A 57,671-nucleotide genomic window follows, 5' to 3' on the forward strand; every position below is an offset into this window, starting at 1 on the left:
GAGGGACGACCATTGTTTTCACAGTAATAGGGGCGTAACTTCTCCTCAATAAAATCAAAATTAATAGTAGCTTCAATTGCACGAAGAAAATGATCTTGTGGAACTAACTCTTCTACAGAAACTGATACGCGTTCATCACGATGATTTTTTAATGCACCCATCATAAGAAATCTCTCCTTTTCCTCTTTTTTATCAGTGTTGACAGATAAAAAGAGGTTCAGACACAAAAACAGGCTGCGGAGAATACTTTCTCCACAGCCTGAAAGGCGGCACATGCCGCCTTTATTCTTTATCCCGCTATTCGTGGGCAGGATAAGAGCAGGGAAGAAAACTGCCCGTAAAAGCCCGATTGGTTAGTTTCACTTTATAAAAACGTTCTTTGTACTTTTTCCCAGAACGAGTTATTTTTTAGTTTTACTGTTTTGATTTGTTTATCGCTTAAACGAACAACTGCTTTTTCGACTTGCTTAATGCTAAGTGCTTCGTTATCCATACCCATGACAGGATAATCTTTGTCATTATGAGTTAATTTTAATGTTAACGTACGATTGTTGCTTAAAATAAATGGAGAACCAAGGGTACGGTACGTATTGTTATTTAACGAAGCAAGCTCACTTACTTGGAAACATGGAATTAATGGATCCACGACAGCTCCGCTTAGTGATTTATTATATGCAGTGCTTCCTGTTGGGGTAGAAACGACTAAGCCATCCCCTCTGAATGTTTCAAAATATAAATCATCGATGTACACATCTAATACAAATGTTTTAATTACGCTAGAGCGCAGTGTAAATTCATTTAGGCAATAAAAGGACGTGTCATGATCGACAGTTACTTGAATTGTTGGATATTTTCTTACTTCAATTTTATTTTTTGTGATTTCTTGAAGGGCGCTATCGACATGGTCGATGTGGAAGTCACAGTAAAAGGAAATATCATCTGTTGTCGAAATCCCTGCGTATAAACAATCCTCACGAAATCCTGTTTTTCTAACAGCTTGCAAAAATGTCCCGTCGTCGCCAACACTAACGATGGCATTTGCGTTCTTTGGATGGTCTAGTATTGTAAATCCGTTTTCCTTTAAAATGTCGTATACTGGTTTCATTTTTTCGATAAGCGTTGCTTTATTATCACCGTAAAAGAAAAATAAATTGCGACGATCTTCCATTTTGTATCCCTCCATGCAGTAAATAATATGTTCAAATAGTATATTTCAATAAAAATATGAGAAATCCTTCTTTTTTTAGAAAAATCTATATTTTCAATTTCGTTTATATTTTTCATATCGTGTCGATAATGGATACGGAATGAAAGGGTGGTACGATGAAGTGGCTTGTGATTGGAATTGGAATGCTTATTTTGCTTCTCTTACTTATTTTATTATCGAAATTATCGCTGAAAATTAGTTTGTTATATACAGAAACAGAAAAGCAATGTTTGTTTGAAGTGAAAATCTGGATGATTCATTATACGTTTGATGTACTAGAACGGATTGAAAAGCAGCAAAGAAAAACAGGTCAAAAAATTGAAAAAGCAGGAGAAGAAGGCGGGACTGAGGATAAATTTGTGGCATGGCTTGACAGTGTAGGGGAGATTATAAAAAGGCTGCAAGAAATCCATACTATGATTAAAGATTTTCTTCAAAAAGTGAAAATCAACAATTGGAAATGGTATTCGCAAATTGGAACAGGTGATGCAGCGAGTACAGGAGTTATTACAGGCTATGTATGGTCGGTAAAAGGGATCATTGTTGGCGTTGCCGGACAATATGCAGAAATTATAGGTACGCCGCAGCTTGAAATTACTCCGATTTTTCAAGGGAAAACTGTAGCAACACATTGTGAATTAACGGCCTCATTTCGCATATATCGTGCAGTTAGGGCGGTAATTCGGTTATTTATATTTCTGAAGAAGCAAGGCGTTATTACGACAGATCATACGGTGCAGCAATAAAGTGAAACTTTAATCAGTAGGGGGTTTCTTCATCCTCCACTGATTACCAGCTCTCAACAATCGGGCGCATGCTAGCAGTTTATCTCCCGCATAACTTCTTCAGAAAAGCGGAAGCGGCACGCTCAGAATTGTAGGACGTTGGAGCTTCTGACGTAGAGGTGTTTTTTACCTCACAGAAAGAAGCGAAGCCACCGAACATTCTAGTCACTGGAACTGGACATTGCTTTCGCCGGATTTTGAGGTGGGAGTATTACTGCCCGTTAAAGCGGGATAAATATAGGGGGGATTATATGGAACATCCAATTCAAGGGTTAATGACAACAGCGATGCAACAGTTAAATCATATGATTGATGTGAATACAATCATTGGTGACCCAATTCAGTCACCTGATGGAAGTATTATCTTAACGGTTTCTAAAGTAAGTTTTGGCTTTGCGGCAGGTGGTAGTGAATTTGGGAAATTAGAAAATAATAATCATCATCCATTTGGCGGTGGTAGCGGTGGCGGTGTTTCCATTAACCCGGTTGCTTTTCTTATAGTAAGTAGTGAAGGTGTGAAAGTACTTCATTTAGATAAACAGACACATATACTTGATAAAATAATGGAATTAGCACCGCAAGCAGTTGATAAGGTAAAAGAAATGATGAATAAGCAAAAAGATGAACAGCCGGAGTATGAAATATAAGAAAAAAGAAGCTAATCGAGCGATTAGCTTCTTTTTTCTAAAAACAGAGCGATTCAGTTGCATTCTGTTTACTGAACATCTATCATTTACACTGTACATATTTTGTTTTTTAGAAAAGGGAGGATTTTCAAATGGCAAACGTAACGTTTAAAGGAAACCCAATCACTTTAGTTGGCACAGAAGTGAAAGTAGGCGATCAAGCTCCAAACTTCCAAGTGTTAGCAAATGATTTATCTCCGGTAACTTTAGAGACATATAAAGGCGCAGTGAAATTGATTAGTGTTGTACCATCTATTGATACAGGTGTATGTGATGCACAAACTCGTCGTTTCAACGAAGATGCAGCTGGTATTGAAAATGCAAAAGTATTAACAATTAGCGTTGATTTACCATTCGCTCAAAAGCGCTGGTGTGCAGCTAACGGTTTAGAAAACGTTGTAACGGTTTCTGATCACCGCGACCTTTCTTTTGGCGAAGCATACGGTGTTGTGATGAAAGAACTTCGTTTACTTGCACGTGCAGTATTCGTAGTAGATAGCAACGATAAAGTGGTTTACGTAGAATACGTAAGCGAAGGTACAAGCCATCCAAATTACGAAGCAGCATTAGAGGCAGCAAAGGCTGCAAAGTAATATAGGCAACAAAGAGCGATCTCTTCTCAAGGGGTCGCTTTTTCTTTTGGGAAAAATTTAAAATATGGTATGATATAAGTTATGTGTATTTTAGTTTAAAGGAGGAATTTTCGTGAGTTCAACAGTAGAAACATTATTTTCTATTTTTGATTCTTCTGCCGTAATTTTACGTAAAGAATTAGATATAACGTATTTAGAAGCACTTGTAGAAACGGGTGACAATTTATTTGAAGGAACAATTTTACAAGAAGGCTTAGAACAACCAACAATTGAACGATTAGAGCGTGAGTATAGCAAGTTTAATGAAGAAAACTATAAAGGCGAAGAAATTCGCAAAGCGTTCCAACTTGCCATCTTAAAAGGGATGAAAGATGGCGTACAAGCAAATCATGAAATGACGCCTGATGCAGTTGGGATGTTTATGAGTTATTTATTCCATAAATTTATGAAGGATCAAAAGGAAATAACTGTACTAGATCCTGCAGTTGGAACGGGAAATTTATTAACGACAATTTTCAATGGTTGCTTAGAAGGGACAACGATGAGTGGCTTTGGAGTAGATGTGGATGACTTGCTTGTTAAACTTGCATTAGTCAATGCAAATTTACAAAAACAAGCGGTCGAGTTCTTTAATCAAGATGGACTAGCTTCTCTTTATATTGATCCAGTTGATGCGGTTGTATGTGATTTACCAATCGGCTATTATCCAAATGAAATCGGTGCAAGTGAATATACGTTAAAAGCAGATGAAGGTATGTCTTATGCACATCATCTTTTTATTGAACAAAGTGTCAAACATACAAAAGAAGGCGGCTATTTATTTTTCTTAGTGCCAAACTTCATTTTTGAAAGTGACCAAGCACCAAAGCTTCATGCATTTATTAAAGAAACATGTTTTGTGCAAGGATTACTACAGTTACCTGTTTCCATGTTTAAGAATGAAAAAAATGCAAAAAGTATATTTGTTCTCCAAAAGAAAGGGCAAAACGTAAACATGCCAAAACAAGCGTTATTAGTAGAATTACCGAAATTCTCTAATATGCAAGCGATGGAGAACATCATGCAGCAAATTAACGGCTGGTTTGTTGAGAAAAACTAAAAGGGTTCATATATAACAGATATACACTTATATATAGTACAGTTTTATATTGTTTACAAAATTCAGTAATATTTATAGGTGACAAAATTGAAAACTTTAAATCTGTAATATAAAAAAAAACGTTGTGTTACAATTTTTTCTCTTGAAATATGTGTCGTACGATGTTTAAATTAAAATCGTGAGTATTAAATTTTTATCAGTGGAACGGTTCTGTTATCTGAGAAAAATTGAAGACATAAAATTGAGCGGTTTGTGGAGAGATTCCACACAGCTAGAGAAAAAGGGGCGAAAGACTAGATGTCAAAAATCATCGCGATTAATGCAGGAAGCTCTTCCTTAAAGTTCCAATTATTTGAAATGCCAAGTGAAACAGTATTAACAAAAGGTTTAGTAGAACGTATCGGTTTAGACGATGCTATCTTCACAATTACTGTGAACGGTGAAAAACAAACTGAAGTAACAAATATCGCAGACCATGGCGTTGCGGTTAATATGCTTTTAAACAAATTAACTGAAACAGGTATTATTAAATCTCTTGATGAGATTAGCGGTATTGGTCACCGTGTTGTACACGGCGGTGAAAAATTCCCAGATTCTGCTCTAATTACTGATGAAGTATTAGCAGAAATCGATGCTTTAAGTGAGTTAGCACCACTTCATAACCCAGCACACGTTGTTGGTATTAAAGCATTCCAAGCAGTTCTTCCGAACGTACCTTCAGTAGCAGTGTTTGATACAGCGTTCCATCAAACAATGCCAGAAGAATCTTTCTTATATAGCTTACCTTATGAATACTATGAAAAATACGGCATCCGTAAATACGGCTTCCACGGTACTTCTCATAAGTATGTAACAGAGCGTGCAGCTGAATTATTAGGCCGTCCACTTGAAAGTTTACGTTTACTTTCTTGTCACTTAGGTAACGGTGCAAGTATCGCAGCTGTTGAAGGCGGAAAATCAATTGATACGTCTATGGGCTTCACACCACTTGCTGGTGTAACAATGGGTACACGTTCTGGTAACCTTGATCCTGCGTTAATTCCATATATTATGAAGAAAACAGGACAATCTGTAGATGAAGTTCTTAACGTATTAAACAAGAAAAGTGGTATGTTAGGTCTTTCTGGATTCTCAAGTGACTTACGTGATATTGAGCAAGCTGAAGAAGAAGGAAATCACCGTGCAGAAGTAGCACTAGAGATCTTTGTTGACCGCATCCATAAATACATCGGTTCTTATGCAGCTCGCATGAAAGGTGTAGACGCAATCATCTTTACAGCTGGTATTGGTGAGAACAGTGCACTAATTCGTGAGCGCGTATTAGAAGGACTTGAGTTTATGGGCGTATACTTCGATCCAAAACGCAACAACTTCCGTGGTGAAGAAGCATTCATCAGCTTCCCTCACTCTCCAGTAAAAGTAATCGTAATTCCAACAGACGAAGAAGTTATGATTGCTCGTGACGTAGTACGTCTTGGTAATATTGGTTAATATATGATGAAAAGACGGGATGATTCCCGTCTTTTTCTGTTATCTTTTTGAAAGTAGTTCGGTTAATCTGTTTGGGTATAATGTTTTTTCCTTTTGCAAAAACATTTCAATTGGGATCCATACAGCATAAGAGATGTTATCTCCATCTGCAATTGTGATCTTATTCCTTTTATAAAGTTCTTTGTTTGAAAAGCAGATAGAATACAATTGGACTATTTCATGGCCAATTGTATTGCCTATTTGAAAGATGTTTTCTAAACAGCCTAAGTATGTACCGATTTCTACAGTGACGCCAAGTTCTTCTTTAAATTCTCGCATAACGGTTTGCGCCGCGTATTCCCCAAGTTCAATCGTTCCTCCAAGTGGTCGGTAATAACGTCCCTCACCACTTTCATGTTTTTCGTTATATTATTCAACGAGGATGCAATCATTGTGTTCAATAATACCTAACGCTTTCGCACGTGGATACATAACATCCCTCTCCTTTTTTATTAGGACTTATTTGAAAATAACATATTTTTCAGAAAAAAACAGGGCGTACGGCCTCTCACGGCAAATATATTACAAGGTAGAAAAATAATCCAAGGGGATGTTTGTATGCTGTCAAAGGGCGAGGAACGAATTTTACATGATCTAAAAGGCTGGGAGCAACAACTAGTGCAATACGAATCAACGGATTTTCAGCAAATGTTTGATAAATGGTTAAATCGTACATTTTCGAAATTGCCAGAGAAGAAACGAAATGAAATTTTTTCGAAGGCAGATGGATGGCTCTTTCATTTACATGCGTTCATACAAAGCGCGCAGTCGCAGCTCGATGCGCGAGGGCGGATTTTGGGGGCGGCGCGTGTGTTTGATGATTCTATTGAACATATTGAAGAAATGAGAGAACTATCTATTCATCAACTAACATACATAGCAGAACAACAAACAGCTCGTTATCGTTTATATTCTTTCGTGCAAGGAGGAGTAACAGGAATTGGCGGTTTTTTATTATTAAGTGCAGACTTCCCTGTATTGATTGGTTTAAATGTGAAAGCTGTGCAGCTTATTGCCACATCATTTGGTCATGATGTGAATAAACCGTATGAAATGATGTTAGCGTTAAAGGTGTTTCATGCGGCTATATTGCCAGCCCATTTGCAGCAGTATGCTTGGTATAACTTACTGCAAGAGTTAGAACAAGAAGAGCCAGCGCCATTCTTTTATGAGGGAGAAGAGGAAGTAGTAAATCCGGCATCAGTACAAGTACTGTTAAAACAAATTTTGAAAACGTTCATTATTTATTCGCTACGCCGCAAGTTGTTTCAAGGTGTACCGGTACTTGGGATTGCGGTTGGATCTACGGCGAACTATCGGTTAACGCGGAGTGTGACAGAGTTTGCGAATCGATTTTATCAAATGCGTTATTTACGCCAAAAGTAAAAAGCGAAAGGCAGCTGCCTTTCGCTTCTAATTTGTTGCATGTTGTTTTGATAATGGAATTGCCACTGTTTTCTTTTCCTCTGCTGGATAATAGATTAAATCTAGCGCCTTCGCCTGTACAGCAAGGGAAAGAATTGTAAAGGCAATCTGAGTCCATGTTAAATAGTATAGTGAAAGTGCAATGACAATTACGTCAAAAACGAAGAAAATTTGCCCAACTGTAAAGTGAGTCTTTTTACTTAATACAATCGTTAAAATATCATCTCCGCCTGTTGCACCGCCGAATCGTAAAATAAAACCAAGTCCAACTCCAGCTAAAGCCCCGCCTATTACTGCAGCTACAAATAAATGATTAGATAAATCAACCGTGAATGGAGAATAATTTTCCATTAAAGAATAAAACGCTCCGAATGAAAGCGAACCGATAAATGAATAACCAACCATTTTTTTACCTAAAAATGTAGCACATAGTAAAATGACTGGAATATCCATTAAAACAGTTGAAATGGATGGTGAAATATCAAAAAAGTTTTGTAAAAACAGTGCGATTCCGACAAAGCCACCTTCAGTTAAGTGGTTTTGAAAATGAATGTGATATAGTGCGGTAGCTAAAATAAATGAACCAAGTAAAACCATAAAAATTTCTTTAATAATTCGTCGACTTTGGATGTTCTCCATCGTTATTCCTTCTCTCCGTAGTTAGTAGTTTTCTAGTTTGTATAAACTAACTACGCCTATATAGCAGCAGTTAGTTTACAGATGTCTAACTACGCTATATATCACTGAAGAAATAACGAATAATCCTCTCGTCCATCAATTCTCCCTACTTTCGTTTTAGTTTAGGCCTAAAATAGACTAAACAAAACTCAGAGTAGGATTTTTGTTTAGCAATCCTATTCTCTTCTAGGTTTTGTTTAGTGAGTGTCATACAACCTAAACAAAACGCTACGTGTAAGAAGAATCTTTTTGTTGCCAAATTATCCTTCGGGTAATCATAATTTCCCCACTTTCGTATTTTTTTCGCTAGACAAAATATCTAAGCAAAAAAATACGCTACGTGTAAGATTCGTCTTTTCGATGCCACATGCTCCTTCGAGCGATCATGATATCTAAATCCTTTCTGTAAAAGATTTTATACTATTATATCATACTTTTTGAAAATGTATGATGCTGGAAACTGAAAGTGGGCAAAGAAAAACCTACATACTTCGTAAATATGAGAGGGTAAGGTGAAGTTCAGTTAAAGTTTGAGGGGAGATGGTGTAATAAACTAATATTTGCTGTCGAAAGTTTTTTATTATGAAAGTAAAATTTTGTGCGGTGTAAATGATCTAAATCCATTTTAATTTTTCGACATCTTTGTCTAGCTCCAGCGGCTAGAATAGTTGGTGGCTTCGCATCTTCCGTTGAGGCCAAAAGCACCTCTATATCACAAGCTTTATCCCCTCTTGTTTTGAGCGAGTCGCTTTCGCTTTTCTGAAGAAGTTAGGGCCTGTAAAGGGGTGATAATCAGTGGGGATGAAGAAAACACCCATTGATTAAAGATTCGCTTTATGGCTGCTTTTCAACCTGTATTCATACAGAAATTTACTTTAATTAATTACATAATATTCATTTTAAAGTGAATATTCCCTATAATTCGAGTCATATAGGGGATGACTGGAGAGGTTCATATGAAAATAATAGATATGCAAACAAGCGTAGAGGAAAAAAGGGGAGAACTAACTGAACTTGTAAAAATGTATGGATTAAATCATGAGAAGGTAGTTGTATGCAGCAAAGAGTTAGATGAATTAGTCTATCGTTTGATGGGAAGTGTTACTTACCAAGAAAGTATGCATTCTATTTCTGTAAGGAAAAATATGAATGACAATATAAATTCTCCTTAGTTAAAAACGTTTGTGAATATTCATAATGAAAAATTCCCATCAGTAGAGCTCTACTGATGGGAATTTTTTTTATTTGGTGGTTTTGTAAATACGTCTAAAGAGGCGACGTGACAAGAGTATATGAATCTGCCAGTGTAAGTGAATGAAACAGTTTGGATACATTCGTCTCCTTTTACTAGCAGACCTCGCATTCCAAAGTATATTAAATCTCCTATGAAAGAAATCGTAGGTGACGAATGAAGTGTGTAAACTCCAAATAAGAATTACTGATGCGCTTTTCCTTCAGAAACATTTTGAGTAAGGCGGTACCAAAGCCAAAGGTCGTTAATGATGGAGGCAAGATCAGCAATTTCTGTATTCAATTTACAGGAAAGCTCGAAGTTTTCTTCGTTATTTAATTTATGCTGTTTCGTATTAATGATATGTTCAAGCTCCTGAATTCGATCGGGTATTTTCCCGCGAATTTGTTCCCACTTTAATAAAATGGCATGCTGCACAGCGGTAGGAATCTCTTCCCATTTTTCTTGTAAATCAGGTATTTCAATTCCTAGATGTTCATTATATATGAAATATTGTTTCATGCCTCTCCCCTCCATTTTCTGTTTTTATTGTATCGAAAAAGAGAACGAACTTCGATGGAATTGTTTAAAAAAATATTTGCAAATATCCCTTGCGCCATTTTTGAAAAGATGATAAATTATGAATTAATATTAATGATTATGAATAAATATTCTTTTTAGGGGGATATAAAATGGAAAACAAGAAAGTTGTATTAGCTTATTCCGGAGGCCTTGATACTTCCGTTGCAATTAAATGGTTACAAGAAAAAGGATACGATATTATTGCACTTTGTTTAGATTTAGGAGAAGGAAAAGATTTAGAATTTGTGAAAGAAAAGGCACTATCCGTTGGAGCTATTAAATCGTATATGATTGACGTGCAAGAAGAATTTGCGAATGAATATGCATTAAAAGCACTGCAAGCTCACACGTTATACGAAGGGAAATATCCACTTGTATCTGCATTATCTCGTCCGTTAATTGCGAAGAAATTGGTAGAAATCGCAGAGGCGGAAGGGGCAAGTGCAGTTGCACATGGATGTACTGGAAAAGGAAACGACCAAGTACGTTTTGAAGTTTCTATTCAAGCGTTAAATCCGTATTTAAAAGTGATTGCACCGGTGCGTGAATGGAAATGGTCACGTGAAGAGGAAATTGCGTATGCAAAAGAAAACGATGTGCCAATTCCGATTAACTTAGACAGCCCGTTTTCAATTGATCAAAATTTATGGGGACGAAGCAATGAGTGTGGAATTTTAGAAGACCCATGGGCAGCGCCGCCAGAAGAAGCATATGAAATGACGTTAGCACTGGAGAATACACCAAACAAACCAGAATTTGTAGAAATTGGGTTTGAAGCAGGGGTGCCAACAACATTAAATGGTGTATCTTATTCCTTGTCAGAGTTAATTAAATCGTTAAATGCTCTTGCTGGTAAGCATGGGGTTGGTCGCATTGATCACGTAGAAAACCGTCTTGTCGGTATTAAGTCACGTGAAGTATATGAATGTCCAGCAGCGATGACGTTAATTACTGCACATAAGGAATTGGAAGATTTAACGCTTGTAAAAGAAGTAGCACATTTTAAACCAGTGATTGAACAAAAATTAACAGAGTTAATTTATAACGGCTTATGGTTCTCGCCTTTAAAAGATGCCCTTGCTGCCTTTTTACAAGAAACGCAAAAACATGTAACAGGTACAGTGCGTGTGAAATTGTTTAAAGGACATGCAATTGTAGAAGGACGTAAATCGAATTATTCTCTATATGATGAAAAATTAGCAACATATACAGTAGAAGATGAATTTAATCACGATGCCGCAATTGGATTTATTTCATTATTTGGTTTACCAACAAAAGTATATAGCCAAGTGAATCAAAAGAAGGTGGAGGCATGAGTAAACTTTGGGGCGGTCGCTTTACAGAGCAGGCTGAGCAGTGGGTTGAGGAGTTTGGAGCTTCCATATCCTTTGACCAGCAATTAGCAGTAGAAGATATAGAAGGAAGTATTGCGCATGTTACGATGCTCGCGAAATGCGGCATCGTAACAGCGGAAGAAGGAGAAAAAATTAAAAACGGACTTCAGTATTTACTGGAAAAAGCAAAGAAGCAGGAACTTACGTTCTCTGTTGAAGCAGAAGATATTCATTTGAACATTGAAAAAATGTTAATTCAGCATATTGGAGAAGTTGGTGGTAAGCTGCATACAGGAAGAAGTCGTAATGATCAAGTAGCAACCGACATGCATTTGTATTTGCGAAATGAAGTACAGTATATTATCGAGGCAGTGAAGCAAGTGCAGACTGTACTTACAGTGCAGGCAGAAGAACATATTGAAACAATTATGCCAGGATATACACATTTACAGCGCGCACAGCCAATTTCTTTTGCGCATCATCTTCTTGCATATTTTTGGATGTTAGAACGTGATGTGAATCGTTTTAAAGATTCGTTAAAACGTATTAACATTTCTCCGCTCGGAGCCGGGGCACTTGCTGGGACGACATTCCCAATTGATCGTGAATATAGTGCACAGCTGCTCGGATTTGATGGGATATATGAGAATAGTTTAGACGCAGTAAGCGACCGTGATTTCATTCTTGAATTTTTAAGTAATGCTTCTATATTAATGATGCATTTATCGCGCTTTTGTGAAGAACTGATTTTATGGAGCAGTCAGGAATTTCAGTTTATTGAAATCAGTGATAGTTATGCAACGGGCAGCAGCATTATGCCACAAAAGAAAAATCCGGATATGGCAGAGCTCATTCGCGGGAAAACAGGGAGAGTATACGGCAACTTGTTTAGTTTATTAACCGTTATGAAAGGATTGCCGCTTGCTTATAATAAAGATTTACAAGAGGATAAAGAAGGTATGTTTGATACGGTTAATACAGTAAAAGGGTGTTTACATGTAATGGCCGGTATGCTTGAGACGATGACGGTGAAAAAAGATCATATGGCGAAAGCTGTTACGCAAGACTTTTCAAATGCAACCGAGATCGCAGATTATTTAGCGAGTAAAGGATTACCGTTTCGTCAGGCACATGAAATTGTAGGAAAGCTTGTCCTTCTTTGCATTAACAAAGGTGTATATTTACTTGATCTACCGTTAGCAATTTATCAAGAGATGAGTCCATTATTTGAGGAAGATTTATACGAAGTCCTTTCGCCGTACGCTGCAGTAAAAAGAAGAAACAGTGCAGGTGGTACAGGATTCGAACAAATTGGGCAAGCGCTTCAAAAAGCAAAAGAACGAGTAGAAACCCTCGTGAATATGTAACATTTCACGGGGGTTTTCATAATTGTTACCTATATTTAATTAATGTACTTTCTAATGCTTTCGTTCTTTGCAGAGATGTTGTTTGCCATTTACGAGTTGTGGCAGTTCCAAACATAATATTTTTAGAATCTAGACTATGTGTTCGATATGAGTTTGTATCTGGATTTTTTCCTTGTAGTTTTCGATGAGAGTAGAATAAAATGTGTCCGAGTTCATGCGCAAGTGTATTTTCTAATGAAGATTTTGTAAGAATAATATGATTAAAACGGCTTTTTGTCATAAGAGAAGAGAACGATCGTCCCGTTGTATTGTTTGAGAGGTGTCTTGCATTTGTATAAAAGATTGAAATACTATTTGGATTTGGAAAGAGATATTTTCTTTCGCTAAATAATTGTTTTATATTTTTACTTTGCTTTTTCCGAAATGAAGTATCATTCGTTCGAACAGAAAAATCTTTCAGCGTTGTGATGCTAGTAATAACAAATTCTATCTTCCATATTTTTGTTGCTAATTCAACTTGCTTCTTAATTTCTTTTTCTGATACATTACAGCCGGAAAGAGTAAAGATGCATAAGTTTATAAACGGAGTAGTGCGCTTGCTTTTGACTGTGGTTTCGCTGTTGGTTTTCTTTTCATTATTCAAGAAAAATCACACCTTTATGCTTGGACATATTTATAGTGTATGCATAAAGGAAAAGGTTGCTTGTATCATATAAGCAACCTAGCGTTTATATTTTTTATTCGTATTTGTGCTTTCCTTCTGTAAGACGAATATATTCGATGTCCATTAAGTCGCGAAATAGTGCGCCATGACTTAATTCTACACCGTGTTTTTCTTTAAAGTGGGCACAAATTGTTTCTACCATGTCGATTTCTTGCCCATTTAAATCAAGTATAATACGTTCAGAACTTTCCATGTTAGCTCCTCCATTCTTTTTTTCTTATCATAACCGCAGAAAATAATTTTATTTAGAAGGAATGAAAAAAACACCAAGCCATTATATAGAGGCTTGGTGTGAGTTTATTAAAGTTATTAAATATCACCTTGTTCTTCTTCGCCGCGAACAACAAGGACATCGCATTTCGCATAGCGAATAATATGTTCAGAGACGCTGCCGATTAAGAAACGTTCTACTGCATTTAAACCAGTTGCACCGCAAATAATTAAATCAACTTGGTTTTTTGGTGCAATATCTTTTGAGATTTTTGATTTTGGATTACCGAATTCTAATACAGTTTCTACTTTTGTAACTCCTGCTTCAAGGGCAACCTTTTTGTAGTCTTCTAACAAATCTTCAGCAAATATATTTGCGCGCTCTGCGATTGCACGGCTATATGCTTCTACTGCAGAGTAAGCTTTAACGTCAACGATATGAACGATTGTTAATGTAGCATCGTTACGTTTTGCAACTTGAATTGCTTTTTTAAATGCTTTTTCAGCTTCCTTAGAACCATCAACTGCGATTAAAATATTTGTATATGTAGTATTCATGAACAATTCCTCCCCGATTTATAAGCGTTATAACTCTTACATTTTTATTATAAAGTAAATTATGGAAAATTGTTTGACAGAAACGTTACAGAATTTTGAAAACTCTGTTTCGAACATTTTAGTTGTAATTGTATAAAGAAGTTGTTACATATGAAGTATAGCAAGAAAAAAGGAGGCTTATGTTTGTGAGACATGCGCTCATTACAGCCGGTACAAAAGGTTTAGGGAAGAAAGTCACAGAGAATTTATTACATAAAGGATACTCGGTAACAGTAACATATCGCAGTGATGTACAAGCGATGGAAACGTTAAAGCAGCAATATAAAAATCTTGCACATCGTATGCAATTTGTACAAGCGGATGTAACGAAACAAGAAGATTTACATACAGTAGTAACAAAAGCGATGGATCGTTTTGGCCGTATTGACTTTCTTATTAATAATGCAGGTCCTTACGTATTCGAGCGTAAAAAGTTAGTTGAATATAAAGATAATGAATGGAATGAAATGATTCATGGTAATTTAACGGCTGTATTTCACTTACTAAAGCTTGTTGTTCCGATTATGCGTCAGCAAAAATTTGGTCGAATTGTGAATTATGGATTTCAAGGGGCAGATAGTGCGCCAGGGTGGTTATATCGCTCTGCTTTTGCGGCTGCAAAAGTCGGACTAGTTTCGCTTACGAAAACAATTGCTTATGAAGAAGCTGAATATGGGATTACATCAAATATGATATGTCCCGGTGATATTATTGGTGATATGAAAGAAGCAACAATTGCGACGGCGCGTACATTATCTGATCAGCGTACACCGATTGGGCGTTCTGGTACAGGAGAAGATATCGCTCGTACAATTTCTTTTTTATGTGAGGAAGATTCAGATATGATTACGGGAACCGTTATAGAAGTAACAGGAGCAGTTGATGTCATTCATCGATATCGTCAAAATTAGACAAATTCTATCGGACAACTTGTATTGTTTTTGTCAAAAAATGAAAACTTATGATAAAATATAAGAGAATAGAAAGCGCTTTACAAAACTATTATAATCATTTAGGGGTAATTTTTATAATTTCAAGGGGGAATTTCCAATGCGTATCGGTGTACCAACAGAAATTAAAAACAATGAAAATCGTGTAGCGATGACACCAGCGGGTGTTGTTCATTTAGTTCACAACGGTCATGAAGTTTTTGTTCAAAAAGGTGCTGGTTTAGGGTCTGGATTTACAGATGAAGCGTATGTTGAAGCAGGCGCAACAATTGTAGAAACAGCACAAGAAGCGTGGAATCAAGAGATGGTTATGAAAGTGAAAGAGCCAATCCCAAGTGAATACGGCTATTTTCGTGAAGGCTTAATTTTATTCACATACTTACACTTAGCTCCAGAACCAGAATTAACAAAAGCATTAATTGACAACAAAGTAGTTGGTATCGCTTATGAAACAGTTCAATTAGATAACCGCTCTTTACCATTACTTGCACCTATGAGTGAAGTAGCAGGTCGTATGGCTGCGCAAATTGGTGCACAGTTCCTTGAAAAAAATAAAGGCGGTAAAGGTATTTTACTTGCTGGTGTTCCAGGAGTAAAACGCGGCAAAGTAACAATTATCGGCGGTGGTCAAGCTGGTACGAACGCAGCGAAAATTGCCGTTGGTCTAGGTGCGGATGTAACAATTATCGACTTAAGTCCAGATCGTCTTCGTCAATTAGATGATATCTTCGGCAACCAAGTAGCAACATTAATGTCTAACCCATATAACATTGCAGAAGCTGTAAAAGAATCTGACCTTGTTATCGGTGCAGTATTAATTCCAGGTGCAAAAGCACCAAAACTTGTAACAGAAGAAATGATCCAATCGATGGAACCAGGTTCTGTTGTAGTTGACATCGCAATTGACCAAGGTGGTATTTTTGAAACAACTGATCGTATTACAACACATGACAATCCAACTTATGAAAAACATGGCGTTGTTCATTACGCAGTTGCAAACATGCCTGGTGCAGTTCCACGTACATCAACACTTGCGTTAACAAACGTAACAGTACCATACGCAGTACAAATCGCAAACAAAGGCTACAAAAAAGCTTGCTTAGATAACAATGCCTTATTAAAAGGTATTAATACATTAGATGGTTACGTAACATTTGAAGCGGTTGCAGAAGCACATGGCTTACAATATGCCGATGCAAAAGAGCTTCTTGAAAAAGCACCTGCTTTATCATAAGAAAGACTGTAAAGCGACTATCCGTTGGATAGTCGCTTTTATTATGATTTCATACGTGCTTGTGCCGTTTCGCGTTGCCGATTTACAGGGATAGATTCACCAGCTTTTGCTAATCCAAAACGCGGCATGTTTACATATACACTTTCATATTGGCCTTTCTCAATCACATATGTTTCATGAAAAATACCAACTGATTCGTTTTTGGAAGATTTTAGGTTGGTATTTTTCCGTGTTTCTACATGGAAGGAAGCGTGGCATGCATAGTGTTCAAGAGCTTCAAAGGATTTCCAATATTGAATTTGTAAAGTGGTGCGGCCGTTGAAAAAAGATTCTGTACCGAGGAAACCTAGTTCTTTATTTTCATATAACTCTTTTAGCATTCCGCCCATTGCCCGGGCTACTGGTAACCATTTTGAAACAGCAGATGGTCTATTAATACGCATACCACTTACAAATACTACAAAGGAATCATCCATCTGTGCAGTATAACGTTCAGGTATTACAGCTTTCATTATTTATCGCTCTTTCATTATGGATTTAATATACGTAAATGAATGTCGTACATGTCCATTACATGTTGGGTTTGAAAGACATGAGATATTAAATAAGCACCGTAAAAAATAGAGTGTAATAGTTTTACAATTTGTGAAGTGTCCATCTGAAGTGTGATTTCTCCTGCGGCTTTGTCTTCTTCTACGCAGTTTGCAAATACTTCATTCATATGTATACTCCTTTTTGGTCAATCGATTGATTTAATTTTGGGAATTTTCACTCACTAAACTAGAAAATTTGATATGATGAGATTAGAAAAAATTGTAATATACCACTTGGATAATGGGGCGATAAATATGAAGAATGAACTAACAAAAGAAACAAAGTTAGAAAAAACTAACTTATTAGAGATCACGAAACATATTACAGAAAATCATAAAAATTTCGTTGTTTCAAATGTAAATAACCATTGTTTACGCATTGCTGTTTTTACAGGAGAATATGAATGGCATTTTCATTCGAATTCAGATGAGTTATTTATGGTAGTAGAAGGAGAGCTATTGGTTGATTTTCAAAATCAAGAAACGATTGCTTTGAAGCCAAATGATACGTTGCTAATTCCAGCGGGAACGATTCACCGTACTAGAGCATTAAAACGTACTGTCAATCTTTGTTTTGAAGATTTAGAGGCTGATACAGTTATCGTGGAATAGGTCTCAATTTCCGGATAATTGCTATGCAATGAATTGATAGAAAAATATAAATACTAATTCAGAGGAAATTTCAAGGGAATTGTTAATTGAGGAAGAAATTTACGTGGTATAATGTGGGTTTAGTGCTACTAATTTCAATAAACTACGTTTGATTAAGGATGACATATACAATGAGAGAAAAGAGAATGGGCGGGGCGTTTTTAAAATTTGCATTTACTATTGCGTGTACAGCTATGTTAAGTGCGTGTGGAAATGATGGGATAGATGGGACTTGGGAACTGTCTCAAGAGAAACAAAGTCAATGTCCGGTATACTATAAATTTGAAACGGTCACAAAAAAGGAAGAGAAAAAAGACGTTATTTATCATTTGGTAGAAATGCATACAAATGATCAGAAAGAAGGCAAATATAAAGGAACGTACAAACAAGAGAATAAAGGAGATTCATATATCCTTGATTATGGAAATTCTTTTATCTCGAAACAGCAATTGAAAAGAGACGGAGACCATTTAGAAGTGATTTTTAGCGATGTAAATAAACGATGCACATATAAGAAAAGTGCATGAGAATAAAAGAAAAGGTAGTTTGGCGTTAGTGAAATTGAGAGCACATCAAATATTGATGTGCTTATTATTTTTGAACATTTTTTATAAAGTTTGTATACATTTTACATATTCAAACGTTAAGTACATAGAAAGGAGCGAGTGATGAATTATGATACATACGAATTACTGTTATTAGAAAAATCAAAAGCAGTATATCATTACTTACGAAAGCTTGGCGTGGAAACAAAAGAAGCTGAAGATATTGTGCAAGATACATTATATAAGGCACTGCTATTTATGGAAGATATTCCGTTAGATCGATTGACTCCATGGCTGTTTCGCGTTGCTATTAATCACCACCGTGATATATATCGGAAAACAAATCGTTTAAATCCAATTGCGCTTGAATCAGCTGTACTCATTGGTCAAAAATCACTAGAAGACGTCATGCTAACGAAAGAACTACAAGGGGAAGTACAAGAAATTTTAGAAACGATAAGCCAAGATTACAAACATATTTTATTACTAAAGTATGAATACGAGCTCTCTTATAAAGAAATTGCTAATTTATTAGGAATGAAAGAAGCTACGGTCAAAACAAATTTATATAGGGCACGAAATCAATTTAAAGAATTGTATAGGAGGAAAGTAGATGAGTCGTAAAGATTTTGATTTAAATATGGATGATAAACAGATGAAAGCTCTGATGAAAAAAGCAAAGCGGAAGCACTTGTTACGAAATTGGATTATATCTATTTGTGCTACGATTATTGTTCTTGTTGGGACTTTTAGTATTATAGTTTATTTTACACAAGAAAACTTCAAAAAAATGGACCGAGAAGTGTATGCATTACATGGTATGCAGGGTCCTAATATGAGATTTTATGGGCATACGAAATTAAGTATGGGAGTAACAGGTGGAACCATGATGTATAGTTCGTACAAAAATATAGCTGGTCAACCGGTTAAATGGATTGATGAAATATATGAGTATTCTATATGGGGAGTTAGTCGGGTGAATCATAATGGTAATACACATTTAGAGGAAGAGGTCTCGAATAAGAAAGATGATTTTGAAACAATGCCAGACTATAACATACAAACAATGCAAAGAGAAATGCGTTTTTATTTACCGTTTATGAAATACGTAAACTATGTAAATGATTTAGAGAATATAGGAGAAATGAAAAATAAAGTGGCTGAAGTTGCTTTGTCCTTCGATAAAGCGTACACAGCGGAGCAAGTTGTCCAAATGTTACCGAAAGATATACGGCCAGCTTGGTTTTGGGTAGATACATACGATGAAAAAAAGGGAGATTCTTACGTAGGATTAGTTGATCCTGAAAGCGGTGGGGTTTTAAATGCTGAGATGTCCTTCGATGTATTTGGATTTGAGGGTAGTCATGCGAAGAAGATGGAAGATCTTCAGAATGATATAAAGAGAAATAGTGAAGGGTTTCTTAGCTCAATGAGACTTTTAACAGATGATAAAAGTGTAATTGGATTTAGAGACCATTATCGTAAGTATTATCAAGAAGTCAAAAACATTCCTCCAAAAGACCTACCGATTTACGGTATAGTTGTGACAGGGACAACGGAATCACTCAAACAACTGCAAGGAGCACCTTATGTGAAAGCTGCTGTTCGAGGAGTGATGGTTGATAAGCAATAGATGAGAGGGAGTTATGATGAAAGGAATATACGTAACTATTTATATGATCTTATTCTTAATTGGAGTATCTTACTGTGTAGAGCAGTATTATGATGGAGCTATGAGTGAATTTGTGAGTGGATTTTGTATGTCAGTAGCTGTTTTTATGAACGTCATATCAATCATTCTCGTACGATTTCAATTAAAAATAAGGGAAAGAAAAGAAGGTACTTTTTAAAGCACCTTCTTTTTGTATTATATTTATTTCACAAACTGTAATTCTTTCGGGAACTTCGTTAAAATTTCTACGCCATCTTTTGTAATATACACATCATCTTCAATACGAACGCCGCCTACGTTTGGTACGTAAATACCTGGCTCAATTGTGAAGACCATGCCTTCACGAAGAGGTGAGTTGTTACCTTCTTTTACGTCTGGGAATTCATGAACGCTAATGCCAAGTCCATGACCAAGGCGGTGCGGGAAGAAGTCGCCGTAGCCAGCATCTGCGATTACAGAACGAGCTGCACGGTCGATTTCACTAAATGTTGCGCCTGGTTTACATGATTCAACAGCGTTTAATTGACCTTTTAATACAGTTTCATAAATGCGTTTTTGTTCGTCTGAAATTTCGCCAAATGCAACTGTACGTGTAATATCAGAGCAGTAACCGTCGATAATAACACCTAAGTCAAATAGGACGAAATCACCACGTTGTATTTTGTTTGCGCCAGGAACGCCGTGCGGAAGTGCAGAGTTTGCACCTGTTAGTACCATCGTGTCAAAGGACATTTTATGTATGCCTTTTTTCTTTAATTCATGCTCAATTGTTGCAAGTACTTCAAGTTCACTACGATTTTCTTGAATGGCATTTACCCCGATTTCAACTGCATAATCAGCCATCGCAGCAGCTTCGCGTAAAATCGCAAGCTCTTTTTCGTCTTTAATTAAACGAAGTTCGCGTACTTTTTCTTCAGCTGATCTAAAAGTTGCTTTTGGGAATAATTGTGATAAGTACTCGTAGCGTTCTACATTTAAATGTTCTTTTTCAATTGCTACTGCACTTGCATCGATGCCGCGTGCTTCAATTGCTTTTGCAATCATATCCCATGGGTTGTCTGTATCTGTATATCCAATAATTTCATGAGTCCAGCCAGCGCCTCTCGCGTGCCCTTCTTCCATTTTAGGACAAATTAGCATCGGTTCTTTTTCTTGGAATACAAATAGACCAAGTAGTCTTTCGTGCGGTTCACAGTGGAAGTTCGTCATATAGAAGACGCTCGGTGTAGAAGTTAAGAATGCAGCCTCTGTATTTTGTTCTTGCAGCCATTGCATTAATTTTCCTAATCTAGTATTCATAGATTCGCACCTCCGAAATTTTCATTACATGTATAACTTTACATCGAGTGAAAGTATTCTGACAAGCAAATAGATGTTTGAAAAGACAGGGAATTATGAAATCATGTAGAATAAGAGGTGGAATGAAAACAAAGGAGGAATGGGCAGATGAAAGTATCTTATCACGGTCATTCTGTTGTAAAGATTGAAACGAATGGAAAGGTTATTTTAATTGATCCATTTATTACAGGCAATCCGAAAACAGATTTAAAAGTAGAAGATGTAACAGTAGATGCGATTATCCTTTCTCATGGTCATGGCGATCATGTTGGAGATACAGTTGAACTAGCGAAGAAACATAATGCAGTTGTCATTGCGCCGTTTGAACTTGCGACATTTTTAGGTTGGAAAGGTGTTCAGACATATCCAATGCATATCGGTGGTTCTCATACATTTGATTTTGGAACAGTGAAGTTTACACAGGCATTTCACGGCTCTAGTTATGTGGATGAAGAGAATCAAACAATTACATATACAGGAATGCCAGCTGGAATTGTATTTACGGCAGAAGGGAAAACAATTTATCATGCTGGAGATACAGCGTTGTTTTCTGATATGAAATTAATTGGTTCTCGTCATGAGATTGATGTGGCGTTTTTACCAATTGGCGATAACTTTACAATGGGACCAGAAGATGCCGCGCTCGCAGCGGAATGGGTCGGAGCGAAAGTTGTTGTGCCAATGCACTATAATACGTTCCCAGTTATTGAACAAGATCCGCATCAATTTGTAGAGAAACTAACCAGCAGCGTAGGAAAAGTATTAGCAGCTGGGGAGGGTATTGAATTGTAAAAAAAGAAACCTTCATTTTGCGCGGCAAAGTGAAGGTTTTTATATATGAGAAGGGTATAATGTAAATGGTGTATTTGTTATATCATTTTTAGATTGCGGTTTGTCTGTTTCTATTTCTGCTGATCCGTTTAATTCTATCGCCACTCTCTTTCCGTCCACAAATGCTAACAATACCGCACCAATTAAAAGTAAAGTTTTTTTCATATCATATCGCTCCTTTTCTCTTAGTTCTTGATTTCATTGTACGATAAGGAAATGAAACAAACCATCGAATGAAGTGACAAGGAAATTACATTATTGTAAGAAACTTGTATAGATTTGTTATAAAAAAAATAGTACAGATATAGAAACATGCAGTGTAACAGTTTTGAAAATATAGTATACTAAAAATACAACACATGAAGAATCTAGGGAAAAGAAAGTATGGTGAAAATTTTTGGCTACGAAACACAACCAAATTCTGGAGTATATCAACAGTTTGCCAATTGGGCATAAAATTTCTGTGCGCCAAATCGCAAAAGAGCTCGGCGTGAGTGAAGGAACAGCGTATCGTGCGATTAAAGATGCAGAAAATAAAGGCTATGTAAGTACAATTGAACGGGTCGGGACAATTCGTATTGAACAAAAAAAGAAAGAAAATATTGAAAAGCTAACATTTGCAGAAGTTGTTAACATTGTTGATGGGCAAGTGCTTGGAGGAAGAGAGGGTTTACATAAAACGCTAAATAAATTTGTAATTGGGGCAATGAAATTAGAGGCGATGATGCGCTATACAGAAGCCGGAAATTTACTTATTATCGGAAACCGTACACAAGCACATCAATTAGCACTTGAAGAGGGCGCAGCTGTGCTCATTACAGGCGGATTCGATACAGAAGAGCATGTAAAGAGATTAGCAGATGAGTTAAAGTTACCAATTATTTCAAGCAGTTATGATACATTTACAGTAGCCACGCTTATTAACCGTGCTATTTATGATCAGCTTATTAAAAAAGAAATTGTTCTTGTTGAAGATATTTTAACACCAATTGAAGAGACGATATGTTTACAGCCAAATGATACAGTAGAAAAATGGCATAAGTATAATGAAGAAACGATGCATGGACGTTATCCGATTGTAGATGAAGCAAATAAAGTGCTAGGTATTGTAACGTCTAAAGATATGATTGGTGTAGCAAAAGACACACCAATTGAAAAAGTAATGACAAAACAGCCGATTACTGTAAACGGAAAAATGTCTGTTGCAGCAGCGGCGCGTATGATGGTGTGGGAAGGGATTGAGCTTCTTCCTGTTGTTGACGATAGCAATACATTGCAAGGGATAATTAGTCGTCAAGATGTGCTCCAAGCACTCCAAATGATTCAGCGTCAGCCACAAGTTGGAGACACGATTGATGATATTGTCACGAGTCAATTTATGAATCAGAAAGAAACAAAGCAAGATCACGCATACCATTTTTCTGTCACGCCGCAAATGACAAATTCAATTGGGACTTTGTCGTACGGTGTATTTACAACAATTGTGACAGAATCGACTAATCGTGTACTACGCGCGCTGAAAAAAGGTGATGTAATTGTTGAAAATTTAACCATTTACTTTGTAAAACCGGTTCAAATTGACAACGTTGTATCCGTCCATCCGAAAGTATTAGAAATTGGACGTAAGTTTGGTAAGGTTGAAGTAGAAGTACATCTCGAAAATAGTGTTGTTGGAAAAGCGTTACTTATGGTGCAATTGATTGATCGTTAAAAAGGGAAAGCTGTCTGAAGGGGCAGCTTTTCTTGTATAAATAAATATCTGAATTTTCCGTTTTATGTGTTATAATGGAAGAAAAAGGAGGTCTTATTTATGTTATTTGCTAGTATCCTTTTCGGAGGTATTGCACTTTTTTACTTTCTCATTATGATTCCAATTCAATACTCTTATATATCTGGATTCAAAGAAAGAATGAAACGAACAGGCCTCACGCAAAATGAGTTATATGAAAAGATGTCATTTGAAGAAGAACAAGCGCATTTCAATTTGCAAGGAAGTTTGTTTAATTTGCCGTCTGCGCTTGTTGCGAGTTATATATATAAATTGCGTCATCGTTACTCATAAAAAAGTGTTCATCCTTTCAGCGAATATTACTGAAAGGATGAGCGCTTTTTTATTGAATGGCAATGCCAAATTCGCGCAAAGCAAGTGCTTGAAAAGTTTGTATATCAATTGTTTGTTTAGATTTCTGCTTCCCTTTTGTTACGGTATACATTTTGTCTGTTAGCGTAATGTGACCATCGTCTGTTCGTTTTGCAAGAAGTGGAGATTTATTGAATGGTGATTGTTCATGATGGGTAATGATTTGTTGTGCGTTCCGTAAAGCTGCTTCATTAATTGGCGATGTGAAGAAGTCGTAGCCGATTTCTAAAGTGCCATTTTGATATTTTTCAAATGCATATTCTCCGAAAGTTGTTTTTTTCTTTTGAATGCGGTATTCACCTGTTGAAGAAGGTATTAGTTCCCTTGTAAACGGAAGAGGTTGCAAAGCATGATGGGAACCGAAACCAACATCGATTAGGTATGGCTGATTATTATGCTGAAGAATCGTTGCAAAGTGTGTTCCAATTAGCCGAGTTTCTCCATCATTAAATACCGTACCGCATATCATATGGACTTGAAATCCTAGTTCTTTTAAAGCGTAGTAAAATAACGGATTCAGTTCATAACAAACACCGCCGCGCCGGTTGTCTATAATCTTTCTTTTTAAATCTTCAAAGGTCAGATCAATGTTTTCTTTTTGGATAATGCTCATATTTTCAAAAGGGATATGCTTCGCAAATTGAGATTGCAACACACGAATATCTTCAAATGTTACATCTTGTTTTTCATATTGAATCCGGTTGAAAAAATCGTTTAGAAAAGTGTTCATTTCCTCTCACCCCAATTATTTTTGTAACTGCTCTGCTTCCTCAATCGCAAGCGGTAAGAAATGTTTATATTGGCGAAAGCCGTTATAAATACTAGCTCCGCCAACGATTGCAAATAAAACGCCAACGATAATACGAGCTGTTGAAATTTCTAGAAAAAATTGATTTACGCCAAATAAGAAAACGAATAATCCGAGGGCAATGGCTGATTTTCCTGCAAGCCATCCTTTCTCCATGGAACGATTTGTACGAAAATATTTTGTTTTGTAAAAGAGATACAACATAAATGTAACGATAATACAAAAGACTAATACTGGCATGACCCCAATCCCCCATCTATTTGTATGTTATCCTGCTATTCGCGGGCAGTAAGACCCCTACCTCAAGATTGAGAGAGAAACATTGTCCAGCTCTAGCGGCTAGAATCTCCGGTCGTTTCGCTCCCTCGGACGAGGCCAAAAGCGCCTCTCTGTCAGGGGCTCCAACGTCCTGCGATTCTGAGCGAGCCGCTTCCGCTTTTCTAAAGAAGATAGGTGGGGGGAACTGCCCGTAAAAGCCCGATTAGTTCAACTAACCATCAGTGGGGGATGAAAAAACCACTGATGGAAGTTTCACTTTATTTCTTCATTGTAATTGAATTCTCCACCTGTATGAAGTGTTTTGAGCTATAATAGGAATAAATTGGCCGAAAAGGAGATTTTACATATGCATGAGAAAATTTTAGAAGCGATTAAGCAATTTGATACAATTATTATCCATCGCCACGTTCGTCCAGATCCAGATGCATTAGGTTCACAGTGCGGACTTGGTACGATGCTGCAAGAGTCGTTCCCAGAGAAAAAGATTTATATGGTAGGATACAATGAACCATCTTTAGCGTACTTACGCGTAATGGATGAAATTGATGATGCAACGTATGAAGAGGCCCTTGTCATTGTGTGTGATACAGCAAATCAAGAGCGTGTTTGCGATCAGCGTTATACAAAAGGAAAGCAGTTAATTAAAATTGATCATCATCCAAATGAAGATCCTTACGGCGATATTGTTTGGGTAGATACAACATCTAGTTCTACAAGTGAACTTATTTATGAATTTTATTTATACGGTAAGGATAAAGGATTAACGTTATCAACAGAAGCGGCACGTCTTATTTTAGCGGGGATAGTTGGTGATACAGGACGGTTCTTATTCCCGAGTACATCTGCTAAAACACTTCGTTATGCATCTGAGCTTGTAGAAAAGGGCGTTGAATTCCCAGCATTATATGATGAAATGTATAAAACAAATGAGCGTATCGCACGTTTAAATGGTTATATTTTACAAAACTTCACAATGACAGAAGAAGGCGCAGCATACGTTAAGCTAACAAAAGAAGTACTAGAACAATTTGGTGTGCTTCCGTCTCAAGCTTCAGGAGTTGTTGGGGCACTTGGGAATATTGAAGGATTAAAAGCGTGGGTACTATTTTTAGAGGAAGAAGATGTAATTCGTGTTCGTCTTCGTTCAAAAGGTCCGGTTATTAATACATTAGCTATGCGATATAACGGCGGAGGGCATCCGATGGCGTCCGGAGCAAAAGCTTTTTCTTGGGAAGAAACAGACCGCATTTTTGCAGACTTACGTGAATTGTGTAAATAACAAGAAAGGTAGAGGGAGCTCTACCTTTCTTGTTTTATTTTGACGCTAATTTCTAGTGTGGTATCAAATGAAACAGTTTCAATTTCAAATCGATAGACACGGTCGTAGTATTTATATACTTTATTTTCAATAACCTTCTTTAGTAGTTCTTTATTGTTTGCGATGCTTTGAATGTTTTGGGTAAGCAAGTGGCGGAGGTCATCACGAATAGAAGTTTGTAATGTTTCCACTGTTAGCGTGTCTAAATTGTATTTTTCGTGATTTGCAATCTCAATTTCAATTTCTTGAATGGTTAACAGTTTTTTGTTTTTTTCATTTTCTTTCTTTTGATCTTCCGTGAGTACACGTAAATCTTCCGTTAGTTTTTCTATTTGTGCTTCTTGTGTTTCAAGTGTTTTAGTTTGCTCTTCTTGAAACACGCCATATATGTACAAAAAAATAATCCAACTTAAAATACCACCAACCGCCGCACCGCCTAAAAATAATTTCCAGCGATTAGAGAGTGAACTTGGAACTTTCATACGTGATCCTGTGTAATCCATTTAATAATTGTGAATCCAGTTTGCATACCGCCCGTGGCAAAGAAAATAAGGAGAACTTGTTTCACAATATCTTTTGTATCTCCTCCAAAAAAGCTGCGTTCAAAGCTATAAAATGTATCGAAAGTTCCGCCAATGGCAGCGACGAGAGCCCAAATTCGTAAATTCTCTGCAAATTGTGTAATCATTGTGAGCGGTGGTTTTCCGACTAAAAAAGCACCAATTCCGCCAATTAATGACCCGCCAATCATAACACCAAGAGCAATAAAATAACTTGTAATGAGAAGAGAGAAAAAGCTTTGGTTCACTTCCATCATCATTCTCCTTTCTTTTTCATCCCGCATTAACGGGCAGTAATACTCCCACCTCAAAATTCGGTAAAGCAAAGAAGTTAGGTGGGAGATAAACTGCCCGTAAAAGCCCGATTGGTTCAACTAATAATCAGTGGGGGATGAAGAAAATCCCCACTGATTAAAGTTTCACTGTATGTATATGGACAAAGAAGGGGAAGTATGTTTTGATTTCACGTATAATAGGAAGTAGTCAAATAGATAAAGAGAGGGTATAAAAGTGAAGTTTGTGCATTTACAATGTCAAACCGTTTATAGTTTATTGAAAAGTGCTTGTAAAATAGATGAGCTTGTTCATCAAGCGAAAGAACTTGGATTTCCGGCATTAGCAATTACAGATGAAAATGTGATGTATGGTGTTATACCGTTTTATAAAGCTTGTAAAAAAGCGGGGATTCAGCCGATTATCGGTTTAACAGCTTCCATATGGAATGAAGAGGAGGATCAGTCTTATCCGCTTGTTTTATTGGCTGAAAACGAAACTGGGTATCGGAATTTACTTAAAATTTCTAGCAGCATTATGACAAAGTCAAAAGAGGGTATTCCAAAGAAATGGCTTACGCGTTATGCAGGGGGATTAATTGCGATTTCTCCAGGAAAAGATGGGGAAATTGAAAAGCTTTTATTGCAAGGAAAACATGAGGCTGCTGAGGAAGTAGCAAATATGTATAAGAATATATTTGCCAGCTTTTATATAAGTGTGCAGCACCATGCCATTCAAGAGGAATTGTTGCTTCAAGAAGAGCTTCTATCATTTGCGAAGCAGCTTGAAATTCCACTTGTGGCGACAAATGATATTCGTTATGTAAAACAAAGTGATGCAATTGTGCAGGAGTGTTTATTATCGGTTCATAGCGGGACGAAAATGACCGATTCAGAAAGGCCGCGTTTGCAGACCGATCAATACTACATGAAATCAGCTTCTGAAATGGAGGCATTATTTACCTCTATGCCAGAAGCAATTCAAAACACATTACGTATTGCTGAGCGTTGTCACGTAGAAATTCCGTTTCATACAAATCAATTGCCGAAGTTCCCGGTGCCGACAAATGAATCATCAGATCATTTTTTACGTCGCCTTTGTGAAGAAGGTTTAAAGAAGCGATATGTGGCGGTGACAGAAGTGCATACTTTGCGTTTAAATCATGAACTGCATACTATTTCTCGCATGGGATTTAGTGATTATTTTCTTATTGTATGGGACTTTATGACATACGCTCATAAACATCGTATTTTAACAGGGCCAGGCCGTGGTTCGGCAGCTGGTTCACTTGTATCTTATGTGTTGGAAATTACGGATATCGACCCGATTCAATACAATTTACTATTTGAACGCTTCTTAAATCCAGAGCGCGTTACACTTCCTGATATCGATATTGATTTTCCAGATATTCGCCGCGATGAAATGATTCGTTATGTGAAAAATAAGTACGGAGAACTGCGCGTGGCTCAAATTGTAACATTTGGAACACTTGCAGCAAAAGCGGCAATTCGTGATATTGCAAGAGTAATGGGACTGCCGCCAAATGAAATTGATATTTTTTCAAAACATATTCCGTCTAAGGTTGGGATTACATTAGAAGAAGCTTACGTAGAATCGCCATCATTACAAAGTTATCTACAAAGTAACCTAATCTTTCAAAGGGTATTTGATATTGCAAGGCGGGTGGAAGGTTTGCCGCGTCATACGTCTATTCATGCCGCTGGAGTGATTATGAGTGAAGAGTCGCTTACAAATAGTGTTGCTATTCAAGGCGGCCATGATGATGTATACGTCACGCAATATCCAGCAGAAGTATTAGAAGAACTTGGTCTGTTAAAAATGGACTTTCTTGGTTTGCGTAATTTAACATTGCTTGAAAATATTCGCATGTTTATTGCGAAGACAACGGGGACAAGTTTAGATATACGGAAATTGCCTCTTCAAGATGCAAATACATTTGCACTCCTTGGACGAGGGGATACGACAGGGATTTTTCAGCTCGAATCAAGTGGAATGCGAAATGTTTTGCGTTCGCTAAAACCGAATGAATTTGAAGATATCGTTGCGGTTAACGCCTTATATCGCCCAGGACCGATGGAGCAAATTCCCGTTTTTATTGATTCTAAACATGGGAAACGCGCCATTCAATACTTACATCCTGATTTGAAACCAATTTTAGAAAATACGTATGGCGTTATCGTTTATCAAGAACAAATCATGCAAATTGCCTCCCGTTTAGCAGGATTTTCTCTTGGCGAGGCTGATTTATTACGCCGCGCCGTAAGTAAGAAAAATCGTGATATTTTAGATGAAGAGCGCATGCACTTCGTGAAAGGGTGCTTGCAAAATGGGTATGATGAAGAAACTGCACAGCAAATTTATGATTTAATTGTTCGATTTGCCAATTATGGATTCAACCGAAGTCATGCAGTTGCTTATAGTATGATTGGATATCAGCTTGCTTATTTAAAAGCAAATTATCCACTTCAGTTTATGACAGCATTATTATCAAGTGCAATTGGAAATGAAGAGAAGATTGTACAATATGTTCGGGAAACGAAGCGGAAAGGATTCCGTGTTTTACCGCCGTCTCTTCATAAGAGCAGTTATGAGTTTCAAGTAGAAGGAAATGCAATCCGATATAGTTTACTTGCAATTCGCAATGTAGGGATGGCGACAGTAAACGCTGTAATTGAAGAAAGAAATAAAAAGCCATTTCAAGATTTATTTGAGTTTTGTTTGCGCATGCCGACGAAATTTGTGACAGAACGCAATTTAGAAACGATGATTTGGGCCGGTTGTTTTGATGATTTTAACGTTTCACGTTCTGTCTTATTTAACAGTATTAAAGGTGCGTTAGAATATGCGAGCTTAGCACGGGAAATTGGTGAGGAGCTTGTGCCGAAGTCGGAGTATGCACAGGAGGCAGAACTATCTTTTATAGAGCAGTTAAATAAAGAAAAAGAAGCGCTAGGCTTTTATTTAACAAGTTACCCAACCGCACAGTACGCAAAACTTGTTAAGGAATTGGAAATCCCTACACTTGCAGGAGCGATGAAGCAGCAAAAAAAAGTACAACGGGCCATTGTATATTTGACAAATATAAAAGTAATTCGGACGAAAAAATTACAAAAGATGGCGTTTATCACGTTTTGTGATCAAAATCATGAAATGGAAGGGGTTGTATTTCCAGAAACGTATATCCACTTTGCGGAGCGATTACAAGAAGGAGAAATTGTTTTAATAGAGGGGACAATTGAACAGCGAAACAATAAGCTCCAATGGATTGTAAATGGCTTGTATCCGTTAGAGAAGATGGACACTTACGAGGAAATGAAAGACGCTTCTATTTACGTGAAAATACCATCACAGTATGAAAAAAGGCTGTTAAACAATGTCAAGAAAATATTGTTTAACTATTCAGGTTTTGCGAAAGTACTAATTTATTATGAAAAAGAGCATAAGATGGTACAATTATCTCGCAGCTTATCCATTCATCCAAGTGAAGGGTGTTTACAAGCGCTTTATGAGATAGTCGGAAAGGAAAATGTCGTTGTAAAAATATAATGGACAATTTCCTACCATTTCGATTATAGTAGTAATAGCATTCGTGGTCAGACCACCTTGGAGAATGAATAATGTTATGCAGCAAGAAAATATGAGGAGAGTGGATCGTTTGTCAACACTTCGTGAAGAAGCACTTCACATGCATAGAGTGCATCAAGGAAAACTAGAAACAGTATCAAAGGTAAAGGTAGAAAATGCAAAAGATTTAAGTCTTGCGTATTCTCCAGGGGTTGCAGAACCATGTAAGGTTATTTATGACGATAAGAGCAAGGTATATGAATATACAATGAAGGGCAATATGGTAGCAGTTGTAACAGATGGAACGGCTGTATTAGGTCTTGGAAATATTGGACCGGAAGCATCACTTCCTGTTATGGAAGGTAAAGCTGTATTATTCAAGAGCTTTGCTGGTGTAGATGCATTTCCAATTGCTTTAAATACAAATGATGTAGATAAAATTGTTGAAACTGTAAAATTAATGGAGCCAACTTTTGGTGGCGTAAACTTAGAAGATATTGCAGCACCAAACTGCTTTATTATTGAAGAGCGTTTGAAAAAAGAAACAAATATTCCTGTATTCCACGATGACCAGCATGGAACAGCAATTGTAACAGTAGCGGGTCTTGTGAATGCATTGAAGCTAGTTGGAAAGAAAATGTCTGATATTAAAGTTGTTGCAAATGGTGCTGGGGCAGCGGGTATTGCAATTATTAAACTTTTATATCGCTACGGTGTACGCGACATTATTATGTGCGATACGAAAGGTGCGATTTTTGAAGGGCGCCCTGTCGGTATGAACCCTGTGAAAAATGAAGTTGCAAAATACACGAATAAAAATCGTGTAGAAGGTTCATTAGCAGAAGTGATTCAAGGTGCAGACGTGTTCATCGGTGTATCTGCAGAAGGAGCATTAACGGAAGAAATGGTTCGTTCTATGAACAATGATGCAATTATCTTTGCGATGGCGAATCCAAATCCAGAAATTATGCCACACATGGCAAAAGCAGCTGGAGCGGCAGTTGTAGGTACGGGACGCTCAGATTTCCCAAACCAAGTAAACAACGTGTTAGCTTTCCCTGGTATTTTCCGCGGTGCTCTTGATGTACATGCAACGCAAATTAACGAAGAAATGAAAGTGGCAGCAGTACAAGCTATTGCTGAACTTGTATCAGAAGAAGAGTTAACTGCTGAATATATTATTCCGGCTCCATTCGATGCACGCGTAGCACCGCAAGTAGCAGCGTATGTTGCAAAGGCTGCGATGGAAACAGGTGTTGCTCGCCGTCAAGTTGATCCGCAGGAAATAGCTGAAAGAACGAGAAATCTAGCGATTATCGGCAAAGAATAAGCGAGGAATGTTCATTGGCATCATCACAAACAAAAGTATATCTAGAAATAGTGAAAAAAATCCGTTTGATCATACAAGAGGACGGACTGAAGGCGGGCGACCGCCTTCCATCTGAACGTGAGTTAAGTGCACGTTTAAATGTCGGACGCTCATCTGTTCGTGAAGCGCTCAGATCGTTAGAACTAGTAGGTTTAATTGAAACGCGGCGCGGTGAAGGGACGTTCATTCGAAACTTTTATGAAAACGGTCTGGTGCAATTAATTGCACCGTTCGTATTACAAGATGAAAAGACACGGCGGGATTTGTTACAAATGAAAGAATTGCTTGAGAAAGATGCGATTCGTGTCTTATGTCAAACACAGGAAGAAAACAGCTTAAAGGCACTTCATAACATCTTTTCTGAGGAACAATCATCTATCGCAGTATTTCATCAAACTTTTTTTAAAATGCTTGTAGAACAAGTCGATAATTATTTAATGTATCGTGTTTGGATGATTGTACGTGACTATGTTTCGACGATTTCTTGTGATGTTCATTTAAACGCGCGAGAGTTACATGAAAAGCTATATATAGCATTACAGAATAAACAAGAACAAATAGCATTAGAGTTGTACGATGCAATAATGAGAAATATACAGTTTCATTTGTAAATTTATCTTGCTTACACATGTATGAATAAGCAAGGGTTTACTTTATACAAAATTTGTCGAAATAACCATGACACGTTCTGACACAAATTCTGCAAGATAACGTTTAAAGTTAAACGTAAAGAGACGGGTTATAAGGCAAATTAAGAAAATAAGGCTAACACCAATTGATTTAGGTGTTAGCCACATTTTCTTACTCGTTAACCTTAGCTCTTTTATCACCTAAAGGAGGGTCAAACTTTGCTACGAGATTTATTCCTAAAGAAGAAAAAGTATGCTGCAATTCCTTCAGAGCAGGTACGAAAAGATGTACCGGACGGTGTCATGACAAAATGTCCGAAATGTAAAAAAATCATGTATACGAAAGAACTTCTGAAAAATTTAAAAGTATGTGTAAACTGTGGCTATCATCACCCAATGAATGCATGGGAGCGCCTTGAAAGTTTGTTAGATGAAAATTCATTTCGTGAATATGACAAAGAAATGATTTCGGCAAACCCGCTTCAATTCCCTGGCTATGAGGAGAAACTCGAGAGTGATCGTAAAAAAACCGGATTAAATGAAGCGGTTGTGACAGGAGAAGGAACAATCGAAAATATGCTGGTTGTTGTTGCGGTTATGGATTCAAGGTTTCGAATGGGAAGCATGGGCTCTGTTGTAGGTGAAAAAATTGCGCGTGCTGTTGAAAAAGCATATGAAATGAAAGCGCCGTTTCTTATTTTTACTGCATCAGGCGGAGCTCGTATGCAAGAGGGTATTTTAAGCTTAATGCAAATGGCGAAGACAAGTATAGCTTTGAAAAAACATAGCAATGCAGGTGGTTTATTCATTTCAATTATGACGCATCCAACGACGGGGGGAGTTTCCGCGAGCTTCGCTTCACTTGGTGATTACAATTTAGCAGAACCTGGTGCATTAATTGGGTTTGCTGGTCGTCGTGTAATTGAACAGACGGTTCGTGAGAAATTGCCGGAGGATTTCCAAACGGCAGAGTTTTTATTAGAGCACGGACAATTAGATGCAGTTGTGCATCGCGATGATATGAGAGACACGCTCCGTAAGATTTTAGAAGTTCATCAAGGGGAGGAAGTGGCGTCATGGCAGAATTAGAATTTGAAAAACCAGTTGTTGAGCTAAGAAATAAAATTAGCGAGTTAAAAGAATATACGAAAAACAGCCAGATGGACTTCGGTGAGGAGATTCGTATCTTGGAAGGTAAATTAGAGCATTTAGAAGAAGAAATATACGGTAACCTGAAAGTGTGGGACCGTGTTCAAATTGCTCGTCATGCTGAAAGACCTACAACACTGGATTACATTGAGCACTTATTTACTGATTTTTTTGAATGTCACGGAGATCGATTATTTGGTGATGATGAGGCAATTGTTGGTGGGATTGCGAAATATAACGGGATGCCTGTTACAGTAATTGGTCATCAACGCGGGAAAGATACGAAAGAAAATATTCGCCGTAATTTCGGAATGCCTCATCCAGAAGGATATCGTAAAGCGTTGCGTCTTATGAAGCAAGCTGAAAAATTTAATCGTCCAATCGTCTGTTTTGTTGATACAAAAGGTGCATATCCAGGAAAAGCAGCTGAAGAGCGTGGACAAAGTGAAGCAATTGCCCGCAATTTATTTGAAATGGCTGGACTGACGGTACCTGTTATTTGTATTGTAATTGGTGAAGGTGGAAGTGGCGGTGCATTAGGCCTTGGTGTAGGTAATTATGTACACATGCTAGAAAACTCCACATATTCGGTTATTTCTCCTGAAGGAGCAGCGACAATTCTTTGGAAAGATGCTACGAAATCAAAAGAAGCGGCAGAAACGATGAAAATTACAGCAGCTAATTTGAAAGAATTAGGTGTCATTGATGAAATTATTCCAGAAGCTCGCGGCGGTGCGCATCGCGACGTAGTGAAGCAAGCGGAATATATGAATCGAACATTGCAGAAAACATTCCAACAATTAGAAGGCGTTTCGAAAGAGCAGCTAGTTGAAAATCGCTACGAAAAATTTATGAAAATTGGACAAGTTTCGTTTTCAAACGCTTCCATTGGGGTAAAATAGAAAAAGCGTGCGTTCCATCTCGCGAATGCACGTTTTTCTTATGAAAAAAGACACATCTTCTCCATTGTCAATTTATATTTTTTCATGTTATTTTATTATAGGGCAAATAATCTTTATGAGGTGAGTACTAATGAAACGTATTGGTGTTTTAACAAGTGGTGGAGATTCACCTGGAATGAACGCTGCCATTCGTGCGGTTGTTCGTAAAGCGATATATCACGATTTAGAGGTATATGGGATCTATCATGGATACGCAGGATTAATTTCTGGTCATATTGAGAAATTAGAATTAGGTTCTGTAGGCGATATTATCCATCGCGGTGGAACAAAATTATATACAGCAAGATGTCCTGAGTTTAAAGAACTAGAAGGACAATTAAAAGGGATCGAACAATTAAAGAAATTTGGTATTGAAGGACTTGTTGTAATTGGTGGGGATGGTTCTTACCAAGGTGCGAAAAAATTAACAGAACATGGTTTCCCATGTGTTGGTGTACCTGGCACAATCGATAATGATATTCCTGGTACAGATTTCACAATTGGTTTTGATACAGCTTTAAATACTGTTATCGATGCAATTGATAAGATTCGTGACACAGCTACATCTCATGAACGTACATATGTAATCGAAGTAATGGGTCGCCATGCAGGTGACATCGCATTATGGGCTGGTTTAGCAGATGGTGCAGAAACAATTTTAATTCCAGAAGAAGACTATGATATGGATGATGTAATCGCTCGCTTAAAACGCGGTAGTGAACGCGGAAAGAAACATAGTATTATCGTTGTAGCTGAAGGCGTTGGCAGCGCGATTGAAATCGGTAAACAAATCGAAGAAGCGACTAGTTTTGATACACGCGTTACAGTATTAGGTCACGTACAACGCGGAGGGTCGCCAAGTGCGATGGATCGTGTATTAGCAAGTCGTCTTGGTGCAAGAGCAGTTGAGCTTTTATTAGAAGGACAAGGTGGCCGCTGCGTAGGTATTCAAAATAACCAACTTGTTGATCATGATATTATTGAAGCATTAGCGAAAAAACATGAAATTGATGCAGCGATGTATCAGTTATCAAAAGAATTATCCATCTAATTGGTGTAATATAAAGTTATTGGTAACGTTTTCATAAATATTCGGAGGTGCGGTATGCGCAAAACTAAAATTGTATGTACGATTGGTCCCGCTAGTGAAAGTATTGAGAAGTTAGAACAATTAATCGAAGCAGGTATGAACGTTTGTCGTTTAAACTTCTCTCATGGTAGTCATGAGGAGCATGGATTACGAATTAAAACGATTCGTGAGGCTGCGAAGAAAACAGGTAAAACTGTAGCAATTTTACTTGATACAAAAGGTCCAGAAATTCGTACACATGACTTTGTAGACGGACAGGCTGAACTAAAAACAGGTGCAGAAGTTGTTATTTCTACAGAGCAAGTGTTAGGAACTGCAGAAAAGTTCTCTGTAACTTACGCAGGACTTTATGACGATGTAGACCCAGGTTCTCGTATTCTAATTGATGACGGTCTTATTGAGTTAGAAGTAATTGAAAAAGCAAACGGTGATATCCGTACAAAAGTATTAAACAGCGGTATGGTAAAAAATAAAAAAGGTGTAAACGTGCCAAACGTAAGTATTAAGCTTCCTGGTATTACGGAAAAAGATATTCAAGATATCATCTTCGGTATCGAGCAAGGCGTTGACTTTATTGCAGCTTCTTTCGTACGTAAAGCATCTGATGTATTAGAAATTCGTGAGCTATTAGAAGCGCATGGCGCAGGATACATTCAAATTATTCCAAAAATCGAGAACCAAGAAGGTATCGATAATATCGATTCTATCTTAGAAGTTTCTGACGGTTTAATGGTAGCACGCGGTGACATGGGTGTAGAAATTCCACCAGAAGAAGTACCGTTAGTACAAAAGCGTCTAATTAAAAAATGTAACGTATTAGGAAAGCCAGTTATCACTGCAACGCAAATGTTAGATTCTATGCAACGTAACCCTCGTCCGACGCGCGCAGAAGCAAGTGACGTAGCGAACGCTATTTTCGATGGTACAGATGCAATCATGCTTTCTGGTGAAACAGCAGCAGGTTTATATCCGCTTGAATCAGTACAAATGATGGCGAACATTGCAATTCGTGTTGAGAAATCACTGCAATACGAAGATATGTTCCAAAAACGTCTTAAAGAGCAATCTAGCACAATTACAGATGCAATTAGCCAATCTGTTGCACATACAGCGCTTGCACTTGATGTAGCAGCAATCGTAGCTCCTACAGAAAGTGGTTATACTGCAAAAATGATTTCTAAATATCGTCCGAAATCTCCAATTGTAGCTGTAACATCTAATGAGCAAGTATGTCGTCGTCTTGCCCTATCTTGGGGTGTACAAGCGTTTATGGCAGAGGAAAAAGCGAAATCTACAGATGAAATGTTAGAAACAGCGATTCAAACGGCTATGGATGCAGAGATGATCGGTCTTGGTGATACAGTTGTAATTACTGCTGGTGTACCACTTGCTGAAACTGGCACAACAAACTTAATGAAAATTCATGTTGTTGGCGAACAAATCGCTAAAGGACAAGGAATTGGACGTAAAACAGCAAAAGGTAAAGTTGTTGTAGCTAAAACAGCTGAGGAAGCATTAGCGAACGTAACAGAAGGATCTATTCTTGTTACAGTAAGCACTGATAAAGATATGATTCCTGCGATTGAAAAAGCAGCAGCACTTGTTGTAGAAGAAGGCGGATTAACAAGCCATGCAGCAGTTGTTGGTGTATCAATCGGTATTCCAGTTATTGTTGGTGTAACAACTGCAACTGCTACGCTAAAAAATGGCCAAGAAGTAACAGTTGATGCGGCACGTGGAATTGTATATAATGGACATGCGGAAGTGCTATAAGTAATAAATTGTGGGGAAGGATGTAAATCCTTCTCTTTTTTTTACAAAATTTGAAAATATGAAGATTTAGAAAAAGAGGTGAGAGGAATGAAAGTGTTTCTCTTTTTGTTTATTTTAATACCAGCGTTAGAAATTACGGTACTGATCGGATCGAGTCAGTGGATTGGGTTATGGCCGACATTTTGTGTTATTATGCTAGCGAGTATAATTGGAGCATATATAGCAAAGCGACAAGGGTTAATGGTATGGAGAGATATTCAATATCGACTCAGCAGAGGTGAACTTCCAGGTGATGCGGTATTGGATGCAATTTGTATTTTTGCTGGCGGTATACTTTTAATGATTCCTGGCTATATAACGGATTGTGTAGGAATGGTTTTATTAATTCCGGCAGCGAGGAAGCCAGTGAAATATATGATAATCAAATGGATGGAACGAAAAATAAATCGAAACAATACAATTATTGTGCAAAAATAACGCTTGAGAGAGAAAAACTCTTCAAGCGTTATTTTTTGTCGGAAAAACAGATGAATATTTATTCACTTGTAGAAAAACAAAGAAAAATATTGTATTTTTATTCGTTTTTATAAATAAAAAAACAAAGAGAAACTTCTCCTTGTTTTAGGTGATTTTTATTAGCGAATCTATGTTTCGCTTTATCCTTTTATAAATTTCCAAAGGTCTTTAAATACATTTGCTTTATGTAATGTATTTAATAAAACGAGTGTGACAGGACCGATAATTAATCCTAAAAAACCAAATAGTTTAAATCCGATAAATAAAGAAAATAATGTTGGCAGTGGATCAAGTCCAATGTTAGATGATAATACCTTTGGTTCCATTAATTGACGCTGCACAATGACAACGATATATAAAATAAGTAAACCAAGCGCCAAGGCAGTATTTCCTGTAAAGAATACATAAAGGATCCATGGAACGAAAACAGTGCCAGTTCCTAAGTATGGAAGTAAATCCACAACTCCTGTAATAAGGGCAATCGTAATTGCGTACGGTACACGCAAAATTAATAGGCCAATTAGAACGATAATGGTCGTCATGGATATGAGAGTAAATTGTGCTTTCACGAATCCGAACAAAGCTTTTCGTAAATCAACAAAAATTGTTTTTCCATAACCGTGTAATCGATTAGGTAATAATTTTTCAATTTTACGGGCAAGGCGGTGCCAGTCATAGCTAATAAAGAAAGTAGCTAACAAGATGAATACAAGAACAGTTAAGGTGGTCGGAAGAGCGCTAATGAAGTTTGTTAATCCGCTAATAATGGCTGTCAAAATGGATTTCATTTGTTGCGTTGCTTCTGCACCGAGATTTTGAATGTTTGTTGTAATCGTACTTTGTTGTGTAGCACCAAGATGGTTAAACTTAGCAATTAAATCGTTGTAGAGTGGCATAATATTGGTAAGAGCAAATTCCTGTAAATATTGAACAAGAGACGGGAATTTTTCTGGTACGATTTGTAACAAATAGGTTGTTGCGGAAATAGCTTCTGTTACAAGATACGTAACAAGCCCAACGATAGCGCCAAACACAAGAACGAGGCTAATTAGGACAGACAAAGCACGAGGAAATCGTAGTTTTCGATCAAGAAAGTTTACAACTGGATTGATCAAATATGCAATTGCAAAAGCGATAATAAATGGGTAGACAAGACCTGCTATATACAAAAGTGCGCAAATTCCTAATATAGTTGCTGCAATAACAAAGAGAAGTCGAAGTGCTATGTAAAGTGAATTTCGATTCAAAGGTGTTTTCCCTCCTCTATAAAAATGTTACGTATGAGCGAAGCTTGTGTAATTATTCACTTGAAAGTATACAGCAAATAATGAGATGCTTTCATGCCTCTTTTGTAAATGGTATGATGTAATATAGATTATTTCTTTCTTATTTTACCTTTTTCTTATAAGAAAGAAAAGGAAAGTGATCACTTTCGGTATAAGTGGAAACGATTCTCTATTTGAAGGGTGAATTCCTTTTTTATTTTAGAAAAGGGACATATTTGAGAGCTCTTCATTATTCTCAGAAAGGATGTGACATCATGATTAGTCAGTCGACTTTATTTTTATTCATACTTCTTATTGTTGGACTTGTCGCAAAAAATCAATCTTTAACAGTAGCGGTTGGCGTTTTATTTTTGCTGAAGTGGACGTTTTTAGGAGATAAAATATTCCCTTATTTACAAACGAAAGGAATTAACCTCGGGGTTACTGTTATAACAATTGCGGTCCTTGTCCCGATTGCAACAGGGGAAATTGGATTTAAGCAGCTTGTAGAGGCGACAAAATCTTATTATGCTTGGGTTGCTCTCGCTTCAGGAATAGCTGTGGCGCTTATTGCAAAAGGCGGTGTACAACTTTTAGCACATGATCCGCACATTACGACTGCTCTTGTTTTTGGGACAGTTCTTGCGGTAGCACTATTTAATGGAGTGGCGGTAGGACCATTAATTGGAGCAGGAATTGCCTACGCTGTGATGAACATTATACAGCTGTTTAAATAAAAAAATTTATTGTAATATAAATTTTTCGAATTCTATCCATTCACAAAAGTCAGATAATTGTTTATAATGTATTTAAGGCACTTCTTCGAGTTACATAACAGCATAGACCTACACCAGATAAAATAAAAATAACATGAAATAATTTTGTTAATATTGTTTTATGCTGTTTTTATAGGAAAGCTCTCCGAAATTATATTTCCTCACTATGTGTCGTTTTTAGCGTGGGGGTTCGGGGAGAAGCTCACACCCATGCTCCATAGTGCGGGATGATAGATAGATGTAAAAATGGTAATGATTGTGCCATTATGTATTTCACTTGTTTAAGAGGTGAACGGATGCTCATTCACTTTCTTGAACAGTGGAACACATATTTAATTGAGAAAAAAGTATTAGGTTGGGGAGAATTTTCGAGGAAAAGGAGAGATTATAATGACTGTTATTCGAGGTTTAGAAGGGGTAGTAGCAACAACATCATCTGTAAGTTCTATTATTGATGATACATTAACTTATGTGGGATATAATATTGATGATTTAGCTGAAAATGCTACATTTGAAGAAGTTGTATATTTATTATGGCATCGCAGACTTCCAAATGAAGTAGAATTAGAGGAATTAAAAACACAATTGGCCGATCATGCGGCAGTGCCAAAAGATATTTTGGAATATTTAACACGCACAAACTTAACAGTGGCGCATCCAATGTCTGTTTTACGTACAGCAATTTCCATGTTATCATTGTATGATGAGAGTGCTGAATTAATGGATGAAGCGTCCAATTATTTGAAAGCGGTTAAATTACAGGCGCAAGTTGCAACTCTTGTTGCAGCATATGCGAGAATTCGCAAGGGGTTACCGGTTGTCGAGCCTCGCAAAGATTTATCATTAGCAGCAAACTTTTTATATATGTTAAATGATCGTGAACCAAATGAAGTTGAGATTGAAGCGTTTGATAAGGCGCTTGTACTTCATGCGGATCATGAATTAAATGCATCTACTTTCACAGCACGTGTTTGTGTGGCTACACTTTCTGATGTATATTCCGGTATTACAGCAGCAATTGGTGCTTTAAAAGGACCACTTCATGGCGGAGCAAATGAAAACGTAATGAAGATGCTAATGGAAATTGGTGAAGAAGAAAATGTAGAATCGTATATTCATAATGCACTTGATAATAAAGTGAAAATTATGGGCTTTGGTCATCGTGTATACAGCAACGGTGATCCACGTGCAAAACATTTACGTGAAATGTCTAAGCGATTATGCGTGCTAACAGGACAAGAGAAGTGGTATAATATGTCTATCAAAATTGAGGAGCTTGTAACTTCGGCAAAACCGCTTCCACCAAATGTAGATTTTTATTCTGCATCTGTTTACCATTGCTTAGGAATTGATCATGATTTATTTACACCAATCTTTGCAGTCAGCCGTATGTCTGGTTGGTTAGCTCATATTCTAGAACAATATGAAAATAACCGCCTCATTCGTCCGCGTGCAGATTATACTGGTCCGATTAACCAACGCTATGTACCAATCGGACAAAGAATATAATGCGCTTTCATAAGTCTGACTTTTTCGTAAAGATATAATGATTGAAATATTTAAACTTAATTTATGATTTGAACTGAGGGGTTTATCCCTCAGTTTCATATATATGAAATTTCAAACATGGGGGTAATCACAGTGACTACAGGAGAAAAAATTACCGTAACGAATGGCATTATGAACGTACCTAACAATCCAATCATTCCTTTTATTGAAGGAGATGGAATTGGACCAGATATTTGGGCGGCAGCATCTCGTGTGTTAGAAGCGGCTGTTGAAAAAGCATATAATGGCGAGAAGAAAATTGTTTGGAAAGAAGTGCTTGCAGGGGAAAAAGCATTTAATCAAACAGGTGAGTGGTTACCAGAAGAAACGTTAGAATTGATTCGCGAATATTTAATCGCAATTAAAGGACCGTTAACAACTCCTGTTGGTGGCGGAATTCGTTCTTTAAACGTAGCACTTCGTCAAGAATTAGACTTATACGTATGTTTACGTCCTGTTCGCTACTTTGATGGGGTTCCTTCTCCAATTAAGCGTCCGGAAGATACTGATATGGTGATTTTCCGTGAAAATACGGAGGATATCTACGCTGGTATTGAATATGCGCAAGGTTCTGAAGAGGTTCAAAAGCTTCTTGCGTTTTTACAAAATGAAATGGGTGTGAAGAAAATCCGTTTCCCAGAAACTTCTGGAATTGGTATTAAACCAATTTCTGAAGAAGGTACAAAGCGTCTTGTTCGCGCTGCGATTCAATATGCGATTAATGAAAAACGTTCTTCTGTTACATTAGTTCATAAAGGTAACATTATGAAATTTACAGAAGGTGCTTTCAAAAACTGGGGTTATGAAGTAGCAGAACAAGAATTTGGTGACAAAGTATTCACTTGGGCTGAATATGATCGTATTGTTGAGAAAGAAGGAAAAGATACTGCGAATAAAGCGATGGCAGACGCAGAAGCGGCTGGAAAAATCATCGTAAAAGATTCAATTGCAGATATTTTCTTACAACAAATCTTAACACGTCCACGCGAGTTCGATGTTGTAGCAACTATGAACTTAAATGGCGATTATATTTCTGATGCACTTGCAGCACAAGTTGGCGGCATCGGTATTGCACCTGGTGCTAACATTAACTATGTTACTGGACATGCTATTTTTGAAGCAACACATGGTACGGCTCCAAAATATGCAGGTTTAGATAAAGTAAATCCATCTTCAGTTCTTCTTTCAGGGGTATTAATGTTAGAGCATTTAGGATGGAATGAAGCAGCGAAATTAGTTACTAATTCTGTAGAAAAAACGATTGCTTCTAAAGTGGTAACATATGACTTCGCACGTCTTATGGAAGGTGCAACCGAAGTGAAATGTTCCGAATTTGCTGACGCTCTTATTAATAATATGGACGCAGCAGTTATTAAAAACGCATAATTCAAAGTGGGGGAGAATTTATGACGATCAAACGCAAAAAGGTTTCAGTCATCGGTGCAGGATTTACAGGGGCAACAGCAGCATTCTTACTAGCGCAAAAAGAATTAGCAGACGTTGTATTAGTGGACATTCCACAACTTGAAAATCCAACAAAAGGGAAAGCGTTAGATATGTTAGAAGCAAGCCCTATACAAGGTTTCGACGCTAATGTTATCGGCACATCTGATTACGCAGATACAGCTAATTCTGACGTTGTAATTATTACGGCAGGTATCGCTCGTAAGCCAGGTATGAGTCGTGATGATTTAGTAGCAACAAACTCTAAAATTATGAAAAGTGTAACGCAAGAAATTGCGAAATATTCTCCGAATACAATTATTATTGTATTAACAAATCCAGTTGATGCAATGACATATTCGGTATTTAAAGAAGCTGGGTTCCCGAAAGAGCGCGTTATCGGTCAATCTGGTGTATTAGATACAGCTCGTTTCCGTACATTTATTGCACAAGAATTAAATTTATCTGTGAAAGATATTACAGGATTTGTTCTTGGTGGACACGGTGATGAGATGGTGCCGCTTGTTCGTTATTCTTATGCAGGTGGTATCCCGCTTGAAACATTAATTCCGAAAGAACGCCTAGATGCGATTGTTGAACGCACTCGTAAAGGCGGCGGTGAAATTGTAAATCTATTAGGAAACGGTAGTGCATACTATGCACCAGCTGCTTCTTTAGTAGAGATGGCTGAGGCAATCTTAAAAGACCAACGCCGCGTATTACCAGCTATTGCATACCTTGAAGGTGAATACGGCTATAGCGATCTTTACTTAGGTGTTCCGGTTATCCTTGGTGGTAACGGAATCGAAAAGATTATTGAATTAGATCTTCTTCCAGAAGAAAAAGAAGGATTAGATCGTTCTGTAGAATCTATCCGCAGTGTAATGAAAGTTCTTGCATAAGAAAAGAAAGAAAAAGATTCGGGGCTCCCGAATCTTTTTCCACTATTAGAAGGATATTTTTGTAAAATAATTTGAAAGCGCCAACAAAGAGGTATCCTACACTATAATACACAGATTCGTAGCGAATGTTCTCTCGTCTTTATAAAGATTTGTATAATATACCACTTCGAGTAGGATAATGAAAATATCGATCGGAGGGATTGTATCATGTTAAAGAAAAGAAGCAAATTAGGTCGTAAAATGGATGAAATTACAGTAGGGGAAAAGTTATCCGTTACAGAGAAAATAGAAGACAAAGATTTGTTATTATATTTAGGATTAACGAATGATTCGAATCCGTTATATATTCAGCATGATTACGCATCCCAAACTCCGTATGAAAAACCAATTGTACCAACTATTATGCTAACGGGGATTGTTACAACTGCAGTTACGAAGTACTTACCTGGTCCAGGAAGTCACGTCGTAAGACAAGAAATCGAATTTATAAAGCCTGTATATCACTACGCAACGCTGCAAATTCATTTTGAAGTTGTTTCCGTTCACCCAAAAGATCACTTAATTGAAATGCAAATGGTTGCGTATAATGAACAAGAAGAAGTGATAAAAGGGTTACTAACAGTAGCACCACCGCATCATTTAACGACGATATTTGAAAGATCGCTGGATAATTTTTAATGAAAGAAGCTGTCCTAAAAGTAGTGCTTTTGGGACAGCTTTCGTTTTTTTACCCACGCGGCCATAACATAATAAATACGCCAACGATACAAACGGAAGCCCCAGCCCAGTCGAATAAGTCGGGAGTTTTCTTATCAATCCACAAGCCCCACAGCAAACTCATGACAATAAATACGCCGCCGTAAGCTGCATACACTCTTCCGAAGCTAGAGAAAACCTGGAACGTAGCGATAACACCATATAAAAATAAAATAACTCCTCCGATGATTCCAATTCCAATAGAACCGCCTTCGCGCAGCCATTTCCAAATGAGGTAACCGCCGCCAATTTCAGCTAAACCTGCAAGAAAAAAGATAATAAATGCTTTTAACATAAAAGCTCCTTTCTATTCTATATACATCCAAATTTAAAAAACGAAATAAAGTGAAACTTCCATCAGTGGGGGGTTCTACATCCCCCACTGATGGTTAGTTGAACCAATCGGGCTTTTACGAGCAGTTATCTCCCACCTATCTTCTTTGCTTCTCTCTCAATCTTGAGGTGGGAGTATTACTGCCCGAGAATAGCGGGATAAAACCATTCTTTTTCGGTGGGCGAGAGCATCTAGCCCTGCATAGAAACGGTCAGTGCCCTTTCCTGCCACATGCAAGGTAAAACAAAGGGAGAAAGCAAGTGCGGGCTCTTCTGCATGGCCGCAATCTATATGTCGAAAAAGAATTTAAATTACTCCACTAGATGCTCTTTACTCTTGAAAAGAAGAGTGGTTTATCCCGCTATTTATGGTCTGTCTCCCCGATATAAGCTAAGAATATCATCATCAATATATAATCAATAAATACAAGTAGAATATTGTTACCAGTTTTAGACTTATGGTATCTAAATGTCCCTACTAATACCCCTACTATCATCATCAGTGCAGAGTTGGTTTTCGCTTGCTCTCCTTGTTGTAACTTCTTCTTTTGTAATACTAGTACTAAAATAACAATTGCTAAAACAATTATTAACATGTTTATAGTTTCCCTTATTGTAGTTTAAAATCTATCTTTCTCGTCAAAACCTTTAGACAACCAAAAGATACCCCTTACTGGAAACAAAGCCTACACTGCTTAACAATATAGGGAAATGTATTTTATCGTTTTCTTGTATAAGGGTAGCATAAAGTGAAACAGCAGTCAGTAGGAGATAAAGTCACATTTTTCAAAGCACAATTGTATTGAGAGGGGTTTTGTTTTCTAGTATGATGGAAATATCGGGGAAGGATATTAGGATGAGGAAGGTTTAGAGCCTATAACTTGGAGGAATAGAATGAGCAATCGAATTTTGGTCGTAGACGATGAGGAGTTTATTTTAACTTTAATCGAATTTAATCTGCAGCAAGCAGGGTTTGAGGTCATAACAGCGATGGATGGGGAAACAGCACTGCATAAAGCGCAGACAGAACGCCCTGATCTCATTATATTAGATTTAATGCTTCCGAAGATGGATGGCATGGAAGTCTGTAAAGAACTGCGTCTAGGGCGTATAATGACCCCTATTTTAATGTTAACTGCAAAAGACGATGAATTTGATAAAGTATTAGGTCTTGAGCTTGGAGCGGATGATTACATGACAAAACCGTTTAGTCCAAGAGAAGTAGTTGCGCGTGTAAAAGCGATTTTGCGCCGTACGAAAATTCATGATGAACAAGCTCCGGAAGTAGAAGATGAAAATAGTATTATCATTGCTGAATTAAGAATTTTACCAGATTTTTATGAAGCGTATTTTAAAGGGGACAAATTAGAACTTACGCCAAAAGAATTTGAATTACTCGTATATTTAGCAAAACATAAAGGCCGCGTGTTAACGCGCGATCAGCTTCTAAGTGCAGTGTGGAATTATGACTTTGCGGGTGATACACGAATTGTTGATGTTCACATTAGTCACTTGCGAGATAAAATCGAAAAAAATACAAAAAAACCAACTTATATAAAAACAATCCGCGGATTAGGTTATAAATTGGAGGAGCCAAAAGGAGATGAATAAATTTCGCTCCCGGCTTCTCCTTACGTTTATTTCTCTCATTGTCCTTATTGTTGTTGGGACAGGGATATTGATTGAAAAAGTATTTGAAGGGTTTTATGTTGATCATGTCCATGAGAGAATCGAGAAAGAAACAAAGTATATTGCTTCTATCGTTGAGGCGGATGGAATTGATCATGTTCTAAAGAACCCAAATGTATTTTCGAAAATAGAAGAGCATTTCGGTTTATATGTAACGTTTCTAGATGAGCAAAAACAAGTTCAATATAATACTGTGAAAGAGCAGATGGTGTTACAGAAAGAAGTGATAGAAGAACTTCTTCCTGAAGCAAAAAAACAAATGCATACAGTGGTGATGAAAGAAACAAAGGATAAATACCCTTATTATTATGCGACTTTTATTCAAGATGCGCAGGGGAAGAAAGGGTATTTCATTATTAACGCTTCTATAGAATCTTTGAAAACTGTACATCCGAAAATGTGGGGCTTGTTAATTGTTGGCTTTATTAGTTCTTGTCTCGTTGTTATATTTCTTGGGATGAAAATTACAGCACAATATATTCGGCCGATTGAGTCTGTTACAAAAGTAGCGATTGAGTTGGCGAAAGGGAATTATAAAGCGCGTGCTTATGAAAATCATTCAGATGAGACGGGAATGCTCAGTAAAGCAATGAACGTTTTAGCGCGCAATTTACAAGAGATGACATTGGAGCAAGAAATGCAGCAAGATCGGTTGCATACTCTTATTGAAAATATGGGAAGCGGTATGATTTTAATTGATAGCCGTGGATATATAAGTCTTGTTAACCGCTCTTATAAAGAGATTTTCCATGTAACGGATGAAGAGTATTTGCATCGTTTATATTATCAAGCATTTATACATAAAGAAATTGTTGAGCTCGTGGAAGAAATTTTTATGACAGAGGTTAAAGTGCGAAAACAAATGTTGTTACCTCTTGAAATTGAAAGAAAACACTTTGAAGTGTACGGTGCTCCTATTATTGGAACGAACCATGAATGGAAAGGCATTGTCCTTGTTTTTCATGATATTACGGAGCTGAAGAAACTTGAGCAAATGCGTAAAGATTTCTTGGCAAATGTTTCGCATGAACTAAAAACGCCAATTACTTCAATTAAAGGATTTTCAGAAACATTACTTGATGGAGCGATGGAAAACCAGCAGTTTCGTGAGCACTTCTTACATATTATTTTAAAAGAAAGCGACCGAATGCAAGCGTTAATTGAAGACTTACTTGATTTATCGAAAATTGAGCAACAAGGGTTTCAATTAAATATGGGTGTTGTGGACTTAAAAGAGCTACTAGAAGAAGTTAGGATGATCTTAAATAATAAAGCTGCAGATAAGGACATTCGTTTGCATGTTGATATGAATGAACATGTTTCTGTCATAGGTGATGCAGTTCGCTTAAAACAAGTTTTTATTAATTTAATGAATAACGCGATTCTATATACGCCAGCTGGGGGAACTGTGTCTGTTACGTTTTCTCATGATAGCGAAAACGTATATATAAAAGTGTTGGATACAGGTATTGGAATAGAGAAAGCAGAGATTCCTCGTATTTTTGAACGTTTTTATCGCGTTGATAAAGCGCGCAGTCGTAATACAGGTGGTACAGGACTTGGTTTATCTATTGTGAAACATTTAGTGGAAGCGCACCAGGGGATGATTACTGTGGAAAGTAAGATTGGGGTTGGAACGACATTTATTGTTACTCTTCAAAAGTATAATAAATAGACATTTACATTATATTAACAATAGCTTCATTTTATATTAATAAAGCCCTGTTACTATAATATATGAAAACCCCTTCATCCAAGGAGTAGTTTGGGACGAGGATAAGGAAACTTATTCTCGTCACTTCCCTTTTTCGTGACAAAATAGTTTTTACTTATTATGTTAAATATAGTTATAAAGAAAGCCGTTGTTTTTCTTCTCTCTTTCAGTCGTGGTAATATAGAGAGAAGATAAGGAACGGTTTTTTCTATTGGATTGAGAAATCGTTTTAATTTTTTACGGGGAGGTTGTTCCATTTGGAAAAGAAAGTGGTTTTAGTTGATGGAAATAATATTGCGTATCGCGCGTTCTTTGCGTTGCCACTTTTAAATAACGATAAAGGTATACATACAAATGCCATTTATGGTTTCACGATGATGTTAATGAGAATTTTAGAAGAAGAAAAACCAACGCATATGCTCGTTGCGTTTGATGCGGGGAAAACGACATTTCGTCATAAAACATTTAGCGAGTATAAAGGTGGTCGCCAAAAAACGCCACCAGAATTATCAGAACAGTTTCCATTCATTCGTGAATTGTTAGATGCGTTTCATGTGCCTCGCTACGAATTAGAGAACTACGAAGCGGATGACATTATGGGAACATTGGCGAAAGAAGCAAGTGAGCAAGGTATTGAAGTGAAAGTGATTTCAGGAGATAAAGATTTACTTCAACTCGTTTCAGACAATACGCGCGTTTGTATTCCGCGTAAAGGAATTACAGAAGTAGATGAGTATACAAAAGAAACGTTATTTGAGAAATATAGCTTATCACCAAAGCAAATTATTGATATGAAAGGACTAATGGGAGATCAATCAGATAATATCCCGGGTGTCCCTGGTGTTGGTGAGAAGACAGCTATTAAATTGTTAACACAATTTGAAACAGTAGAGGCTGTATATGAAAATTTAGATAAAGTGAGCGGTAAGAAATTAAAAGAGAAGCTTGAAGAGAATAAAGAACAAGCGTTGATGAGTAAAGAGTTAGCAACAATTATTACCGATGCACCAGTTACAATTCATGTAGAAGATATTGCTTATAACGGATATGAGAATAGTGATATAATCCCGATGTTTGAGAACTTAGGGTTTCATTCTCTCTTAACAAAGTTAGGCGCACCGGTTGCAGAAACACCTGCAGCTGAACTAGAAGATATTTCATTTGAAATTGTAGAAGAAGTAACGGAAGAAATGTTGCAGCAGGATAGCGCAATCATTGTAGAAGTGCAAGAGGATAATTATCATGGAGCGGATATTCAAGGGTTTGGTATTCAAAACGAAAATGGATGTTACTTTGTTCCGGCTGATATTGCTTTATCATCACAAGCTTTTACGGACTGGTTAGCGAATCCAGAAATGAAGAAGTATACATTTGATGCAAAGCGTGCAATTGTTTCGTTAAAGTGGAAAGGCTATGAAATAAAGGGAATTGACTTTGATTTATTAATTGCAGCATATTTACTTGACCCAGCAGAGACAGATAAAGATTTCCGTGCTGTTGCGAAAATGAAAGATATGCATGCTGTGCAGTCAGATGAAGAAGTATATGGAAAAGGTGCAAAACGTGCTGTACCAGAGCTGGAAGTTGTTGCGGAACACGTAGCGCGAAAAGTACATGTATTATATGATGTACAGCAAACGTTTACTGAAGAGCTGAAACATAATGAGCAGTACGAATTATTTACTGAACTGGAAATGCCGCTTTGCCGTGTATTAGCTGATATGGAATGTAAGGGCGTTACAGTTGATACAAATCGCCTCCGCACTATGGGGGATGAATTAGCTACGCAGCTAAAGAAAATGGAAGAAGAAATTTATGAGCTTGCAGGAACAGAATTCAATATTAATTCACCAAAGCAACTTGGTGTAATCTTATTTGAAACCTTAAACTTACCAGCTATCAAGAAGAGAAAAACAGGCTATTCTACATCAGCGGATGTTTTGGAAAAATTAATGGAGCATCATGAAATTATTCCGAAAATCTTACATTATCGCCAGTTAGGGAAATTAAATTCTACGTACATCGAAGGATTATTAAAGGTGGTGTATACAGATTCTTCTAAAATTCATACGCGCTTTAACCAAGTGTTAACACAAACAGGGCGTTTAAGCTCAACGGAACCTAACTTACAAAACATTCCGATTCGTTTAGAGGAAGGAAGAAAAATACGTCAGGCGTTTATTCCGTCAGAAAAAGATTGGGTTATGTTTGCTGCAGATTATTCTCAAATTGAATTACGTGTATTAGCCCATATTTCTAAAGATCACGGTTTAATTGCAGCATTTCAACATGATATGGATATTCACACAAAAACAGCGATGGATGTGTTTGGTGTTGAAAAGGATGATGTAACTTCTAATATGAGACGTCAAGCGAAAGCGGTAAACTTCGGGATTGTATACGGAATTAGTGACTATGGTTTATCGCAAAACCTAGGCATTACGCGAAAAGCAGCAGCTGATTTCATTCAAAAGTATTTAGAGAGCTTTCCAGGAGTTAAGGAATATATGAGTGATATTGTGCAAGAGGCGAAACAGAAAGGCTATGTATCTACATTGCTAAACCGTCGTCGTTACATTCCAGAAATTACGAGTCGTAATTTTAATGTGCGCGGCTTTGCAGAGCGGACTGCAATGAATACACCTATTCAAGGAAGTGCTGCTGATATTATCAAAAAAGCAATGATTATTATGGCGGATCGATTAGAAGAAGAAGGATTACAAGCACGTCTCCTACTGCAAGTGCACGATGAACTTATTTTTGAAGTGCCGCAAGAAGAGGTAGAAAAATTAGAGAAGCTTGTACCTGAAGTTATGGAGCATGCGATTGAGCTTTCCGTTCCGTTAAAGGTTGATTATTCGTACGGTCCAACGTGGTATGACGCAAAGTAAGGAAGGGATAGTATGCCAGAATTACCAGAGGTTGAAAATGTCAGGCGAACGCTAGAAGGGCTCGTCAAAGGAAAGACAATTGAAGAAGTGATTGTAACATATCCAAATTTAGTGAAAGAACCAGATGACGCTGAACTTTTTAAAGAGATGCTGCGCGGCGAAACGATTGAAGAGGTCAGACGCCGCGGCAAGTTTCTTCTTATATATGTAACCCGTTATGTCATTGTGTCTCATTTACGAATGGAAGGGAAGTATATGCTTACCGATAATGAGGATCCAGTTGATAAGCATACACACGTCCGTTTTCGTTTTACAGACGGTACAGAACTTCGTTACAAAGATGTGCGGAAATTCGGTACGATGCATCTATTTGAAAAGGGTACAGAATTTACTGTTATGCCGCTTGCAGATTTAGGGCCGGAGCCTTTTTCAACGGAGTTAACATCTGCGTATTTACAAGAAAAATTGCAGAAAACTGCTCGGAAAGTAAAGGTTGCCTTACTGGATCAACGTATTTTAGTGGGCCTTGGTAATATATATGTAGACGAAGTGTTATTTCGTTCACGTATTCATCCAGAGCGAGAAGCGTCTTCTTTAACAAATGAAGAATTTGAAACGTTGTATGAAGAAATTGTTGCAACGTTAACTGAAGCGGTAGAGCGCGGTGGAAGTACAATTCGTACGTACGTGAATTCACAAGGAAAGATTGGTTCATTTCAAGAACGTCTTTATGTATACGGAAGAAAAGGTGAGCCGTGTGAAACGTGCGGTACTTTACTTGAAAAAACAGTTGTTGGTGGGCGAGGTACACATTATTGTCCGGCTTGTCAGCCGAAAAGTTAAACAAACGAAACATCGGTAAAAAGATTTACTGCTCGTAAAAGCATGATTGGGCGGGCTTTTCATCAGTGGGAGGTGAAAAAACCTCACTGATGGAAGTTTCAATTTATTTTTCACAATAACATCGGATAGGCTTCTGTCATATATATAAGCAAAGCTATATATAGGGAAGGAGCTTATCAATGTATCATTATTTCTCTCTTATTTTATTAGCTTTTACGTTAAGTTTAGATAGCTGTAGTGTAGGGCTCACGTACGGGCTCCGAAATGTTCGGATTCCAATGAAATCAATTATTGTAATTGGGATTTGTTCAGCTGTTGTGATGATACTCTCAATGGGAATCGGACATATGATTGCTCAAATTTTTTCACCGGTGCTAGCGAAAAGAATTGGAGGATTCGTTCTTGTAGTAATCGGTGCGTGGGTGTTGTATCAGTTTTTTCAAAGTGATAAAAAAGAGGATGCGCTGCAAGAAGAAAAAGTTTGGAACTTAGAAATTGCTTCTCTTGGTCTTGTTATTCAAATTTTACGAAAACCGACTGTTGCTGATTTTGATAAGTCTGGGATTATTTCTGGAATAGAAGCGCTTCTCCTTGGGATGGCACTTTCATTAGATTCATTTGGAGCTGGGATTGGGGCATCTTTACTTGGATATTCTCCGCTCATGATGGCAGGATTAGTTGCGGTAATGAGCTCGCTATTTTTGTTCAGCGGAATGAAAGTAGGAACAGTATTATCAAATATGCGATGGTTACAAAAGTTCACGTTTTTACCAGGTGTATTACTTATTATTATTGGAATTTGGAAAATGTAAGAGGCGTGAAACGATTGTTTCACGTCTTTTATTATAAGGGGGATTATGATGACAGTTGTAATTGGATTAACAGGCGGCATTGCCAGTGGAAAAAGTACAGTATCAAAAATGTTTCAAGGTTTTCACATTCCAGTCATTGATGCAGATATTATTGCAAGAGAAGTTGTGGAGCCTGGTAAGGAAGCGTATAACGAAATTGTAGAAGCATTTGGACAAGAAGTGCTTGAAGAAAGTGGGGAGTTAAATCGCCCGAAACTTGGCAACATTGTATTTTACAATGAAGAAAAAAGGTTGCTGTTAAATGCGATTGTGCATCCAGCTGTACGAAAGGAAATGAATGCACAAAAGGATAGATACATAAGAGAAAATACGCAAGCGGTTGTGCTCGATATTCCACTCTTATTCGAGAGTAAATTAACAAGTCTTGTCGATCAAATTTTACTCGTTTATGTGGACAATGAAACGCAAATTACAAGGTTAATGGAACGAAATAATTTTACAGAAGAAGAGGCAAAAGCGCGAATTGCTTCGCAAATGCCGTTGCAAGAGAAAATAGCATTAGCGGATAAAGTGATTAATAATAATGGCACAATCGAAGAAACGAAAACACAATTAAGTAGCATTTTAAAAGAATGGAACATTATTAAATAAAAAAATTTGAAAATAATGAAATTGTTTAGTGACATATCTTCTTTTTGTGTTATACTATTATTGGGATTTGAGATGAATAGTATAACGCAATCAAGGGGGATAACATATTATGATTCGTGTGGCAATTAATGGGTTTGGACGTATTGGGAGAATGGTGTTTCGTCAGGCAGTAAAAGAAAGCGCATTCGAAATTGTAGCGATTAATGCGAGCTATCCATCAGAAACGTTAGCACATTTAATTAAATATGATACAGTTCACGGTAAATTTGATGGTACAGTAGAAGCGTTTGAAGATCATTTATTAGTAGATGGTAAAATGATTCGCCTTTTAAACAACCGCGATCCAAAAGAATTGCCTTGGAAAGAACTAGGGGTAGACATTGTAATTGAAGCAACAGGTAAGTTTAATTCTAAAGAAAAAGCAAGTCTTCATGTAGAAGCTGGTGCGAAAAACGTTATTTTAACTGCGCCAGGAAAAGATGAAGATGTTACAATTGTTGTTGGTGTAAATGACGACCAACTTGATATTACAAAACATATCGTTATTTCAAATGCATCTTGCACAACAAACTGTTTAGCGCCTGTTGTAAAGGTGTTAGATGAGCAGTTTGGAATTGAAAACGGTTTAATGACAACAGTTCATGCATACACAAATGACCAAAAAAATATTGATAATCCACATAAAGATTTACGTAGAGCACGTGCATGTGGCCAATCTATCATTCCAACAACGACAGGTGCTGCGAAAGCGTTAGCAAAAGTTCTTCCGCATTTAAATGGAAAACTTCATGGTATGGCACTTCGCGTTCCGACGCCAAATGTATCTCTTGTTGACCTAGTTGTAGATGTAAAACGCGACGTAACAGTGGAAGAGATTAATGAAGCATTTATGAATGTTGCGAACGGTGCATTAAAAGGAATTGTTGCATTTAGCGATGAACCGCTTGTTTCTATAGATTTTAATACAAATACGCATTCTGCAATCATTGATGGTTTATCCACAATGGTAATGGGTGATAGAAAAGTAAAAGTACTTGCTTGGTACGATAACGAATGGGGTTATTCTCGTCGTGTTGTAGATCTTGTAAAGCTTGTTGTAGATCAATTTGCGAAACAAGAAAACGTACAACATATTTAATAGATGAGAAAAGGGCAGGCGTTAGCCTGTCCTTTTTCTATTTATAATAGAAAAATATTACATATTTTTTCTGTGTAAATCACCTAGAACAGCTATGATTACTGTGGTTTCGGAGCTATTCTATTTTTTTAGAAAAATAAATGGGAAAATGTCATTTGAAAAAATAAAAAACTGTTGTTGCAAAATAAAAATAAACAAAGTATACTAACATTCGTAAACTTAAGAGCTGAGGTGGTAGTCACTGCTTAAAGGGTTAGGACCTCTCTGGACTAACTTTCCCCCGTGGTAGTGGAGCAAGCCAAATTGCAAATTAGTTTTCAATTCGAACAGTTAAATTAAATTAACAAGGGGGAACTGTAGAATGGATACTATGGATACTATGGGTCGTCACGTAATCGCGGAACTTTGGGATTGCGATTTCGACAAGCTTAATGATATGCCTTATATTGAAAAATTATTTGTGGATGCAGCACTTCGAGCAGGCGCTGAAGTACGTGAGGTTGCTTTCCATAAATTTGCACCGCAAGGTGTAAGCGGAGTTGTAATTATTTCTGAATCTCACTTAACAATTCATAGCTTTCCGGAGCATGGTTATGCAAGTATTGATGTATATACTTGTGGTGACCGCATTGATCCAAATGTTGCTGCAGAGTACATCGCTGAAGGTTTAGGCGCAAAAACGAGAGAGAGCATTGAACTTCCTCGCGGTACAGGTAGCTTCGAAATTAAGCAAAGAGAAACAAAAGCTCTTTAAAAAAGAAGATAATTGATTTAAAATGTAAAGAGGTGTATAATACACCTCTTTTTAGTTTTTTTTTATATCTATAATATAAGAAGAAATTTGTTTATACATAAGTATATTTGATTAAGTGTTTATAATATAGAAGAGAAAATTCTTGTTTATAATGTTTTAGTTTTGTTAAGATAAAATTAAATTGTAAAGGAGTGAATGGATTGCGTTGTCCATCCTGTTTTCACAATGGTACGAGAGTATTGGATTCACGTCCGGTTGACGAAGGGCGATCAATTCGCAGAAGAAGAGAGTGCGAAAGCTGTCTCAATCGATTTACAACATTTGAACGCGTCGAAGAGCCGCCGCTTATTGTTGTAAAGAAAGAAGGGACACGAGAAGAATTTAACAAAGAGAAAATTTTGCGTGGTTTAATTAAAGCGTGTGAAAAGCGACCTGTAACGTTAAAACAATTAGAAGAAATCACGCAACATGTAGAACGGGAATTGCGTAACTTAGGAATGTCAGAAGTAAAAAGCGATATGATTGGTGAAATGGTCATGGAAGCGCTTCGAGATATTGATGATGTTGCATATGTACGTTTTGCATCTGTTTACCGACAATTTAAAGATTTGAACGTATTTATTGAAGAGTTGAAAGATATTCTTCAAAAAGAACGAAAATAAAAGAGCTAGAAGCGTAAGCTATTAGCTCTTTTTTCACTCATAATGATAATAAGAATGGATGATAGAAAGGATTTGCAAGGATGGAAAGACAGTCATGGATGGAACTGTTGCCAATTGACCGTTATAAAGTAAGTGCAAGGGGGCTGCTCAGCAACTATGATCGTAAAGTGCTGACAATGTTATATCAACCGCTAATTGGTAGTAAAGCTTTTAGCCTATATATGACGTTGTGGGGCGAGTTAGAGCAGGAGCGTTTATTTGGAAAAGAAAATACACATCATTCTATTATGGTAACAATGCAGATGCAGCTCCCGGAGATTTATGAAGAACGTCTAAAGTTAGAGGCGATTGGGCTTTTAAATGTGTATGTGAAAAAAGAAAAAGATATTCGCATGTTTATTTATGAGTTACGGCCACCGCTTATGCCAAAGCAATTTTTTGATGATATTGTATTAAGTATTTTTTTATATAACCGCTTAAGCAAGGCGAAATATAATCAAGTGAAGCAATATTTCTTAGAAGAAGAATTTGACTTTGCTTCATATGAAAATGTAACACGATCTTTTAACGATGTGTTTGGTTCTTTTAATCCAGGACAAGTTGAGCATGCCAAGGAAGAACTGCTTATACCAAATGCAACTGTGATGCCGAGCAGAGCAGAGGGGAATGCGCCGCAAATTTGGAATGATTTCTTTGATTTTTCATTATTTGTAGAAGGATTATCCGCGCTTGTGCCGCGCAAAGCAATTACGGATCAGATGCGTGAATGTGTGATTATATTAGCTTACGTATACGGCATTGATCCGTTATCCATGCAAAATATTGTTCTTGGCGCTGTTACGGAGCATAATACAATTGATATGGAACGATTGCGAAAAGGTGCGCGTGATTGGTACCAATTTGAGAATGGACAGGCACTTCCTAAGTTCAGTGAGCGAACGCAGCCATTGCATGCACGGACAATGAAGGAGAAAGAACCGACAACACAAGAAGAGATGCTCATTAAACAGTTAGAGGAAATTTCACCAAGAGAGTTATTAAAAGAAATTTCGGGCGGGGCTGAACCGACGAAGGCTGATTTGCAAATTATTGAAGATGTGATGTTGAGTCAGAAATTAACGCCAGGTGTTGTAAATGTACTTATTTATTATGTAATGCTTCGTTCTGATATGAAGTTAGCGAAATCGTATGTAGAGAAAATT

The 57,671-nt window shown here is 37.2% G+C and carries 60 protein-coding genes and 2 pseudogenes (1 of these 62 running past the window's edge); 43 read left to right on the plus strand and 19 right to left on the minus strand.

Annotation, left to right across the window (positions count from 1 at the left end; all coding sequences use genetic code 11):
* Both PLX19_RS00005 and PLX19_RS00010 read right to left on the minus strand, forming a co-directional pair.
* Positions 1–164, minus strand: a pseudogene (locus tag PLX19_RS00005) (IS5/IS1182 family transposase); the annotation flags it as partial.
* Positions 165–364: 200 nt separating this feature from the next.
* Complete coding sequence (locus tag PLX19_RS00010) at positions 365–1,168, minus strand: NAD kinase (protein ID WP_272186481.1); 804 nt, start codon at positions 1,166–1,168, stop codon at positions 365–367.
* Between the two features lie 155 nt (positions 1,169–1,323).
* On the opposite strand from PLX19_RS00010, the gene PLX19_RS00015 reads away from it, so the two are divergent.
* The 5 genes from PLX19_RS00015 to PLX19_RS00035 all read left to right on the plus strand — a co-directional run bounded on the left by PLX19_RS00015 (position 1,324) and on the right by PLX19_RS00035 (position 5,861).
* Positions 1,324–1,953: a DUF2953 domain-containing protein gene (locus tag PLX19_RS00015; RefSeq protein WP_272186482.1), complete on the plus strand. Its 630-nt coding sequence runs from the start codon at positions 1,324–1,326 to the stop codon at positions 1,951–1,953.
* Positions 1,954–2,243: 290 nt separating this feature from the next.
* Positions 2,244–2,639, plus strand: coding sequence for a GerW family sporulation protein (ytfJ, locus tag PLX19_RS00020; RefSeq protein ID WP_272186483.1), 396 nt, complete (start codon positions 2,244–2,246; stop codon positions 2,637–2,639).
* Positions 2,640–2,770: 131 nt separating this feature from the next.
* A complete protein-coding gene (tpx, locus tag PLX19_RS00025) occupies positions 2,771–3,271 on the plus strand; it encodes a thiol peroxidase (RefSeq protein ID WP_272186484.1) in 501 nt (166 codons plus the stop codon).
* A gap of 112 nt (positions 3,272–3,383) precedes the next feature.
* The gene (locus PLX19_RS00030; protein WP_272186485.1) at positions 3,384–4,370 is read left to right on the plus strand and encodes a class I SAM-dependent methyltransferase; all 987 of its coding nucleotides are present in this window, start codon (positions 3,384–3,386) and stop codon (positions 4,368–4,370) included.
* Between the two features lie 297 nt (positions 4,371–4,667).
* The gene (locus PLX19_RS00035) at positions 4,668–5,861 is read left to right on the plus strand and encodes an acetate kinase (protein WP_272186486.1); all 1,194 of its coding nucleotides are present in this window, start codon (positions 4,668–4,670) and stop codon (positions 5,859–5,861) included.
* Between the two features lie 39 nt (positions 5,862–5,900).
* Here PLX19_RS00035 and PLX19_RS00040 read toward each other — a convergent pair.
* Positions 5,901–6,332: pseudogene (locus PLX19_RS00040) on the minus strand (NUDIX hydrolase).
* A gap of 126 nt (positions 6,333–6,458) precedes the next feature.
* Here PLX19_RS00040 and PLX19_RS00045 point away from each other — a divergent pair.
* A complete protein-coding gene (locus PLX19_RS00045; protein WP_272186487.1) occupies positions 6,459–7,286 on the plus strand; it encodes an EcsC family protein in 828 nt (275 codons plus the stop codon).
* A gap of 27 nt (positions 7,287–7,313) precedes the next feature.
* Here the strand turns inward: PLX19_RS00045 and PLX19_RS00050 are convergent, their stop codons facing one another.
* Positions 7,314–7,964 carry a YitT family protein gene (locus tag PLX19_RS00050; protein ID WP_272186488.1) on the minus strand — a complete coding sequence of 217 codons (651 nt, stop codon included), beginning with the start codon at positions 7,962–7,964 and terminating at the stop codon, positions 7,314–7,316.
* 995 nt (positions 7,965–8,959) lie between these two features.
* Here PLX19_RS00050 and PLX19_RS00055 point away from each other — a divergent pair.
* Positions 8,960–9,175: an aspartyl-phosphate phosphatase Spo0E family protein gene (locus PLX19_RS00055; RefSeq protein WP_272186489.1), complete on the plus strand. Its 216-nt coding sequence runs from the start codon at positions 8,960–8,962 to the stop codon at positions 9,173–9,175.
* A 263-nt stretch (positions 9,176–9,438) separates the two neighbouring features.
* On the opposite strand, the gene PLX19_RS00060 is transcribed toward PLX19_RS00055, so the two are convergent.
* A complete protein-coding gene (locus PLX19_RS00060; RefSeq protein WP_272186490.1) occupies positions 9,439–9,756 on the minus strand; it encodes a radical SAM protein in 318 nt (105 codons plus the stop codon).
* A gap of 170 nt (positions 9,757–9,926) precedes the next feature.
* Here PLX19_RS00060 and PLX19_RS00065 point away from each other — a divergent pair, with 170 nt between their 5' ends.
* Both PLX19_RS00065 and argH read left to right on the plus strand, forming a co-directional pair.
* On the plus strand, positions 9,927–11,132 hold the full coding sequence (locus PLX19_RS00065) for an argininosuccinate synthase (RefSeq protein WP_272186491.1): 1,206 nt from the start codon (positions 9,927–9,929) through the stop codon (positions 11,130–11,132).
* On the plus strand, positions 11,129–12,517 hold the full coding sequence (gene argH, locus PLX19_RS00070) for an argininosuccinate lyase (protein WP_272186492.1): 1,389 nt from the start codon (positions 11,129–11,131) through the stop codon (positions 12,515–12,517). Before PLX19_RS00065 ends, argH begins: the two co-directional genes overlap by 4 nt.
* Before the next feature lie 25 nt (positions 12,518–12,542).
* Here the strand turns inward: argH and PLX19_RS00075 are convergent, their stop codons facing one another.
* The 3 genes from PLX19_RS00075 to PLX19_RS00085 all read right to left on the minus strand — a co-directional run bounded on the left by PLX19_RS00075 (position 12,543) and on the right by PLX19_RS00085 (position 14,009).
* Complete coding sequence (locus PLX19_RS00075) at positions 12,543–13,160, minus strand: hypothetical protein (RefSeq protein ID WP_272186493.1); 618 nt, start codon at positions 13,158–13,160, stop codon at positions 12,543–12,545.
* Between the two features lie 94 nt (positions 13,161–13,254).
* Positions 13,255–13,434 carry a ProA domain protein gene (locus PLX19_RS00080; RefSeq protein ID WP_272186494.1) on the minus strand — a complete coding sequence of 60 codons (180 nt, stop codon included), beginning with the start codon at positions 13,432–13,434 and terminating at the stop codon, positions 13,255–13,257.
* Positions 13,435–13,550: 116 nt separating this feature from the next.
* Positions 13,551–14,009 carry a universal stress protein gene (locus PLX19_RS00085; RefSeq protein WP_272186495.1) on the minus strand — a complete coding sequence of 153 codons (459 nt, stop codon included), beginning with the start codon at positions 14,007–14,009 and terminating at the stop codon, positions 13,551–13,553.
* Between the two features lie 185 nt (positions 14,010–14,194).
* Here PLX19_RS00085 and PLX19_RS00090 point away from each other — a divergent pair, with 185 nt between their 5' ends.
* Together PLX19_RS00090 and ald are read left to right on the plus strand one after the other, a co-directional pair.
* A complete protein-coding gene (locus tag PLX19_RS00090; protein ID WP_442869008.1) occupies positions 14,195–14,959 on the plus strand; it encodes an SDR family oxidoreductase in 765 nt (254 codons plus the stop codon).
* Positions 14,960–15,098: 139 nt separating this feature from the next.
* Entirely contained in the window at positions 15,099–16,232 is a 1,134-nt protein-coding gene (ald, locus tag PLX19_RS00095; RefSeq protein ID WP_272186496.1) for an alanine dehydrogenase, read from the plus strand.
* A 41-nt stretch (positions 16,233–16,273) separates the two neighbouring features.
* Here ald and PLX19_RS00100 read toward each other — a convergent pair whose 3' ends face one another.
* Both PLX19_RS00100 and PLX19_RS00105 read right to left on the minus strand, forming a co-directional pair.
* Complete coding sequence (locus tag PLX19_RS00100; protein WP_272186497.1) at positions 16,274–16,744, minus strand: DUF4188 domain-containing protein; 471 nt, start codon at positions 16,742–16,744, stop codon at positions 16,274–16,276.
* 17 nt (positions 16,745–16,761) lie between these two features.
* Positions 16,762–16,953 carry a hypothetical protein gene (locus tag PLX19_RS00105; protein WP_272186498.1) on the minus strand — a complete coding sequence of 64 codons (192 nt, stop codon included), beginning with the start codon at positions 16,951–16,953 and terminating at the stop codon, positions 16,762–16,764.
* 127 nt (positions 16,954–17,080) lie between these two features.
* On the opposite strand from PLX19_RS00105, the gene PLX19_RS00110 reads away from it, so the two are divergent.
* The 5 genes from PLX19_RS00110 to PLX19_RS00130 all read left to right on the plus strand — a co-directional run bounded on the left by PLX19_RS00110 (position 17,081) and on the right by PLX19_RS00130 (position 19,871).
* Complete coding sequence (locus tag PLX19_RS00110; RefSeq protein WP_272186499.1) at positions 17,081–17,437, plus strand: cupin domain-containing protein; 357 nt, start codon at positions 17,081–17,083, stop codon at positions 17,435–17,437.
* Between the two features lie 170 nt (positions 17,438–17,607).
* Positions 17,608–18,003, plus strand: coding sequence for a hypothetical protein (locus PLX19_RS00115; RefSeq protein ID WP_272186500.1), 396 nt, complete (start codon positions 17,608–17,610; stop codon positions 18,001–18,003).
* Positions 18,004–18,144: 141 nt separating this feature from the next.
* A complete protein-coding gene (locus tag PLX19_RS00120) occupies positions 18,145–18,645 on the plus strand; it encodes an RNA polymerase sigma factor (protein WP_272186501.1) in 501 nt (166 codons plus the stop codon).
* The gene (locus tag PLX19_RS00125; protein ID WP_251225951.1) at positions 18,635–19,654 is read left to right on the plus strand and encodes an anti sigma factor C-terminal domain-containing protein; all 1,020 of its coding nucleotides are present in this window, start codon (positions 18,635–18,637) and stop codon (positions 19,652–19,654) included. Before PLX19_RS00120 ends, PLX19_RS00125 begins: the two co-directional genes overlap by 11 nt.
* Positions 19,655–19,670: 16 nt before the next feature.
* Complete coding sequence (locus PLX19_RS00130) at positions 19,671–19,871, plus strand: hypothetical protein (protein ID WP_272186502.1); 201 nt, start codon at positions 19,671–19,673, stop codon at positions 19,869–19,871.
* A 23-nt stretch (positions 19,872–19,894) separates the two neighbouring features.
* Here the strand turns inward: PLX19_RS00130 and pepQ are convergent, their stop codons facing one another.
* On the minus strand, positions 19,895–20,992 hold the full coding sequence (pepQ, locus tag PLX19_RS00135; RefSeq protein ID WP_272186503.1) for a Xaa-Pro dipeptidase: 1,098 nt from the start codon (positions 20,990–20,992) through the stop codon (positions 19,895–19,897).
* A 147-nt stretch (positions 20,993–21,139) separates the two neighbouring features.
* Here pepQ and PLX19_RS00140 point away from each other — a divergent pair, with 147 nt between their 5' ends.
* Positions 21,140–21,823, plus strand: coding sequence for a metal-dependent hydrolase (locus tag PLX19_RS00140; RefSeq protein WP_272186504.1), 684 nt, complete (start codon positions 21,140–21,142; stop codon positions 21,821–21,823).
* A gap of 39 nt (positions 21,824–21,862) precedes the next feature.
* Here the strand turns inward: PLX19_RS00140 and PLX19_RS00145 are convergent, their stop codons facing one another.
* Entirely contained in the window at positions 21,863–22,027 is a 165-nt protein-coding gene (locus PLX19_RS00145; protein ID WP_272186505.1) for a hypothetical protein, read from the minus strand.
* A 232-nt stretch (positions 22,028–22,259) separates the two neighbouring features.
* On the opposite strand from PLX19_RS00145, the gene PLX19_RS00150 reads away from it, so the two are divergent.
* Both PLX19_RS00150 and PLX19_RS00155 read left to right on the plus strand, forming a co-directional pair.
* Positions 22,260–23,573 (plus strand): DRTGG domain-containing protein, encoded by a 1,314-nt coding sequence (locus PLX19_RS00150; protein ID WP_272186506.1) that lies wholly within the window; start codon positions 22,260–22,262, stop codon positions 23,571–23,573.
* 99 nt (positions 23,574–23,672) lie between these two features.
* Positions 23,673–23,924 (plus strand): DUF3949 domain-containing protein, encoded by a 252-nt coding sequence (locus PLX19_RS00155; RefSeq protein ID WP_272186507.1) that lies wholly within the window; start codon positions 23,673–23,675, stop codon positions 23,922–23,924.
* A gap of 49 nt (positions 23,925–23,973) precedes the next feature.
* On the opposite strand, the gene PLX19_RS00160 is transcribed toward PLX19_RS00155, so the two are convergent.
* Positions 23,974–24,732, minus strand: coding sequence for an arylamine N-acetyltransferase family protein (locus PLX19_RS00160; RefSeq protein ID WP_272186508.1), 759 nt, complete (start codon positions 24,730–24,732; stop codon positions 23,974–23,976).
* Positions 24,733–24,747: 15 nt separating this feature from the next.
* Complete coding sequence (locus tag PLX19_RS00165) at positions 24,748–25,050, minus strand: YtpI family protein (RefSeq protein ID WP_272186509.1); 303 nt, start codon at positions 25,048–25,050, stop codon at positions 24,748–24,750.
* A gap of 385 nt (positions 25,051–25,435) precedes the next feature.
* Here PLX19_RS00165 and PLX19_RS00170 point away from each other — a divergent pair, with 385 nt between their 5' ends.
* Positions 25,436–26,368 (plus strand): DHH family phosphoesterase, encoded by a 933-nt coding sequence (locus PLX19_RS00170; RefSeq protein WP_272186510.1) that lies wholly within the window; start codon positions 25,436–25,438, stop codon positions 26,366–26,368.
* Positions 26,369–26,388: 20 nt separating this feature from the next.
* On the opposite strand, the gene ytrI is transcribed toward PLX19_RS00170, so the two are convergent.
* Positions 26,389–26,889, minus strand: a complete 501-nt coding sequence (gene ytrI, locus PLX19_RS00175; protein WP_272186511.1) for a sporulation membrane protein YtrI — start codon at positions 26,887–26,889, stop codon at positions 26,389–26,391.
* Positions 26,886–27,227: a YtrH family sporulation protein gene (locus PLX19_RS00180; protein ID WP_272186986.1), complete on the minus strand. Its 342-nt coding sequence runs from the start codon at positions 27,225–27,227 to the stop codon at positions 26,886–26,888. The genes ytrI and PLX19_RS00180 overlap by 4 nt, the downstream gene beginning before the upstream one ends.
* A gap of 250 nt (positions 27,228–27,477) precedes the next feature.
* Here PLX19_RS00180 and dnaE point away from each other — a divergent pair, with 250 nt between their 5' ends.
* The 8 genes from dnaE to PLX19_RS00220 all read left to right on the plus strand — a co-directional run bounded on the left by dnaE (position 27,478) and on the right by PLX19_RS00220 (position 38,253).
* Positions 27,478–30,807, plus strand: a complete 3,330-nt coding sequence (gene dnaE, locus PLX19_RS00185) for a DNA polymerase III subunit alpha (RefSeq protein WP_272186512.1) — start codon at positions 27,478–27,480, stop codon at positions 30,805–30,807.
* A 91-nt stretch (positions 30,808–30,898) separates the two neighbouring features.
* Entirely contained in the window at positions 30,899–32,155 is a 1,257-nt protein-coding gene (locus PLX19_RS00190) for an NAD(P)-dependent malic enzyme (protein ID WP_272186987.1), read from the plus strand.
* Positions 32,156–32,169: 14 nt separating this feature from the next.
* A complete protein-coding gene (locus PLX19_RS00195; protein ID WP_272186513.1) occupies positions 32,170–32,805 on the plus strand; it encodes a FadR/GntR family transcriptional regulator in 636 nt (211 codons plus the stop codon).
* A gap of 237 nt (positions 32,806–33,042) precedes the next feature.
* Positions 33,043–33,912, plus strand: a complete 870-nt coding sequence (gene accD / locus PLX19_RS00200; RefSeq protein ID WP_272186514.1) for an acetyl-CoA carboxylase, carboxyltransferase subunit beta — start codon at positions 33,043–33,045, stop codon at positions 33,910–33,912.
* Entirely contained in the window at positions 33,900–34,874 is a 975-nt protein-coding gene (accA, locus tag PLX19_RS00205; protein ID WP_272186515.1) for an acetyl-CoA carboxylase carboxyl transferase subunit alpha, read from the plus strand. Before accD ends, accA begins: the two co-directional genes overlap by 13 nt.
* Before the next feature lie 130 nt (positions 34,875–35,004).
* The gene (gene pfkA, locus PLX19_RS00210; protein ID WP_272186516.1) at positions 35,005–35,964 is read left to right on the plus strand and encodes a 6-phosphofructokinase; all 960 of its coding nucleotides are present in this window, start codon (positions 35,005–35,007) and stop codon (positions 35,962–35,964) included.
* 54 nt (positions 35,965–36,018) lie between these two features.
* Positions 36,019–37,776 (plus strand): pyruvate kinase, encoded by a 1,758-nt coding sequence (gene pyk, locus PLX19_RS00215; protein ID WP_272186517.1) that lies wholly within the window; start codon positions 36,019–36,021, stop codon positions 37,774–37,776.
* An 87-nt stretch (positions 37,777–37,863) separates the two neighbouring features.
* A complete protein-coding gene (locus PLX19_RS00220) occupies positions 37,864–38,253 on the plus strand; it encodes an FxsA family protein (protein WP_272186518.1) in 390 nt (129 codons plus the stop codon).
* Between the two features lie 179 nt (positions 38,254–38,432).
* On the opposite strand, the gene ytvI is transcribed toward PLX19_RS00220, so the two are convergent.
* Entirely contained in the window at positions 38,433–39,539 is a 1,107-nt protein-coding gene (ytvI, locus tag PLX19_RS00225; protein ID WP_272186519.1) for a sporulation integral membrane protein YtvI, read from the minus strand.
* A gap of 293 nt (positions 39,540–39,832) precedes the next feature.
* On the opposite strand from ytvI, the gene PLX19_RS00230 reads away from it, so the two are divergent.
* The 5 genes from PLX19_RS00230 (at position 39,833) to PLX19_RS00250 (ending at position 44,904) form a co-directional block, all read left to right on the plus strand.
* On the plus strand, positions 39,833–40,294 hold the full coding sequence (locus tag PLX19_RS00230; RefSeq protein WP_272186520.1) for a DUF441 domain-containing protein: 462 nt from the start codon (positions 39,833–39,835) through the stop codon (positions 40,292–40,294).
* 429 nt (positions 40,295–40,723) lie between these two features.
* On the plus strand, positions 40,724–41,842 hold the full coding sequence (citZ, locus tag PLX19_RS00235; RefSeq protein WP_272186521.1) for a citrate synthase: 1,119 nt from the start codon (positions 40,724–40,726) through the stop codon (positions 41,840–41,842).
* Between the two features lie 132 nt (positions 41,843–41,974).
* Positions 41,975–43,267 carry an NADP-dependent isocitrate dehydrogenase gene (icd, locus tag PLX19_RS00240; RefSeq protein ID WP_272186522.1) on the plus strand — a complete coding sequence of 431 codons (1,293 nt, stop codon included), beginning with the start codon at positions 41,975–41,977 and terminating at the stop codon, positions 43,265–43,267.
* Positions 43,268–43,287: 20 nt separating this feature from the next.
* A complete protein-coding gene (gene mdh / locus PLX19_RS00245; protein ID WP_272186523.1) occupies positions 43,288–44,226 on the plus strand; it encodes a malate dehydrogenase in 939 nt (312 codons plus the stop codon).
* 207 nt (positions 44,227–44,433) lie between these two features.
* Positions 44,434–44,904, plus strand: coding sequence for a MaoC family dehydratase (locus PLX19_RS00250; RefSeq protein ID WP_272186524.1), 471 nt, complete (start codon positions 44,434–44,436; stop codon positions 44,902–44,904).
* 49 nt (positions 44,905–44,953) lie between these two features.
* On the opposite strand, the gene PLX19_RS00255 is transcribed toward PLX19_RS00250, so the two are convergent.
* Positions 44,954–45,277 (minus strand): YnfA family protein, encoded by a 324-nt coding sequence (locus tag PLX19_RS00255; RefSeq protein ID WP_272186525.1) that lies wholly within the window; start codon positions 45,275–45,277, stop codon positions 44,954–44,956.
* A 400-nt stretch (positions 45,278–45,677) separates the two neighbouring features.
* Complete coding sequence (locus tag PLX19_RS00260) at positions 45,678–45,911, minus strand: hypothetical protein (protein ID WP_272186526.1); 234 nt, start codon at positions 45,909–45,911, stop codon at positions 45,678–45,680.
* Between the two features lie 298 nt (positions 45,912–46,209).
* Here PLX19_RS00260 and PLX19_RS00265 point away from each other — a divergent pair, with 298 nt between their 5' ends.
* The 10 genes from PLX19_RS00265 to PLX19_RS00310 form a co-directional block, all read left to right on the plus strand.
* Positions 46,210–46,926, plus strand: a complete 717-nt coding sequence (locus PLX19_RS00265) for a response regulator transcription factor (protein WP_272186527.1) — start codon at positions 46,210–46,212, stop codon at positions 46,924–46,926.
* A complete protein-coding gene (gene pnpS, locus PLX19_RS00270; RefSeq protein ID WP_272186528.1) occupies positions 46,919–48,679 on the plus strand; it encodes a two-component system histidine kinase PnpS in 1,761 nt (586 codons plus the stop codon). Before PLX19_RS00265 ends, pnpS begins: the two co-directional genes overlap by 8 nt.
* Positions 48,680–48,975: 296 nt before the next feature.
* Positions 48,976–51,609, plus strand: coding sequence for a DNA polymerase I (gene polA, locus PLX19_RS00275; protein ID WP_272186529.1), 2,634 nt, complete (start codon positions 48,976–48,978; stop codon positions 51,607–51,609).
* Positions 51,610–51,621: 12 nt separating this feature from the next.
* Positions 51,622–52,452: a DNA-formamidopyrimidine glycosylase gene (gene mutM, locus PLX19_RS00280; RefSeq protein ID WP_272186530.1), complete on the plus strand. Its 831-nt coding sequence runs from the start codon at positions 51,622–51,624 to the stop codon at positions 52,450–52,452.
* Between the two features lie 179 nt (positions 52,453–52,631).
* Positions 52,632–53,264 (plus strand): sporulation membrane protein YtaF, encoded by a 633-nt coding sequence (ytaF, locus tag PLX19_RS00285; RefSeq protein ID WP_272186531.1) that lies wholly within the window; start codon positions 52,632–52,634, stop codon positions 53,262–53,264.
* Between the two features lie 48 nt (positions 53,265–53,312).
* A complete protein-coding gene (gene coaE / locus PLX19_RS00290) occupies positions 53,313–53,915 on the plus strand; it encodes a dephospho-CoA kinase (protein ID WP_272186532.1) in 603 nt (200 codons plus the stop codon).
* Positions 53,916–54,024: 109 nt separating this feature from the next.
* A complete protein-coding gene (locus PLX19_RS00295) occupies positions 54,025–55,053 on the plus strand; it encodes a glyceraldehyde-3-phosphate dehydrogenase (protein ID WP_272186533.1) in 1,029 nt (342 codons plus the stop codon).
* A 370-nt stretch (positions 55,054–55,423) separates the two neighbouring features.
* A complete protein-coding gene (gene speD / locus PLX19_RS00300; RefSeq protein ID WP_170857660.1) occupies positions 55,424–55,807 on the plus strand; it encodes an adenosylmethionine decarboxylase in 384 nt (127 codons plus the stop codon).
* A gap of 200 nt (positions 55,808–56,007) precedes the next feature.
* Positions 56,008–56,469: a transcriptional regulator NrdR gene (gene nrdR / locus PLX19_RS00305; RefSeq protein WP_090916416.1), complete on the plus strand. Its 462-nt coding sequence runs from the start codon at positions 56,008–56,010 to the stop codon at positions 56,467–56,469.
* A gap of 80 nt (positions 56,470–56,549) precedes the next feature.
* Positions 56,550–57,671, plus strand: the 5' portion of a protein-coding gene (locus PLX19_RS00310; RefSeq protein ID WP_272186534.1) for a replication initiation and membrane attachment family protein. The gene runs 267 nt beyond the window's last position; 1,122 of the gene's 1,389 nt are visible here — the first part of the coding sequence; the start codon lies at positions 56,550–56,552; the stop codon falls past the right edge of the window.

Source organism: Bacillus sp. BP-3 (assembly GCF_028401955.1).
GTDB lineage: Bacteria > Bacillota > Bacilli > Bacillales > Bacillaceae_G > Bacillus_A.

Bases quoted from the DNA above. Each gene is read 5' to 3' on its own strand.
- argH (WP_272186492.1), top strand. From the start codon at position 11,129: ATGAGTAAACTTTGGGGCGGTCGCTTTACAGAGCAGGCTGAGCAGTGG.
- PLX19_RS00100 (WP_272186497.1), bottom strand. From the start codon at position 16,744: ATGAAAGCTGTAATACCTGAACGTTATACTGCACAGATGGATGATTCC.
- PLX19_RS00255 (WP_272186525.1), bottom strand. From the start codon at position 45,277: ATGTTAAAAGCATTTATTATCTTTTTTCTTGCAGGTTTAGCTGAAATT.
- mutM (WP_272186530.1), top strand. From the start codon at position 51,622: ATGCCAGAATTACCAGAGGTTGAAAATGTCAGGCGAACGCTAGAAGGG.
- PLX19_RS00180 (WP_272186986.1), bottom strand. From the start codon at position 27,227: ATGATGATGGAAGTGAACCAAAGCTTTTTCTCTCTTCTCATTACAAGT.
- PLX19_RS00050 (WP_272186488.1), bottom strand. From the start codon at position 7,964: ATGGAGAACATCCAAAGTCGACGAATTATTAAAGAAATTTTTATGGTT.
- PLX19_RS00120 (WP_272186501.1), top strand. From the start codon at position 18,145: ATGAATTATGATACATACGAATTACTGTTATTAGAAAAATCAAAAGCA.
- PLX19_RS00125 (WP_251225951.1), top strand. From the start codon at position 18,635: ATGAGTCGTAAAGATTTTGATTTAAATATGGATGATAAACAGATGAAA.
- PLX19_RS00265 (WP_272186527.1), top strand. From the start codon at position 46,210: ATGAGCAATCGAATTTTGGTCGTAGACGATGAGGAGTTTATTTTAACT.
- PLX19_RS00080 (WP_272186494.1), bottom strand. From the start codon at position 13,434: ATGGAAAGTTCTGAACGTATTATACTTGATTTAAATGGGCAAGAAATC.
- PLX19_RS00065 (WP_272186491.1), top strand. From the start codon at position 9,927: ATGGAAAACAAGAAAGTTGTATTAGCTTATTCCGGAGGCCTTGATACT.
- PLX19_RS00060 (WP_272186490.1), bottom strand. From the start codon at position 9,756: ATGAAACAATATTTCATATATAATGAACATCTAGGAATTGAAATACCT.
- PLX19_RS00105 (WP_272186498.1), bottom strand. From the start codon at position 16,953: ATGAATGAAGTATTTGCAAACTGCGTAGAAGAAGACAAAGCCGCAGGA.
- PLX19_RS00170 (WP_272186510.1), top strand. From the start codon at position 25,436: ATGCATGAGAAAATTTTAGAAGCGATTAAGCAATTTGATACAATTATT.
- citZ (WP_272186521.1), top strand. From the start codon at position 40,724: ATGACTGTTATTCGAGGTTTAGAAGGGGTAGTAGCAACAACATCATCT.
- PLX19_RS00140 (WP_272186504.1), top strand. From the start codon at position 21,140: ATGAAAGTATCTTATCACGGTCATTCTGTTGTAAAGATTGAAACGAAT.
- PLX19_RS00110 (WP_272186499.1), top strand. From the start codon at position 17,081: ATGAAGAATGAACTAACAAAAGAAACAAAGTTAGAAAAAACTAACTTA.
- PLX19_RS00015 (WP_272186482.1), top strand. From the start codon at position 1,324: ATGAAGTGGCTTGTGATTGGAATTGGAATGCTTATTTTGCTTCTCTTA.
- PLX19_RS00145 (WP_272186505.1), bottom strand. From the start codon at position 22,027: ATGAAAAAAACTTTACTTTTAATTGGTGCGGTATTGTTAGCATTTGTG.
- PLX19_RS00115 (WP_272186500.1), top strand. From the start codon at position 17,608: ATGAGAGAAAAGAGAATGGGCGGGGCGTTTTTAAAATTTGCATTTACT.
- PLX19_RS00260 (WP_272186526.1), bottom strand. From the start codon at position 45,911: ATGTTAATAATTGTTTTAGCAATTGTTATTTTAGTACTAGTATTACAA.
- PLX19_RS00010 (WP_272186481.1), bottom strand. From the start codon at position 1,168: ATGGAAGATCGTCGCAATTTATTTTTCTTTTACGGTGATAATAAAGCA.
- PLX19_RS00035 (WP_272186486.1), top strand. From the start codon at position 4,668: ATGTCAAAAATCATCGCGATTAATGCAGGAAGCTCTTCCTTAAAGTTC.
- pfkA (WP_272186516.1), top strand. From the start codon at position 35,005: ATGAAACGTATTGGTGTTTTAACAAGTGGTGGAGATTCACCTGGAATG.
- PLX19_RS00160 (WP_272186508.1), bottom strand. From the start codon at position 24,732: ATGAACACTTTTCTAAACGATTTTTTCAACCGGATTCAATATGAAAAA.
- PLX19_RS00230 (WP_272186520.1), top strand. From the start codon at position 39,833: ATGATTAGTCAGTCGACTTTATTTTTATTCATACTTCTTATTGTTGGA.
- PLX19_RS00045 (WP_272186487.1), top strand. From the start codon at position 6,459: ATGCTGTCAAAGGGCGAGGAACGAATTTTACATGATCTAAAAGGCTGG.
- PLX19_RS00220 (WP_272186518.1), top strand. From the start codon at position 37,864: ATGAAAGTGTTTCTCTTTTTGTTTATTTTAATACCAGCGTTAGAAATT.
- speD (WP_170857660.1), top strand. From the start codon at position 55,424: ATGGATACTATGGGTCGTCACGTAATCGCGGAACTTTGGGATTGCGAT.
- PLX19_RS00250 (WP_272186524.1), top strand. From the start codon at position 44,434: ATGTTAAAGAAAAGAAGCAAATTAGGTCGTAAAATGGATGAAATTACA.
- ytaF (WP_272186531.1), top strand. From the start codon at position 52,632: ATGTATCATTATTTCTCTCTTATTTTATTAGCTTTTACGTTAAGTTTA.
- PLX19_RS00085 (WP_272186495.1), bottom strand. From the start codon at position 14,009: ATGAATACTACATATACAAATATTTTAATCGCAGTTGATGGTTCTAAG.
- ald (WP_272186496.1), top strand. From the start codon at position 15,099: ATGCGTATCGGTGTACCAACAGAAATTAAAAACAATGAAAATCGTGTA.
- PLX19_RS00165 (WP_272186509.1), bottom strand. From the start codon at position 25,050: ATGCCAGTATTAGTCTTTTGTATTATCGTTACATTTATGTTGTATCTC.
- coaE (WP_272186532.1), top strand. From the start codon at position 53,313: ATGACAGTTGTAATTGGATTAACAGGCGGCATTGCCAGTGGAAAAAGT.
- PLX19_RS00190 (WP_272186987.1), top strand. From the start codon at position 30,899: ATGAGGAGAGTGGATCGTTTGTCAACACTTCGTGAAGAAGCACTTCAC.
- accA (WP_272186515.1), top strand. From the start codon at position 33,900: ATGGCAGAATTAGAATTTGAAAAACCAGTTGTTGAGCTAAGAAATAAA.
- ytrI (WP_272186511.1), bottom strand. From the start codon at position 26,889: ATGAAAGTTCCAAGTTCACTCTCTAATCGCTGGAAATTATTTTTAGGC.
- PLX19_RS00295 (WP_272186533.1), top strand. From the start codon at position 54,025: ATGATTCGTGTGGCAATTAATGGGTTTGGACGTATTGGGAGAATGGTG.
- PLX19_RS00130 (WP_272186502.1), top strand. From the start codon at position 19,671: ATGAAAGGAATATACGTAACTATTTATATGATCTTATTCTTAATTGGA.
- pnpS (WP_272186528.1), top strand. From the start codon at position 46,919: ATGAATAAATTTCGCTCCCGGCTTCTCCTTACGTTTATTTCTCTCATT.
- pepQ (WP_272186503.1), bottom strand. From the start codon at position 20,992: ATGAATACTAGATTAGGAAAATTAATGCAATGGCTGCAAGAACAAAAT.
- ytfJ (WP_272186483.1), top strand. From the start codon at position 2,244: ATGGAACATCCAATTCAAGGGTTAATGACAACAGCGATGCAACAGTTA.
- PLX19_RS00155 (WP_272186507.1), top strand. From the start codon at position 23,673: ATGTTATTTGCTAGTATCCTTTTCGGAGGTATTGCACTTTTTTACTTT.
- PLX19_RS00055 (WP_272186489.1), top strand. From the start codon at position 8,960: ATGAAAATAATAGATATGCAAACAAGCGTAGAGGAAAAAAGGGGAGAA.
- tpx (WP_272186484.1), top strand. From the start codon at position 2,771: ATGGCAAACGTAACGTTTAAAGGAAACCCAATCACTTTAGTTGGCACA.
- pyk (WP_272186517.1), top strand. From the start codon at position 36,019: ATGCGCAAAACTAAAATTGTATGTACGATTGGTCCCGCTAGTGAAAGT.
- mdh (WP_272186523.1), top strand. From the start codon at position 43,288: ATGACGATCAAACGCAAAAAGGTTTCAGTCATCGGTGCAGGATTTACA.